Source organism: Streptomyces racemochromogenes, assembly GCF_044129415.1.
GTDB lineage: Bacteria > Actinomycetota > Actinomycetes > Streptomycetales > Streptomycetaceae > Streptomyces > Streptomyces racemochromogenes_A.
In genome coordinates, this window is the sequence record NZ_JBBDHD010000013.1 from 57,018 (window position 1) to 99,109 (window position 42,092).

The following is a 42,092-nucleotide window of genomic DNA, read 5'->3' on the forward strand; positions in this document are numbered from 1 at the left end:
GTGCCGAACTGAACGGCACCGGCCTGCAGCGCGAACAGCGTGTCGTCGCCACCGCGACCGACACCCGCACCCGGGTGGAAGTGGGTGCCGCGCTGGCGGACGAGGATCTCGCCGGCGGAAACGACCTGACCGCCGAAGCGCTTCACGCCGAGCCGCTGAGCGTTGGAATCGCGCCCGTTCCGGGTGGACGATGCGCCCTTCTTGTGTGCCATGTCTCAGTCCCTCTTACTTCGCAGCCGCGGGGATACCGGTGACCTTGATCGCCGTGTACTGCTGACGGTGACCCTGGCGACGGCGGTAGCCGGTCTTGTTCTTGTAGCGCAGGATGTCGATCTTGGCGCCCTTGTGGTGGTCCACGACCTCGGCCGTGACCTTGATGCCGGCCAGGACCCACGGGTCGCTGGTCACGGCGTCGCCGTCGACAACGAGCAGGGTCGAGAGCTCGACCGTGTCGCCAACCTTGGCAGTGGAAATCTTGTCAACCTCAACGATGTCGCCGACAGCAACCTTGTGCTGGCGACCACCGCTGCGCACGATGGCGTACACGCGGATCTCTCTCTCACTCGGGGCGGAAACTCCTGAAGCCAGCCGCTCACGCGGGCCGGGGCCCACGGTGATCCGGAATGGACGAGCGGCCTCTCCCGTGTCCCGTCCGCTTGCGCGGAGGGTGCGGGAGGAAGGTGCTCAGGAGCGTGGCGCGCTGCACGGTAAACGTCCAGGACACGCCGACGGTCTAGGTTACGGGGCCGGTCCGAGCGGGTCAAACCGGGCCCCGCGCGCCCGCGGGGCCCCACCTCTCGGCAGGGCCCCGCGGACAGGGCGTCGATCAGTCCTCGGCCGGAGCCGAGACGGACGGCGGGGTCTGCTGCTCCGCCGCCGCGGTCTTCTTCGTCGCCCGCTTCGCGGCGGTCTTCTTGACCGTCGTCGTCTTCTTCGCGGCGGTCTTCTTGGCGGCCGCGGCCTTCTTGGCCGGGGCCTTCTTTGCCGTGGCCGCCTTCTTGGCCGGAGCCTTGCGGGCGGTCTTCTTGGCCGGAGCCGGGGCCTCGGCCTCGGCGTCCGCCTCGACGACCGGCTCGGCGACGGCCTTGGCCTCGGGCTCGGCCGCGGCGGCCGGCTCGGCCCCCGGGGTCTCGACGACCACGATGGCGGCCTCCGCCGCACCGGCGGGTGCGGTGGCCTTGCGGACGGCCCGGCGGCGCGGACGCGCCGGGGCGGCCTCCACGACGGGCTCCGGCGCGGCCACGGGCTCCGCGACCGGCTCGGCCTCGGCGACGGCCTCCACGACCGGCTCGGCCTCCACGACGGGCTCGGGCTCGGCGACGGCCTCCACGACCGGCTCCGGCTCGGGCTCCGCCTCGGCCACGGCCTCCACGGCCGGCTCGGGAGCCGGAGCGGTGGCCTTGCGGGTCGCCCGGCGACGGGTACGGCCCTTCGGCGCGGCCTCCTCGGCCACCGGGGCGGCCTCGACCGGGGCGGCCTCGACCGTCTCCGCGGCCTCCACGGCCTCGGCGACGACCTCGCCGACCGGCTCCAGCACCGTGTCGGCGGGCTCGGTGACCGGCTCGTCCGAGACGACCGGGGCCACCGGCGCCGGGGCGGCCTGCCGCTCGCCACCGCGCGGGGCACCCGCCGGGGCGGTCGCCTTGCGGGTGGCACGGCGGCGGTTGCGGCGCCCGCTGATGCCGGCCGCGGCCTCCGCCTCGGCCGGGCTGCTGTACAGCTCCTCGCCGGGGACGAACGCCGGCTCCGGCAGCGCGCGCGGCGCGGCGGCCTCGGCCGCCACCTCCGCCTCGGTCTCAGCCTCGAACACCTCGGCCTCGACGGTCTCGGCCGTCTCCAGCTCGTGCTCGTGCTCCAGGGCGCGGCCGCCACGGCGCTTGGCCCGCTTGCCGTTGCCGCCACCGCCGGGCGCGGCCGGGGTGTCCATGTGGACGATGACACCGCGGCCGTTGCAGTGGACGCAGGTCTCGGAGAAGGACTCCAGCAGGCCCTGGCCCACCCGCTTGCGGGTCATCTGGACCAGGCCCAGCGAGGTCACCTCGGCCACCTGGTGCTTCGTGCGGTCGCGGCCCAGGCACTCCAGCATGCGCCGCAGCACCAGGTCGCGATTGGACTCCAGGACCATGTCGATGAAGTCGATGACGACGATGCCGCCCAGGTCGCGCAGCCGCAGCTGGCGCACGATCTCCTCGGCCGCCTCCAGGTTGTTCCGGGTGACGGTCTCCTCCAGGTTGCCGCCCTGGCCCGTGAACTTGCCGGTGTTGACGTCGATGACGACCATCGCCTCGGTCTTGTCGATCACAAGGGAGCCGCCCGAGGGCAGCCACACCTTGCGGTCGAGCGCCTTGGCGAGCTGCTCGTCGATCCGGTACGTCGCGAAGACGTCCACCTCGGAGGTCCAGCGGGACAGCCGGTCGGCCAGGTCCGGGGCCACGTGGGACACGTAGCCGTGGATGGTCTCCCACGCCTGGTCGCCGCTGATGATGACCTTGGAGAAGTCCTCGTTGAAGATGTCGCGCACGACGCGGACGGTCATGTCCGGCTCGCCGTACAGCAGGCTCGGCGACGACGTCGTGATCTGCTTCGACTTCTTCTGGATGTCCTCCCACTGCGCCTGGAGACGCTCGACGTCGCGGCGCAGCTCGTCCTCGCTCGCGCCCTCGGCGGCGGTGCGCACGATGACGCCCGCGTCCTCGGGGACGATCTTCTTGAGGATGGTCTTCAGACGCGCGCGCTCGGTGTCGGGCAGCTTGCGGCTGATGCCGGTCATCGAGCCCTCGGGCACGTAGACCAGGTAGCGGCCGGGCAGCGAGACCTGGCTGGTCAGGCGGGCGCCCTTGTGGCCGATCGGGTCCTTGGTGACCTGCACCAGGACGGACTGGCCGGACTTCAGGGCGGACTCGATGCGGCGCGGCCCGTTGGCCATGCCGAGCGCCTCGAAGTTGACCTCGCCGGCGTACAGGACGGCGTTGCGGCCCTTGCCGATGTCGATGAAGGCGGCCTCCATGGACGGCAGCACGTTCTGGACCTTGCCCAGGTAGACGTTGCCGACGTACGAGGTGGCCTCTTCCTTGTTGACGTAGTGCTCGACGAGCACGTTGTCCTCAAGGACGCCGATCTGGGTGCGGTCGCCGTTCTGGCGGACGACCATCACGCGCTCGACGGCCTCACGGCGGGCCAGGAACTCGGCCTCGGTGATGATCGGCACACGGCGGCGGCCCTGCTCGCGGCCCTCGCGGCGGCGCTGCTTCTTCGCCTCCAGACGGGTCGAGCCCTTGATGGACTGCACCTCGTCGGACGGCTCGGCCTTCTCGCGCGCCGGGCGCGGCTCGCGGACCTTGACGACGGTGCGGACACCGTCCTCCTCGCCCGCCTCGACCTCGGCGGCGTCACCGCTGCGGCGGCGGCGACGGCGACGGCGACGGCTGGAGGAGGAACCGAGGGCCTCCTCGGCCTCCTCTTCCTCTTCCTGCCCGTCCTCCGCGTCGGCTGCCTCCGCCTCGGCCTCGTCCTCGGCGCTCTCGTCGAGGTCGGCGGCCTCACCGCGGCGGCGGCGACGGCCACCACGGCGGCGGCGGCGCGAGGGGCGCTCGTCCGACTCGTCGGCCTCGTCCTCGTCGAGGTCGGCGGCCTCGGCCTCCGGCTCCTCCTCGGCGTACTCGGCCTCGGCCGGGGCTGCCTCGGCGGCGGCCGGCTCGGCGGCGGCGCCACGACGGCGACGGCGGCGGCCGGCCGGCTGGGCGGCGGGAGCCTGGACCTCGGCGACCGCCTCGGCCTCCTCCTCCTCGGCCTCCTCCTCCGCCTCCACGGCGGCGGCCGCGGCAGCGGCGGCCAGGGCGGCGGTCTCCGGGGTCTGGAACATCGGCTCGGCGAAGACCGGGGCCTGGAAGACGGGCACCGCGGGACGCGCGGCACGGCGGGCGGCCCGGTTGGGGGCGGCGGGCGCCTCCGGCTCGGCGGCGGCCTCGGGCTGCGCGGGGGCGGCGGCCGGAGCGGCGGCCCGGGTGGCACGGCGGCGGCCGCGCTTCGGGGCGTCGACGGCGTCGGCGACGGTGACGGCGCGGGTGGCCGCCTTGGGGGCCTCGGCCGCGACAGGCGTCTCCTCGGCGGGCTCCTCGGCGGCGGCCGGAGCAGCGGCCGGGGCGGCCTCGGCCGCGGCCGGGGCGGCGACGGCGCGGGTGGCGCGACGACGGGTACGCGGAGCCGGAGCGGCCGGGGCCTCCTCCTCCACGACCGGGGCGGCGGGCGCGGCCGGGGCCTCCACGACGGCCTCGGCCGGCTCGGCGGCAGCGGCGGCCGGGGCGGTGACGGCGCGGGTGGCACGGCGACGGGCACGCGGAGCCGGAGCGGCCGCAGCCTCCTCCTCCACGGCCGGAGCGGCGGGCGCCTCGGCGACGACCGGAGCGGCCTCGGCGACCGGAGCGGCCACGGCACGGGTGGCACGGCGACGGGCACGCGGAGCCGGAGCGGCCGCAGCCTCCTCCTCCACGGCCGGAGCGGCCGGGGTCTCCACGACGACCTCCACGGGCTCGGCGGCGGCCGGAGCGGCCACGGCGCGGACCGCGCGGCGGCGGGTGCGGGGAGCCGGAGCGGCCGGAGCCTCCTCGGCCACGGCGGGCGCGGGGGCGGCGGCGGTCTCGGCGGGGGCCTCGGCGGCGGCGCCGCCGGGCGGACCGGCCGGCCGGGAGGCAGCGCGGCGGCGCCTGCGCGGCGGCAGGTTGTCGCTGGGGCTGCCGGAGTCGGCGGCGGGGGTGTTCTCGTTTTCGTTGTCGAGCATGCGGGCGGTTCTCCCGTCACGCTCCCGGGCGCCGCGGCTGACGTCCGGTCCGGCACGGCTCCGCGCGATGTACGCGGAGCCGGCCTCCGGGGCGCGTTCGCCACACGGGAGCTGTAGTCCATGGCCGCCGGTTCCGTACGTCTTGTCCGTACGGCCTGGCGGAAGTCTTCAGGTCAGTGCGCTGCCCGACCCAGGTGGCTCCCGAGTGCCAGGGCGGCGCGACGACGACGATCCCTACGCGGCGGGACCTTCCGGCGCCTTCGCGTCGGCGTTCACGGCGGCCGTGGGTGGGGCGGCCGTGTCGGCCTCGCGGTCGGGCGCGAGCGGGTCGGTCACCGTGCCGGACTCCTCGTCGAAGAGCCCCTGCGCCAGCCTGGTCACCGCAGCGGGGACCGGCGGCGCCAGGTCGGCCACAGCGTGGAGACCGGACAGGACGTCGTCGGGTCGCACGGCAGGTGTCAGATGCCGAACAACCAGCCGCAGTATCGCACAGGCATTGTCCAGCGGCCTATCAACCTGGGCCGGAAGGGCTTCGAGGCTGACGACCGCGCCGCGGGTGTCGAAGGTCCGCATCCCGTTCTTGGTGCGGCGCTGGACCTCCACCGTCTCGGCGGCCAGGAACGCGTCCACGGCCCGCTGGGCCTCGGCCGGCTCCACGCCCTCCAGGCGCAGCTCCCAGATGGAGGCGGTCAGCCGGTCCGCGAGCCCGGAGGTGCGGGCCTCCACGGCGTCGACGATGTCCAGGCCGAGCGGCATCGACTCGTCGAGCAGCTTGCGCAGCGTCTCCGGGTCGCGGGGCGCGGCGAGGGCGATCTCCAGGTACTCGGCCTCGCTGCCGGTGCCGGTGGGCGCGGCGTTCGCGTACGAGACCCGGGGGTGCGGGGTGAAGCCGGCCGAGTACGCCATGGGCACCTCGGCGCGGCGCAGGGCGCGCTCGAAGGCGCGCTGGAAGTCTCGGTGGCTGGTGAACCGGAGGCGGCCACGCTTGGTGTAGCGCAGTCGGATGCGCTGCACCACCGGTGCGGGAGGCGGGCCTTCGGGCTGTCGCTTGCCCAGTGGTTCTTCTCCTTGTGCGGGGCGTCGCGGCTCGCGCGCCGCCCTGAGTTCCGTCGACCCGTCCGGTTCACCCCCGCCGGTCGGGCAGGGAGATCTCGGCAGCGGGTGCCGCGTCGGCGGCTGTCGTACTACCCAGAGTACGCGCCCGTGACCTCGCCGGTTCCCCCGCGGGCCCACCGAAGAGCGCCCGCCGCACCTCGGCCCGCGCCTCGCGCACCGCGGCGCGGGCGGTGCGCCAGACCTGACGCACCGCGTGTCCGACGGGGGTGGCCACCTGCCGGTGGACCCAGGCGAGGGGCCGGGCGACGCAGCCGCGCCACAGCCACCGCGCTCCGCGGCCGAGGGCCCGGGTGATCCGGCCCGCGAGGTGCCAGGCGGGGGCGAGGACGTGCCGCCAGAGGAAGACGGCCGGCGGCACCAGCACGTGCACGACCAGCCAGGCCGCCCCCCGCCCGAGCGGGACGGCGGCGTACCGCCAGAGCCCCACCCAGGGCCAGACGAACACCAGCAGGCAGGCCCCGCGCACCAGCCACCGCACCCCGCGCCCCAGCGGGGTCAGCACCCGGCGGTACAGCCAGGCGAGCGGCGGGGCGACGACGTCCCGCAGCACCCACCCGAGGCCCGCCCCGACGGGCGCGAGCACGTACCGCCCGACGGCCAGCACCACCCAGGCGGCGCCCATCCCCAGAGGCCTCAGCCCGTACCGGTACACGGCCCCGCCGACCGGAGCGAGGAGGTACCGCCACATTCCCACCCAAGGCCAGTGGAAAACCACCAGCACGAGCGGCTTCAGCAGGTACCGCCACAGCCGCACGAGCCCCCATCCGAGGCCGTTCCCCAGCGGCGCGAGGACATGCCGCCCGAGCCCTCGGGCACAGGCCGCGACCAGGTCCCACACCACCCGCACGGGCAGTACCACCAGCACAGCCACGACCTTCACCGGCACCCTGACGGCCCCGGCCAGGCAGCCGTCCCCGCCGGGCCCGCCCTGCGCCTTCTCGATTTCCATGCCGCTAAGGACACCAGACCGGACCGCCCCGTTGCGCCGGCCCTGTGGATCACACGCGAGCGCCCCCCGCCGGATTCCGGCGGGGGGCGCTCGCGTACGGGTTCAGATCACTTCACCACGGACAGCGGCAGCAGCTTCTTGCCCGTGGGGCCGATCTGGATGTGGGTGTCCATCTGAGGACACACGCCGCAGTCGAAGCAGGGGGTCCAGCGGCAGTCCTCGACCTCGGTCTCGTCGAGGGCGTCCTGCCAGTCCTCCCACAGCCAGTCCTTGTCCAGGCCGGAGTCGAGGTGGTCCCAGGGGAGGACTTCCTCGTACGTGCGTTCGCGGGTGGTGTACCAGGCCACGTCGACGCCGTAGGCGGGCAGGGTCTTCTCCGCGGCCTGCATCCAGCGGTCGTACGAGAAGTGCTCGCGCCAGCCGTCGAAGCGGCCGCCGTCCTCGTAGACGGCGCGGATGACGTCGCCGATGCGGCGGTCGCCGCGGGACAGGAGGCCCTCGACGATGCCGGGCTTGCCGTCGTGGTAGCGGAAGCCGATCGAGCGGCCGTACTTCTTGTCACCGCGGATCTTGTCGCGGAGCTTGGCCAGGCGGGCGTCGGTCTCCTCGGCGGAGAGCTGCGGGGCCCACTGGAAGGGGGTGTGCGGCTTCGGGACGAAACCGCCGATCGACACCGTGCAGCGGATGTCGTTCTGGCCCGAGACCTCGCGGCCCTTGGCGATGACGTTGATCGCCATGTCGGCGATCTGGAGGACGTCCTCGTCGGTCTCCGTCGGCAGGCCGCACATGAAGTACAGCTTCACCTGGCGCCAGCCGTTGCCGTAGGCGGTGGCGACGGTGCGGATCAGGTCCTCTTCCGAGACCATCTTGTTGATGACCTTGCGCATGCGCTCGGAGCCGCCCTCGGGGGCGAAGGTCAGACCGGAGCGGCGGCCGTTGCGGGTCAGCTCGTTGGCCAGGTCCACGTTGAAGGCGTCCACGCGGGTCGAGGGCAGCGAGAGGCCGACCTTGTCGTCCGTGTAGCGGTCCGCGAGGCCCTTGGCGATGTCCGCGATCTCGGTGTGGTCCGCGGAGGAGAGGGAGAGCAGGCCGACCTCTTCGAAGCCGGTGGCCTTGAGGCCCTTCTCCACCATTTCGCCGATGCCGGTGATGCTTCGCTCCCGCACGGGGCGCGTGATCATGCCGGCCTGGCAGAAACGGCAGCCGCGGGTGCAGCCGCGGAAGATCTCGACGGACATCCGCTCGTGGACGGTCTCGGCGAGCGGGACGAGCGGCTGCTTGGGGTAGGGCCACTCGTCGAGGTCCATGACGGTGTGCTTGGAGACGCGCCACGGAACGCCGGAGCGGTTGGGCACGACACGGCCGATGCGGCCGTCCTCCAGGTACTCCACGTCGTAGAAGCCCGGGATGTAGACGCTGCCGGTCTTCGCGAGGCGCAGCAGCACCTCCTCGCGGCCGCCGGGACGGCCTTCGGCCTTCCAGGTGCGGATGATCTCGGTCATGTCGAGGACGGCCTGCTCGCCGTCGCCGATGACGGCCGCGTCGATGAACTCCGCGATCGGCTCGGGGTTGAAGGCCGCGTGGCCGCCCGCGAGGACGATGGGGTGGTCGACGGTGCGGTTCCGGGCCTCCAGCGGGATGCCCGCGAGGTCGAGCGCCGTGAGCATGTTGGTGTAGCCCAGCTCCGTGGAGAAGGACAGGCCGAACACGTCGAAGGCGGAGACCGGGCGGTGGCTGTCGACCGTGAACTGCGGCACCTGGTGCTCGCGCATCAGGGCTTCGAGGTCGGGCCACACCGAGTAGGTGCGCTCGGCCAGGACGCCCTCGCGCTCGTTGAGTACCTCGTAGAGGATCATGACGCCCTGGTTGGGCAGACCCACCTCGTACGCGTCGGGGTACATGAGCGCCCAGCGGACGTCACACGCGTCCCAGTCCTTGACGGTGGAGTTCAGTTCACCGCCGACGTACTGGATGGGCTTCTGCACATGCGGGAGCAGAGCTTCGAGCTGTGGGAAGACCGACTCGGACATCACGCGACTTTCGTGAAGCGGGCAGGGGGCGACTCTCAAGCGTACCTTGAGGCCCGGCTCCCCTTCTCCACGTGATCATTTCCGGGCCGCCTTCGCCCTGCGCCGCTCGGCTTTGGCCCAGATGGCCGGAAGCTTGTGCTCCAGGCGGGCGGACCGGCCTTCCTCGCGGGCGTGGAGCACTCCCCAGGTGAAGGAGGACTCGGCCGCGTCGGCCGCCTGGGCGCCGAGGCCGAGCAGGGCCTCGCGGGCGACGACCCCGTCGCGGTGGTCGCCGAGCAGGGACTGGACCGACTTGGCGGCCTTGGCCTGCTTGCGGGCGGCCTTGCCGAGGGCGGGGGCGGCCGCCTCGGCGGCGTAGCGGGCCCGTTTGGCGGCCTTGCGGGCCTCGTGGAGGGCACGGTCGCGTTCCTCGCCCGAGTCGAGGGCGAGGGCGGCGTCGACGCGGTCGGCGAGCCGGTCCCAGTCGTGCCGTAGGGCCTTGGGCAGCTGCCGGGTGGCGGGGCGGGAGGCGGCGGGGCGCAGCGGGGGCTCGGCGAGGAGGGCGTCGACGGCGTCGAGGAGGGCCAGGTAGCGGTCGCTGTCGAGGGCGGCGACGGCACGGCGGCGGGTGCGCTTGCGGCGCAGGGCGTTCCAGGTGCGCAGCCGGTCGCGGACGGGGCCCAGGCGCAGGTCGGGCGGGAGTTCCGCGAGCCGGGCGCGCAGCAGTTCCAGGAGGACTTCGCGGTCGCGGTCGGCGCCGAGTTCGGCGCCGAGCCAGCGCAGCTCCTCGCGCACGGGGTCGGTGGCTGCGCGGTCGAGGATCTTGCGGTGGGTGGCGAGGGCGCTGCGCAGCCGGCGGATGGCGACGCGCATCTGGTGGACGGAGTCGGGCAGGTCGCGGCGTACGGCGGGGTCCTGGGCGATGAGGGCGTCGCGCTGCTCGCGCAGGTACGCCAGGACGTGCGCGCCCGCCGTCCGGTCGGCGGGGGCGTGGCCGGGGCGGAGGGGGGGCGGGGCGCCGGTGGCGGTGAGGGCGCGGGCGAGCTTGGAGGGGGCGTCGCTGGGGCGCAGGCCGGCTTCGGCGAAGCGTTCCGTGACAGCGTCGAGGAGGGCGGGGTCGCCGGCGTCGGCGAGTTCGACCTCGACCTCGGTCCAGGCGGTGGCGGCCTTTCCGCGTTCGGCGCGAACGGAGTCGGTGCACAGCTGTGCGAGGAGGGTGCCGTCGGCGTCGAGGAGGTCGCGGGTGTGGCGTTCGGAGCGGAGGCGGACCAGGGGTTCGGGGGCGGAGCGGCGGGTGCGGGAGCGGGCGAGGGCGGCGAGGTCCGGTGGGAGGGCGTCGGAGAGGGGGGCGTGGACCTCGTCGCGGACGCCGGGGGCGACGGGGAGCTTGAGGTGCCAGCCGGCGTCCTCGCCGCCGGTGCGCCGTCGCAGGGTGAGGCCGTCGGCGGCGAGGGCGAGGCCGGGGGTGTCGTAGTAGACGGCGTCGAGGCGGGTGGTGCCGCGGTCGCGGACGGAGGCGATCCCGGCGGTCCCGGTCAGGTCGGGCACCCCCGGCCGGGCGGCCCGGCCGTTCTTCGCGCCCTGCCGCTTCGCGCCCTGCTTCTTCGCGTCCTGCTGCCTCCCGCTCCGCTTCGCCCGTTTCCCGTGGCCCCGGTGCTTCCCGTCGTCCGCCCGGCCCGCGGTGAACTCGAATTTCCGCTCGGTCTCGCGCTGGGTGTCCGCCATAAGTCGAATCTAGTCCCGTTCCGGGGCGGCGGCAGGGCGCTGCGGGCCCCGGCCGGAAGCGTCCGGCGCGGCGCCCGGTTCAGGCCGACATCGGCCGCTGCACCCTTATCGACTGGAGCAGGCCGACGGCCACCCAGACGGCGAACATCGAGGAGCCTCCGTAGGAGACGAACGGCAGCGGGAGCCCGGCGACGGGCATGATGCCGAGGGTCATCCCGATGTTCTCGAAGGCCTGGAAGGCGAACCAGGCGATGATGCCGGCGCAGACGATGGTCCCGTAGAGCTCGGTGGTCTCGCGGGCGATGACGCAGGCGCGCCACAGGATGACGCCGAGCAGGACGAGGATCAGTCCGGCGCCGACGAAGCCGAGTTCCTCGCCGGCGACGGTGAAGACGAAGTCGGTCTGCTGTTCGGGGACGAACTGGCCGGTGGTCTGGGAGCCCTTGAAGAGGCCGGAGCCGAGCAGGCCCCCGGAGCCGATGGCGATGCGTGCCTGGTTGGTGTTGTAGCCGACGCCGGCGGGGTCGAGGTCGGGGTTGGCGAAGGCGGCGAAGCGGTTGATCTGGTACTCGTCGAGGACGCCGAGCTGCCAGATCAGGATCGCTCCGGCGGCGCCGGAGGCGAGCAGGCCGACGACCCAGCGGTTGGAGGCGCCGGAGGCGAGCAGGACGCCGAGCACGATGATGACCATGACCATGACGGAGCCGAGGTCGGGCATCAGCATGACGATGCCCATGGGGGCGGCGGCCAGGCAGAGGGCCTTGACCACGGTGCGGTGGTCGGGGTGTTCGAGGTCGCCGGCGTCGACGCGGGCGGCGAGGAGCATGGCCATGCCCAGGATGATGGTGATCTTGACGAATTCTCCGGGCTGGAGGGAGAAGCCGCCGCCGATGACGATCCAGGCGTGGGCGCCGTTGATGGTCGAGCCGAGCGGGGTGAGCACGGCGAGGACCAGGACCAGGGAGAGCCCGTAGAGGATCGGCACGGCTCCGCGCAGGGTGCGGTGGCCGAGCCAGATCGTGCCGATCATCAGCACGAGGCCGATGCCGGTGTTCATGGCGTGCCGGGTCAGGAAGTAGTACGGGTCGCCCTGGTTGAGGGTGGTGCGGTTGCGGGTGGCGGACCACACCAGGAGGGCGCCGAGGAAGGACAGGGCGAGCGCGGACAGCAGTATCGGCCAGTCGAGCCGGCGCAGGACGGAGTCCCGTGCGGTCAGTTTGGCGACGGCCCCGCGCTGGGGCGCGTACCGGGAGACGGAGAACTTGTTGGCGGTCTGCATCGGGCCTCAGTCCTGCTTGTGCGCGGGCGGGGCCGGCGGGCCGGCGAGGGCGGGCGGGACGTCCTCGGGGGACGGCGGCACGTAGGGCCGGATCTCGGGGGCGTCGATGGAGCCGTCCGGCTGGATGGTGGGCAGGCCGGCTTCGGGCTTGGGCAGCAGGGCCTTGGACAGGTCCTGCTTGCCGGCCATGTCGAGGCCGTAGATCGCGTTGTAGATGTTGCGCACGGCGGGGCCGGAGGCGCCGGAGCCGGTACCGCCCTGGGAGATGGTCATGACGATGGTGTAGTCGTCGGTGTAGGTGGCGAACCAGGAGGTCGTCTGCTTGCCGTAGACCTCGGCGGTGCCGGTCTTGGCGTGCATGGGGATCTGCTTCTGGGGCCAGCCGCCGAAGCGCCAGGCGGCGGTGCCCCGGGTGGCGACGCCCTCCAGTGCTTCGCTTATCTGCTGCCGGGTCTTCTCGTCCATGGGCAGCTTGCCGTGGGCCTGCGGCTTGATCTCCTCGACCTTCTTGCCGTCGGCGCTGATGACCGCCTTGCCGATGGTCGGGTTCCACATGGTGCCGCCGTTGGAGATGGCGGCGTAGATGGTGGCCATCTGGATCGGGGTGACGAGGGTGTCGCCCTGGCCGATGGAGTAGTTGACGGCGTCACCGGCGCGCATGAGGTTGCCTTCGAGGCAGTTCTCGTAGGAGAGCAGCTCGACGTAGGTGCCGCCCTTCTTGCCGGTCTTGCACCACTGGTCCTTGTTGGCCTCCCAGAAGCGCTGCTTCCAGGCGCGGTCGGGGACGCGGCCCTTCTCCTCGCCGGGGAGGTCGACGTGGGTCTCGGCGCCGAGGCCGAACTGGTGGGCGGTCTTGTAGAAGATCTCCGCGGGGTTCTTGATGGGGTGGAGTCCGCCGTCCTTGAGCCACTGCTGGTGGCCGAGGGCGTAGAAGACGGTGTCGCAGGAGACTTCGAGGGCCTGGCCGAGGGTGATGTTGCCGTGGCCCTGGGACTCGAAGTTCTTGAAGACCTGGCCGCCGATGGAGTACGAGCTGGGGCAGGGGTAGCTGCCGTCGAAAGGGTATCCGGCGTTGACGGCGGCGGTGGTGGGGATGACCTTGAAGATGGAGCCCGGGGCGGCCTGGCCCTGGATCGCCCGGTTCATCAGCGGGACGTTGGACTCCTTGGCGGTGAGCTTGGCGTAGTCCTTGCCGGAGATGCCGCCGACCCAGACGTTGGGGTCGTAGGTGGGGTTGGAGGCCATGGCGACGACCCGGCCGGTCTTGGATTCGAGGACGACGACGGCTCCCGCGTCGGCCTTGTAGGGGACCCCGGTGTTGCGGTCGATCTGCTTGCGGGCCTCGACCATGGCGGCGTTGAGCTCGTACTCGGCGACGCCCTGGACGCGGGCGTCGATGCTGGTGACGAGGTTGGCGCCGGGGATCGCGGGGTCGTTCTCGGCCTCTCCGATGACGCGGCCGAGGTTGTCGACCTCGTAGCGGGTGACGCCGGACTTGCCGCGCAGCTGCTTGTCGTAGGTGCGTTCCAGGCCGAAGCGGCCGACCTGGTCGGAGCGCAGGAACGGCGAGTTGGTCTTCTTGGCCTTGATGATCTCGTCGTCGGTGACCGGGGAGAGGTAGCCGAGGACCTGGCCGGTGTTGGCTCCGCCGGGGGCCGGGTAGCGGCGTACTGCGGTGGGCTCGGCGGTGATGCCGGGGAAGTCCTCGGGGCGTTCGCGGATCTGGAGGGCCTGCTGGGTGGTGGCCTCCAGGGTGACCGGGATCGGCTGGTAGGGGGAACCGTTCCAGCAGGGCTGGGGGGTCTTCGAGTCGCAGAGTCGGACCTTGTCCATGACGTCCTGCGGCTTCATGTCCAGCACCCCGGCGAGGCGGGTCAGGACGCCTTTGCCCTTGTCCTTTATCTTCATCAGCTCGGTGCGGCTGGCGGAGACGACGAGGCGGGTCTCGTTGTCGGCGAGCGGGATGCCGCGGGCGTCGAGGATGGAGCCGCGGACGGCGGGCTGGACGACCTGCTGGACGTGGTTGTTCTTCGCCTCGTGGGAGTACTCCGCGCCGTTGCGGATCTGGAGGTACCACAGCCGCCCGAAGAGGGTGAGGAGCAGTGAGAAGACGAGTACCTGGAGGATGACGAGCCGGATCTGCACCCGGGGGGTGCGGCCGGTCTCCGGAATGTTGGTCACTACTGCTCCCCCGTCACAGCTTCCTGACGCTCTTCACGCCCTTGACACCTTTGACACCTTTGACACCCTTTATGCGGCCGGCCCGGTTGGCGCGGCCCCGCGCGGTCATCATCCGCAGGCCGCCGCGCTGGCTGCCGATGCGCAGGCCGGTGCCGCCGGCGAGCCAGCCGGAGGCGACGTCCTTGCCCTGCGGGGCGCCGCCGTTGGCCTCTACCGCCATCGGGTCGTTCTCGGCTCGGCGGGCCAGGGCCATGAGGAACGGCACGGTGAACGGCGCGAGCAGCAGGTCGTAGAGGGTCGCGGTGAACAGCAGCCCGACCAGGCCGACGTGGCGGGCGGCGGTGTCGCCGACGAGGGCGCCGACGCCCGCGTACAGCAGCGTGGAGCAGATCGCGGCGGCGAGGACGGTGAGCATCGGCCCCCAGGCGGAGCGGAAGCGGCCGTTGTCGGGGCGGACGAGGCCCACGAGGTAGCCGATGAGGCACAGGACGAGGGCGTAGCGTCCGGCGGCGTGGTCGGCGGGCGGGGCGAGGTCGGTGAGCAGGCCTGCGGCGAAGCCGATGAGGGCCCCGCTGACGTGCCCGTAGACCAGCGCGAGGGCGACGACGGTCAGCAGGACGAGGTCGGGCACGGCTCCGGGCAGCTGGAGCCGGCCCAGGACGGTGACCTGGATGACGAGGGCGACGGAGACGAGCGAGCCCGCGAGCAGGATCCGGTTGATGCGCATGGCGGTCAGCTCCTACTCGTCGGCCGGCTTGCCGGAGACGCTGGCGGAGGGCGACGGGGCGACCGTGACGGTGACCGTCGGCGTGGGCTTGGGCGGCTCGGGCTTGGGCGGCAGGACGGCGTCGCGGGGGTCCTCGCGCGGGGGCATGACGACGACGCCGACGATGTCGAGGCGGGAGAAGCCCACGAAGGGGCGCACCCAGACGGTGCGGGTCAGGTCGCCGCGCGAGGGGTCCACCTTGACGACCTCGCCGATCGGCACCCCGGGGACGAAGGGCTTGTTGGCGCGGGAGCCGAAGGTGACGAGGCGGTCGCCGGGGTTGATCTTGGCGCGGCCGTTGAGCATCTGGACGGAGAGGGCGCGGTCGCCCTGTCCGGTGGCGAAGCCGAGTTCGCCGGACTTCTCCAGGCGGGTGCCGACGGTGAAGCCGGGGTCGTTGGCGAGGACGACGGTGGCGGTGTCGGGGCCGACGGTGGCGACGCGGCCGACGAGTCCGTCCCCGTTGAGGACGGTCATGTCCCGTTCGATGCCGTCCTTGCTGCCGGCGTCGATGGTGACGGTCCAGGAGAAGCCCTGGGCCGCTCCTATCCCGATGACCTCGGCGCCCTTGATGCCGTACTGTCCGGCGCCGGCCCGCTTGAGCATCTCGTCCAGCTCGTGGATGCGGCTGCGGGTCCGGTCGTCACTGCCCAGCTTGATCTTCAGGGCGGTGTTCTCGCGTTCCAGGGCGGTGATCCGGTTGTGGCGCTCGTCGGAGTCGCGGACGGCCCCTATGGCGTTGGCGACCGGGTCCACAGCGGTCGCGACGCCCTTCTCGACGGGGCCGAAGACGGCCGCGGCGGCCCGCCGGGCGCCGTCGACCGGCGAAGCCTCTCCCGCTCTGATGTCCACCGTGATCAGCGCGAACGCGATGGCGATCAGCAGTACCAGGAGCAGCCGGCTCTCTCGTGTGTCCCTCACGTGCGGCGGCCGTGCCTTCCTCGTAGAAAACTCGTGCGGCGGAACCGTTCCGGCGGGGCCGGGGCTCTGCGGACTGTGCCTGTATATCAACGATCCGCCGCACGGGCGCGGCAGCACCCGTACGGCGGATCCTTGTGTTCCACATGCCCCGTTACGGGGATTTGATCACCGCCGGGGCTGGGCGTCCAGGACCTGCTGGAGTGCCTCGAACTCCTCGACGCACTTGCCGGAGCCCAGGGCCACGGAGTCGAGCGGGTCCTCGGCGATGTGGATCGGCATGCCCGTCTCGCGGCGCAGCCGCTCGTCGAGCCCGCGCAGCAGGGCGCCGCCGCCGGTGAGCACGATGCCGCGGTCCATGATGTCGCCGGAGAGCTCCGGCGGGCACTTGTCGAGGGTGGTCTTGACGGCGTCGACGATGGCGTTGACCGGCTCCTCGATGGCCTTGCGGACCTCGGCGGCGGAGATGACCACGGTCTTGGGCAGGCCCGAGACCAGGTCGCGGCCGCGGATCTCGGTGTGCTCGTCCTTGTCGAGGTCGTACGCCGAACCGATGGTGATCTTGATCTGTTCGGCGGTGCGCTCACCGAGGAGGAGCGAGTACTCCTTCTTGATGTGCTGGATGATCGCGTTGTCCAGCTCGTCGCCGGCCACCCGGATGGACTGCGCCGTGACGATTCCGCCGAGGGAGATGACGGCGACCTCGGTGGTGCCGCCGCCGATGTCCACGACCATGTTGCCGGTGGCCTCGTGGACGGGCAGGCCCGAGCCGATGGCGGCGGCCATGGGCTCTTCGATGATGTGCACCTGGCGGGCGCCGGCCTGCGTGGACGCCTCGATGACGGCGCGGCGCTCCACTCCGGTGATGCCGGAGGGCACGCAGACCACCACGCGCGGCCGCGCCAGGTAGCGACGCTTGTGGATCTTGAGGATGAAGTACCGGAGCATCCGCTCGGTGATCTCGAAGTCGGCGATCACGCCGTCCTTGAGGGGGCGTACGGCGACGATGTTGCCGGGCGTGCGCCCGATCATCTTCTTCGCCTCGGAGCCGACCGCCAGGATGCCACCGGTGTTCGTGTTGATGGCGACCACGGACGGCTCGTTCAGGACGATTCCCCGGCCCCTCACGTACACCAGCGTGTTGGCGGTCCCGAGGTCGATCGCCATGTCACGGCCGATGAACGACATGTTGTTCCCCTTGTTCCCCATGAGGAGCGTCTGGCCTTCCAGTTGATAGCGGCTGCTGTCAGGTCGGCGAGGTGGGTGTGTGGGTGGAGGCCCCATCGTAGTGCCGCACGTACGGACATCGCGCGACGGGACTCCGGCGATCCCGCCGGAACGGATACCCGCCCCCTTAGTGGTGACGTCGTGTCCAGTCCATGCGTTCCCGGACACCGCCCGCAATACCGAAGGGCGACCGAAATTACTTCGGTCGCCCCAGGTCATGAGCGCTATTTGGCTGATGTCGCGTCAGGAAGGAATGTTCGCTGCCGCTCAGAGACCGGGGAAGAACAGCTTCAGCTCGCGCTCCGCGGACTCCTCGGAATCCGAGGCGTGGATCAGGTTCTCCCGGGTGATCGACCCGAAGTCGCCCCGGATGGAGCCGGGCGCCGCGGCGATCGGGTCGGTGGGACCGGCCAGCTGGCGGACACCCTCGATCACGCGTTCCCCTTCGACCACGAGGACGACGACCGGGCCGCTCGACATGAAGCCCATGAGGGGCTCGTAGAAGGGCTTGCCCTTGTGCTCGCCGTAGTGGGTCTCCAGGGTCTCCTGGTCCAGCGTGCGCAGCTCCAGCGCGGGAATGGTCCAGCCGGCCTTCCGCTCGATCCGGCCGATGATCTCGCCGATCAGGCCACGGCGGACGGCGTCCGGCTTGAGGATGACGAGCGTGCGCTGGGTCATGTTCCAACTCCTTGCGGCATACGGGTGCGGTAGGGCGAATCTACAGGGCCGGTACGGTGACCCGTCACGCAGCGTCAGCCTCGGCCTGACGGGCGGCCCAGCTCGCCTTGATCGCGTCGATCCGCCGGCCGTAGTGCACCGAGCACCACCACAGGCCGGCGAAGACCGCGCCGAGGAAGAACATCGTCGGGACCACGAAACCGCTCGCGATCAGGCCGATCTGGAGCGCCCAGCCGAGCTCCACCGCGCCCCGGCGCGAGAGCATCCCGCACAGCGCCACCGACAGCAGCATCGTCACGCCGCAGACCGTCCACACCGCCGCCTGGGTCAGGTCCGGGTTCTTCATGGCCACCAGGCCCGCGAAGCCGACGACGAAGAACTCGCCGATCAGCGTGCTCGCGCAGAGCGTGCGCATCGATCCCTCAGCCCCTCTTGAACAGCAGGCGGGCCTCGCCCACCGTGATCACGGAACCGGTCACGAGGACCCCGGCCCCTCCGTATTCGGCCTCTTCCTCCGCCAGCGTGACGGCCGCCTCCAGGGCGTCGTCCAGCCGCGGCTCGACCTGCACCCGGTCGGGGCCGAAGACCTCGACCGCGATCGCGGCCAGCTCGTCCGCGCCCATGGCCCGGTGGCTGGTGTTCTCGGTGACGACGACCTCCGCGAAGATCGGCTCGAAGGCCTCGAAGACGCCCTTGACGTCCTTGCCCTCGCTCGCCGCCACCACACCGATCAGCCGGCTGAAGCCGAACGCCTCGGTCACGGCCTCCGCGGTCACCTGCGCGCCCGCCGGGTTGTGCGCGGCGTCCAGGATCACCGTCGGGCTGCGGCGCACGACCTCCATGCGGCCCGGGGAGGTCACCGAGGCGAAGGCCCGCCGCACCGTGTCCACGTCCAGCTCGCGCGCCTGCTGACCGCCGACGCCGAAGAAGGCCTCGACGGCGGCCAGCGCGACCGCCGCGTTGTGCGCCATGTGGGCGCCGTACAGCGGCAGGAAGATGCCCTCGTACTCGCCGCCCATCCCGCGCAGCGTCAGCATCTGGCCGCCGACCGCGACCTCGCGGGAGACGACGCCGAACTCCATCCCCTCGCGGGCCACGGTCGCGTCGACCTCGACGGCCCGCTTCAGCAGCACCTGCGCCGCGTCCACCGGCTGCTGCGCCAGGATCACGGTGGCGTCCTGCTTGATGACCCCGCCCTTCTCCTGCGCGATCTCGCCGGGCGTGGAACCCAGCCGGTCCGTGTGGTCCAGGCTGATCGGGGTGATCACCGCGACCGAGGCGTCGATCACGTTCGTGGCGTCCCAGGTGCCGCCCATGCCGACCTCGATCACGGCGGCGTCGACGGGGGCGTCCGCGAAGGCCGCGTAGGCCATGCCGGTGAGGACCTCGAAGAAGGACAGCCGGAAGTCCTCGGCGGCGTCGACCATCTCCACGTACGGCTTGATGTCGTGGTAGGTCTCGATGAACCGCTCGGCGCTGATCGGCGCCCCGTCCAGGCTGATCCGCTCCGTGACGGACTGGACGTGCGGGCTGGTGTAGCGGCCGGTGCGCAGCTCGAAGGCGTTCAGCAGGGCCTCGATCATGCGGGCCGTGCTGGTCTTGCCGTTCGTACCGGTGACGTGGATGGTCGGGTAGGCGCGCTGGGGCTGGCCCAGGACGTCCATCAGCGCCTCGATGCGGCTGACGGACGGGTCCAGCTTGGTCTCGCCCCAGCGGGTGGACAGCTCCTGCTCCACCTCCAGCAGCGCCTTGGCCACCTCGGGGTCCTCGGGGCGGGCGGGCACCGGGTCGCCCGCGGGCGGGCCGGCCTGGGCGCGCAGGGTGCGGCTCCCGGCCTCGATCACCGCCAGGTCGGGGTCTCGGTCGGCTTCTTCCGCCACTATCTGGTCGAACTCGTCGAACGTGCCGTCGCGGTCGCGGTCCTGGCCCTCGGGCTGCTGCTCACTCACAGCCCCCAGTCTACGGACGCGGGCCCCGGGGACCTTCGGCCCGGCCGTTTCGGGACCTTCGGCGGCGAAAGCGACCGGATCGTTATGCAAGCCTTGCGGACGGGAGATTGGGGAACAAATGCCGCAGGCCAGTACCGACAAGACCGCCTCCATCCGTGACATAGGCATGGACCTGGGGACCGCGAACACCCTCGTCTACGCCCGGGGACACGGGATCGTCCTCAATGAGCCGTCCGTGGTCGCGGTCAAGGCGGGCACGACCACCGCCCTCGCCGTCGGCACGGAGGCCAAGGAGACCATCGGCCGCACCCCGGGCTCCATCACCGCGATCCGTCCCCTCAAGGACGGCGTGATCTGCGACTACGAGGCCGCCGAGGAGATGATCCGGCACTTCGTCCGCAAGGCGGTCCCCGGCCGGCGGCCCCGCGCCCGGATGGTGATCTGCGTACCGTCCGGGGTCACCCCGGTCGAGCGGCGGGCCATCGTCCACGCCTCCACGCGGGCCGGCGCCCGGTCCGTGCACCTGATCGAGGAGCCGATGGCGGCCGCGATCGGGGCCGGGCTGCCGGTGGCCGAGGCGCGCGGATCGATGGTGGTGGACATCGGCGGCGGCACCTCCGAGGTGGCCGTCATCTCCCTGGGCGGGATCGTGACCTCGCAGTCCCTGAGGATCGGCGGGGACCGCCTCGACAGCGCGATCATGGACCATGTGCGCAAGGAGCACTCCCTGCTCATCGGCGAGCGCACCGCCGAGGACGTGAAGGTCGCGATCGGCTCGGCCTGGCCCGTCCCGGAGCAGCCGGAGCTGGAGACCCGTGCCTTCACCGTGCGCGGCCGGGAGCGGGTCGGCGGCATGCCCAAGACCCTGGAGCTGACCGCCGCCGACGTACGGGCGGCCCTGGACGAGCCGGTCGAGGCGATCATCGCGGCCGTCCGCACCACCCTGGAGGAATGCCCGCCCGAGCTGTCCGGCGACGTCATGGAGCACGGCATCGTCCTCACCGGCGGCGGTGCGCTGCTGCCCGGCCTGGACCTGCGCATGGCCTCCGCCACGGGCATCCCGGTGTTCGTCGCCGACGCGCCCCTGGACTGCGTGGCCCTCGGGTCGGGGCGCTGCGTGGAGGACCTGGACAGCCTGGGCTCGCTGCTGTCCCGGGCGAAGGCCTGACGGGGTCTCTCCCCGGCGTCAGCCGCGCGGCAGGGTGGCGACGACCTCGTACCCGTCCTCGCCGCGCCGCGCCGTCAGCGTGCCGCCCAGGCTGCGGACGCGCTCGGCCATGCTCGCCGTGCCCGAACCCGCCGAGACCGGCGCCCGGCCCGGGGTGCGGATCGGGAGGCCGTTGCGGACGGCGATCGTCAGGTGGGGGCCGTCGGCGCGGATCGACACCTCGATGGTCTCGCCCTGCGCGTGCTTGGCGGCGTTCGTCAGGCACTCCTGCACCACCCGGTAGACCGCCGCCTGGCGCAGCGGCGACAGCGCGTGCGCCTGCGGGTCCATCGTCAGCCGGACGGGCGAGCCGGCCCGTCCGCTCTCCTCGGCGAGCGCCGCCAGCCCCTCCACGCCCGGGGTTGCGGCCCGCTCCCCGCGCTGCACGATGATCTCGTTCAGCACCAGGTGGGCCCGGCGGGCGGTGTCGGACAGTTCCTCGAAGTCCTTCGCGTACGGGGTCTCGCGCGCCCGCATGGACAGCACCTCCGAGCGCACGGTCAGCAGGGTCAGCTCCCGCCCGACGAAGTCGTGGACGTCACGGGCGACGGAGGTCCGCTCCTGCTGGACCGCGTTCAGCACGGCCGCCTCGGCCCGCCGGGCCGCCAGCTCCCGTACCAGGTCGTGCCGGTAGGCGGCGATGCCGACGGCGGAGGCGAGCACACCGATGGGGACGATCAGGCTGAGGAAGGCGCTGAGGGTCGCCGCCTTGGGCTCGGGCCAGCCCGGCAGGCAGAACACGCCGAGCGCGAAGGCGATGTAGCCGGTGGTGGCGAGGACCGCGGCCCGGCGGCCCCGGTTGCGGCCGACGGAGTAGAGGGCGAACTGGATCAGCGTCAGCTCGTGCAGCCAGCCGATGAACAGCAGGGCGGTGAGGTACGCCGCCCAGGGCATCCTGCGCCGCACCAGCAGGGTCGCACAGCCCGCCGTGAGCACCAGGGCGGCCTGCCGGCCGTTGAGGGAGTTGTCGGCGGCGGCCAGGCCCGGCAGGTCCAGCGCCATCAGGCCCAGACAGGCGAGTGCCGCGAGGGCGTCCTGCGCCCGGGGCGAGGCGCCCCAGCCCTCGGCGAGCCGGCGCCCGCAGGCCACGGCCCGGTTCCATGCCGGGACGGAGGGCTTCAGGTGCATGTCCCCCATCATGCGTGGTCCGCGCCCGGGATCGGCTCAGCCATCTGGACATACCACGTGATAAACGGCACTTCGCTCCGGGACGAAGGGCCCGGAACGGCCATACGAAAGGCCCCCCGCGCGGTCGGTGCGACCACGCGGGGGGCCTTTCTCCGGCTCACCCGCCGGCTAGGCGGCGGGCAGGGCGTCCAGCTGGGCCTGGATCCGGGCGATGTCCGCCTCGGCCTTGGCCAGCCGGCCCTTGATCTTGTCCACGACGTTGTCGGGGGCCTTGGCCAGGAAGGCCTCGTTCCCGAGCTTCGCCTCGGCCTGCTGCTTCTCCTTCTCGGCGGCGCCGAGGTCCTTGGTGAGGCGCTTGCGCTCGGCGGCCACGTCGATGGTGCCGGACAGGTCGAGGGCGACCGTGGCGCCGGCGACCGGCAGGGTGGCGGTGGCGCTGAAGCCCTCGCCCTCCGGCTGGAGGCGCAGCAGCTGGCGGATGGCACCCTCGTGCGCGGCCAGCGGCGTACCGGCCAGGTCCAGGCGGGCCGGGACCTTCTGGCCCGGCTGCAGGCCCTGGTCGGCGCGGAACCGGCGGACCTCGGTGACGACGGCCTGGAGGTTCTCGATCTCCGCCTCGGCGGCCTCGTCACGGAAGCCGCTGTCGGCCGGCCACTCGGCGACCACGATGGACTCACGGCCCGTCAGGGTGGTCCACAGGGTCTCGGTGACGAACGGGACGACCGGGTGCAGCAGGCGCATCAGGACGTCCAGGACCTCGCCGAGGACGCGGCCGGAGGCCTTGGCGCCTTCGCCGCCCGCGAAGAACGTCGTCTTCGACAGCTCGACGTACCAGTCGAAGACCTCGTCCCACGCGAAGTGGTAGAGCGCCTCGCTGAGCTTGGCGAACTGGAAGTCCTCGTAGTACGCGTCGACCTGCGCGACCGTCTTGTTCAGGCGGGAGAGGATCCAGCGGTCGGTGGCCGACAGCTTCTCGGCCGGCGGCAGCTCGCCCTCGATCGTGGCGCCGTTCATCAGCGCGAAGCGCGTGGCGTTCCAGATCTTGTTGGCGAAGTTGCGGGAGGCCTGGACCCAGTCCTCGCCGATCGGGACGTCGGTGCCGGGGTTGGCGCCCTTGGCCAGGGTGAAGCGGACGGCGTCGGAGCCGTACTTGTCCATCCAGTCCAGCGGGTCGACGACGTTGCCGAAGGACTTCGACATCTTCTTGCCGCGCTCGTCGCGGACCAGGCCGGTCAGGGCGATGGTCTTGAACGGGACCTCGCCGTCCATCGCGTACAGGCCGAACATCATCATCCGGGCGACCCAGAAGAAGATGATGTCGTGGCCGGTCAGCAGGACGTCGGTGGAGTAGAACTTCGCCAGGTCCGGGGTCTTCTCCGGCCAGCCGAGGGTGGAGAACGGCCACAGGCCGGAGGAGAACCAGGTGTCCAGGACGTCCGTGTCCTGGGTCCAGCCCTCGCCCGTCGGCGGCTGCTCGTCGGGGCCGACGCAGACGATCTCGCCGTCGGGGCCGTACCAGATCGGGATCCGGTGGCCCCACCACAGCTGGCGCGAGATGCACCAGTCGTTCATGTTGTCGACCCAGTCGAAGTAGCGCTTCGACATGTCCTCGGGGTGGATCGCGACCCGGCCGTCGCGGACCGCGTCACCGGCGGCCTTGGCGAGCGGCTTGACGTTGACCCACCACTGCATGGACAGGCGCGGCTCGACGGTGGTCTTGCAGCGCGAGCAGTGGCCGACGGAGTGCATGTACGGGCGCTTCTCGGCGACGATGCGGCCCTGCTCGCGCAGGGCGCCGACGACGGCGCTGCGCGCCTCGAAGCGGTCCAGGCCCAGGAAGGGGCCGTGGACGGTGATGACACCGTGCTCGTCCATGATCGTCATGGAGGGCAGGTCGTGGCGCTGGCCGATCGCGAAGTCGTTCGGGTCGTGCGCCGGGGTCACCTTGACGCAGCCGGTCCCGAACTCGGGGTCGACGTGCGTGTCCGCGACGACCGGGATCGAGCGGTCGGTGAGCGGCAGCTTGACGAGCCGGCCGATCAGGTGCTGGTAGCGCTCGTCGTCCGGGTGGACGGCGATGGCCGTGTCACCGAGCATCGTCTCGGCGCGGGTGGTGGCGACGACCAGGCTGTCCTCGCCCTCGCCGTACCGGATGGAGACCAGCTCGCCGGCGTCCTCCTGGTACTCCACCTCGATGTCGGAGATGGCCGTGAGGCAGCGGGGGCACCAGTTGATGATGCGCTCGGCGCGGTAGATCAGCTCGTCGTCGTAGAGCTTCTTGAAGATGGTCTGGACGGCCTTGGACAGGCCCTCGTCCATGGTGAAGCGCTCGCGCGACCAGTCGACGCCGTCACCGAGGCGGCGCATCTGGCCGAGGATCTTGCCGCCGTACTCTTCCTTCCACTGCCAGACCCGCTCGACGAACTCCTCGCGGCCCAGGTCGTGGCGGGACTTGCCCTCCTCGGCGAGCTGCTGCTCGACCTTGTTCTGGGTGGCGATGCCGGCGTGGTCCATGCCCGGCAGCCACAGCGCCTCGAAGCCCTGCATCCGCTTGCGGCGGGTCAGGGCGTCCATGAGGGTGTGCTGGAAGGCGTGGCCCAGGTGCAGGGAGCCGGTGACGTTCGGCGGGGGGATGACGATGGTGTACGCGGGCTTGTCGCTCGCGGGGTCGGCGGTGAAGTACCCACGCTCTACCCAGCGCTCGTAGAGCTTCCCCTCTACCTCGGCCGGCGCGTACTGGGTCGGCAGTTCGGAGTTGGGGGCACTGGGTGTCTGCGTGTTCTCGGTCACGGGGCACAGGATACGGCGGGCCCCGCCCGCGTCACGAATCCATTCCACCGCGGGCGCTCCCGTTGACCTCAGCCGATCGCACCGCTTCTGATGCGCTCATGAACGACACCGCCCCGCCGCCCTTCCCCTACCGGCCCGCGCCCCCGGCGCCCCATGGGCGCGGGCTGGTCCTGCGCGCGGTGGTGACCGTGCTGGCCGTCGGGGCGGGGGTGTTCCTCGGCAAGCTGGGCATGAACGCGCTGCTCGGCGGCCCGGACGACGCCGGCCGCTACCGGCTGGTCCCGCCCGCCGCCTTCCAGGGGCTGGTGCTGCAGGACTCGGGCCCGCGGGTGGACGCGATCAGGCAGGGCCAGGGCACGGCCAAGCCGGGCACCACACCGGTCGCCGTGGTGTACGCCGACGGCTCCGGCACCGCGCAGCTGGTGGTCAGCGGGGCGGCGGGCGCCTTCACCGACGAGGACCCCGGGCACGTGCTCACCACCGGCCTCCACGACATGGGCGTCGACGGGGCCGTCACCCGGGACTCGGGCACGCCGGCGGGCGGCGCGATGCGCTGCGGCACCCTGCCGACCGGGGCGGGACCGCTCACGCTGTGCATGTGGGCCGACCACAGCTCCCTGGTGACGGTCACCGTCCCCGTCGAGAACAGGCCCGTCCCGATCGAGACCCTGGCCGGCCAGGCCCGCGCCCTGCGAGCGGCGATGGAAGTACCGGCGGGGTCGTAGTTCGGTAACGGCCCGGACCCCGATGCCCCGGCCGCACACGCCTTCCGCCAGGATGTGTGAAACGGATAAGCAAACCTCACAGGGGGACGCGGGATGAGTTACAACCAGCCAGGGCCGTACGGGCAGCAGCCCCAGCAGCCGGGTCCCTACGGGCAGCAGCCCCCGCCGCCGCCGAACCCGTACGGCCAGCAGCCCCCGCCGCCGGGCTACGGCTACCCCCAGCAGGCCCCTCCCCCGCCCCCGCAGCCCTTCCCCCAGCAGGGCGGCTACCCGCCGCCGCCCCCGCAGCCGGCGTACGGCTACCAGCAGCCCCCGCAGCAGGGCTACATGCCCCCGCCGGCGCCCCCGAAGAAGTCGAAGGCGGGCCCGGTCATCGCGGTCATCGCGGTCGTGGCCGTCATCGGCGGCGCGGGCTGGTGGTTCCTGGGCGGCGGCGCGGGCGGCTCGGTCTCGGAGGCAACGAAGGGCTACAAACTGGTCGCACCGGCCTCGGTGAACGAGTTTCAGAAGGACCCGAAGTACCAGGAGAAGCCGCTCACCGACAAGGACCGCCAGGAAGTCGAAGCGATCGGCATCAAGAACCCCACCCGCACAGGCATGGACTACGCCGCTGGTGACATGGCCAACCCGCTGACGCGGAAGGGTCTGGGCTTCCAGGGCATCTACGGCGACATCGCCGACCCGGAGAAGGCCGTCGACGCCTACTTCGCCACCGCCAAGCTCAAGGCGAGCGAGGACAAGTCCGCCGCGGTCGAACTGATCGGCAGCCCGAAGGCGATGACCCCGTCGGGGTTCAAGGGCGCCGTGATGAAGTGTCAGGAGATGAAGTTCGACTTCAAGACCTCCACGAACCCCAAGATGCCGAAGCAGATGACCGTCCCGATCTGCATCTGGGGCGACTACAGCACCCTCGGCATGACCAGTGCCTCCGACGTGGCCTCCATCATGGCGGGCAAGCCCGGCTACACCCTGGAGCAGACCGCGGACCTCGCGGCGAAGCTCTACAACACCGCCCGCGTCAAGAAGTAGTCGCGCCGCACGGCACACACGCAGAGGGGTCCGGCTGATCGCCCGGACCCCTCTGTATCAAATGGTCAGCTGCGAGCTGCCTGCCAACATGCTGTGTCCGATTTCATCGGTACCCTGACGCAAAAGGGGCGCTCCCGGTCGGGAGCGCCCCTTTTCATATGTCCTTGCGGCTACGCCGACTTCTCGTGCGGGCCCTGGTCCTTCGGGATGATGCGGGGGACCAGGGTCGGGTTGACGTTCGAGCGGACCACGTCCGCCGTGATGACCACGCGGGCCACGTCCTTGCGGGACGGGACCTCGTACATCACCGACATCAGGACCTCCTCCATGATGGCGCGCAGGCCGCGCGCGCCGGTCTGGCGGAGGATGGCCTGGTCGGCAATGGCTTCGAGGGCCTCGCGCTCGAAGTCCAGTTCCACGCCGTCGAGTTCGAACAGCCGCTGGTACTGCTTGACCAGCGCGTTGCGCGGCTCGACCAGGATCTGGAGGAGGGCCTCCCGGTCCAGGTTGTGGACCGAGGTGATGACGGGCAGACGGCCGATGAACTCCGGGATCATCCCGAACTTCACCAGGTCCTCCGGCATGACCTCCTGGAACTGGTCGCTCGCCTCGATCTCCCGCTTCGAGCGGATCGTCGCCCCGAAGCCGATGCCCTTGGCGCCCGCGCGCGACTCGATGATCTTCTCCAGGCCGGCGAAGGCGCCGCCCACGATGAAGAGCACGTTCGTCGTGTCGATCTGGATGAACTCCTGGTGCGGGTGCTTGCGGCCGCCCTGCGGGGGAACGGACGCCGTCGTGCCCTCCAGGATCTTCAGGAGGGCCTGCTGGACGCCCTCGCCCGACACATCGCGCGTGATCGACGGGTTCTCGCTCTTGCGGGCGACCTTGTCGATCTCGTCGATGTAGATGATCCCGGTCTCGGCCTTCTTGACGTCGTAGTCGGCCGCCTGGATCAGCTTGAGGAGGATGTTCTCCACGTCCTCGCCCACGTAGCCGGCCTCCGTCAGGGCGGTGGCGTCGGCGATGGCGAACGGGACGTTCAGCATGCGGGCCAGCGTCTGGGCCAGCAGGGTCTTGCCCGAGCCCGTGGGGCCCAGCAGCAGGATGTTGGACTTCGCGAGCTCGATCGCGTCGTCACGGCCCTGCGCGCCGCCGTTCTCGCCGGCCTGGACGCGCTTGTAGTGGTTGTAGACCGCCACCGAGAGGGCCTTCTTCGCCGGCTCCTGGCCGACGACGTAGCTCTCCAGGAACTCGTAGATCTCACGGGGCTTGGGGAGTTCCTCCCACCGGACCTCGGAGGTCTCCGCGAGTTCCTCTTCGATGATCTCGTTGCAGAGGTCGATGCACTCGTCGCAGATGTACACACCGGGTCCTGCGATGAGCTTCTTCACCTGCTTCTGGCTCTTCCCGCAGAACGAGCACTTGAGCAGGTCGCCGCCGTCACCGATGCGTGCCACGAGGTGCTTCCCCTTCGCCTGGGAGACGCTTGGTTCAGCGCTCCTGGTGCCTCATATCCGACGGTACCTTGCCGGGGGCCCCGTACGGGGCCCCCTTGACGCGGTTCACATCGCGGAATCCCGCGGTGCGGCCGCGCCGACTGGCGGCAAGGATCAGGCCGCGTTCATCTTGCGGGTCGAGACGATCTGGTCGATCAGCCCGTAGGCCAGCGCGTCCTCGGCCGTGAGGATCTTGTCGCGCTCGATGTCGTCGCGGATCTTCTCGATCGGCGTGGTCGAGTGCTTGGCCAGCATGGTCTCCAGCTGGTCGCGCATGCGCAGGATCTCGTTGGCCGCGATCTCCAGGTCGGAGAGCTGCTCACGGCCGGTGCCGCCGGACGGCTGGTGGATCAGCACGCGGGCGTTCGGGAGGGCCATGCGCTTGCCCGGGGTGCCGGCGGCGAGCAGGACCGCGGCGGCGGAGGCCGCCTGGCCCATGCAGACCGTCTGGATGTCGGGCTTCACGAACTGCATCGTGTCGTAGATGGCCGTCAGCGCCGTGAAGGAGCCGCCCGGGCTGTTGATGTAGATCGAGATGTCGCGGTCCGGGTCCATCGACTCCAGGCACAGCAGCTGCGCCATGACGTCGTTGGCGGAGGCGTCGTCGATCTGCACGCCGAGGAAGATCACGCGCTCCTCGAAGAGCTTCGCGTACGGGTCGTACTCGCGCACGCCCTGCGAGGTGCGCTCGACGAAGCGCGGGACGACGTAGCGGTTGTCCACCTGCGGGCCGGAGTAGAGGCCGCTCGCGGAGAAGTTGTTCTGCATCTGGGTGTTCACCATCCTGGTGGCGTTCTGCGGGCTGGGGTTGCCTGGAGCGGGCCGGCGGGCGTACGGGGTCCGTACGCCGGGCCCTGGGCGGTCAGGCGCCGGTGCCGCCGCCGCCCGGGACCAGGGACGCGGCGGAGATGATCTCGTCGATGAGGCCGTAGTCCTTGGCCTCCTCCGCCGTGAACCAGCGGTCGCGGTCGCCGTCGCGGATGATCGCCTCCACGGTCTGGCCCGAGTGGTGCGCGGTGATCTCGGCCATCCGCTGCTTGGTGCGCAGCAGGTACTGGGCCTGGATCTTGATGTCCGACGCGGTGCCGCCGATGCCGGCGGAGCCCTGGTGCATCAGGATGTCGGTGTTCGGGAGCGCGAAGCGCTTGCCCGGGGTGCCGCCGGTGAGCAGGAACTGGCCCATGGAGGCGGCCATGCCCATGCCGATGGTGACGACGTCGTTGGGGATGTACTGCATGGTGTCGTAGATCGCCATGCCGGCCGTCACGGAGCCACCGGGGCTGTTGATGTACAGGTAGATGTCCTTCTCCGGGTCCGCGGCCAGGAGGAGGAGCTGCGCCGTGATCTTGTTGGCGATCTCGTCGTCGACCTGCTGGCCGAGGAAGATGATGCGCTCGCCGAGCAGCCGGTTGTAGACATGGTCGCCGAGGCCGCCACCGATGGACGGCTCACCCGCGGCGTAAGGCTTCAGATTCGTCACGTATCCACCTGCTCGTCTCCGACGGCCACATGCCGTCTCAGCGTCTCGTTCTGGGGCGCGGACCGGCCGGTGGTGCGATGCCCCGCCGGCTCCGGGTAGTCCCGTGCCCTCGTATTCATGGACCCTAACGCGCAGGTCGGACAACGCCATCCCGCTTCCCGAACTGTTCGCTCGGAGCGCAAGGTCCGGAAGGCTTTCCGAGGGGGCGCGGAAGGGCCCGTACGCGGCTGCGTACGGGCCCTTCTGGGCACTGCTCAGGGCACTCGGCCCGGGGTCCTACTCGGCGGCCTCGTCGGCCTTGGCCTCGTCGTCACCCTCGACGGCGGCCTCGACGACCTCGGCGGCCGTCTCGACCTCGTCCTCGTCGTCGGAGAGGTCGATGACCTCACCCTTGGTGTCGACGACCTTGGCGGCCTCGACGACGACCGCGAGGGCCTTGCCGCGGGCGACCTCGCCGACCAGCATCGGGACCTGGCCGCCCTCGACGACGGCCTGGGCGAACTGGTCGGGGGACATGCCGGAGGACTGCGCGCGGCGCATGAGGTGCTCGGTGAGCTCCTCCTGGTTGACGCCCAGCTTCTCCTTGTTGACCAGGGCGTCCAGCAGGAACTGGGTCTTGATGCCCTTGACGGCCTGCTCGCGGGTCTCGGCGTCGAACTCCTCGACCGTCTTGCCCTGGATCTCCAGGAACTTCTCCAGGTTCAGACCCATCTGGCCGAGCTGGTGGTGCTCCAGGTTGTGCTTGCGGGTGTTGACCTCGTCCTCAAGGAGCTTCTCCGGGACGGGGATCTCGGCGAGCTCCAGGAACTTCTCCAGCACGCGCTCCTGGGCCTGGGTGGCCTGGTCGTACTGCTTCATGTTCTCAAGGCGCTTGCGGCTGTCGGCCTTGAGCTCGTCGAGGGTGTCGAACTCGCTCGCCATCTGGGCGAACTCGTCGTCCAGCTCAGGCAGCTCACGGGCGGAGACCTTGGTGACCTTGACGGTGACCTCGGCGTCCTTGCCCTCGGCGGAACCGCCCTTCAGCTGCGAGGTGAAGGTGGCCTCGCCGCCGGCCTCCAGGCCCTTGACGGCCTCGTCGATGCCGTCGAGGAGCTCGCCCGAGCCGATGGTGTACGAGACGTCGGTGGCGACGCCGTCCGCGAGGACCTCGCCGTCGACCTTGGCCTCCAGGTCGATGGTGACGACGTCACCCTCGGCGGCCGCGCGCTCGACGTCCTTGGTGGACGCGAAGCGGCTGCGCAGCTGCTCGACCGACTTCTCGACGTCCTCGTCCGAGACCTCGACCGCGTCGACCTCGACCTCGATGCCGGAGTAGTCCGGGATCTCGATCTCGGGGCGGACGTCGACCTCGGCGGTGAAGGCCAGCAGCTCGCCGTCCTTCAGCTCGGTGATGTCGACCTCGGGCTGGCCCAGCGGGTTCAGGTCGGCCTCGTTGACGGCCTCGGTGTAGAACTTCGGGAGGGCGTCGTTGACGGCCTCCTCCAGCACCGCACCACGGCCGAAGCGCTGGTCGATGACGCGGGCCGGGATCTTGCCCTTGCGGAAGCCCTTCACCGTGACCTGCTGGTTGATCTTCTTGTACGCCGCGTCGAGGCTGTCCTTGAGCTCCTCGAAGGGCACCTCGACAGTGAGCCGAACCCGAGTCGGGTTCAGGGTCTCCACGGCGCTCTTCACGGTTCGGTCTCCTTGTGGCTGACTGCTGGGGGTTCTGCCGGAACGCTGTGATTCAGCGGCCTCGGCGGATTCGGCCCGGTACATCAGACACACGGGCACGCAGCTTGCATAGTAACCGCAAGCGGCAATCAGCCCACAACGCGATCTTCGTGGGGACCCTGCTGGTGGTCGGGGTGGCCGGATTCGAACCGACGACCTTCCGCTCCCAAAGCGGACGCGCTACCAAGCTGCGCCACACCCCGTCGGTGCGACACGTAGGGTACATGCCCGAAGACGCTCCGGCGCCCCCGGTTTTCCGCCGGGCGCACGCACGCGCGCGGCGGGCGGGGACACGGCGCTCGAAAGCGGTGTGCACTCCCCCGGCGCGACCCGCTAGGATGCTGTCCGTGCCGCGGTCGACGGACCTGCGGCGCGCGCATTGCGGGTGTAGCTCAATGGTAGAGCCCTAGTCTTCCAAACTAGCTACGCGGGTTCGATTCCCGTCACCCGCTCTCAACGGCTCAGGGCCGGGTCGAGGACGTCTCCTCGACCCGGCCCTGACGCGTTTCGCGGCGCTCGCGGCCCCTCACGGGCTCGCGGCGGCCCCTCAGAGCTTGATGCCGGCGATGGTGTCCGCGAGGGAGTTCAGGAAGCGGTTGACGTCCGGGGCGATGGAGCTGGACGCCAGGAAGAAGCCGAAGAGGACGGCGACGATCGCCGGACCCGCCTTCATGTGCTTGCCGCGGATCAGGATCACCAGGATGACCGCCAACAGAACCACCACTGACAGCGAAATGGCCACTTCTGATCACACCTTCGGTCGTCCCCTGGCCGGCCCGGGGCCTACGCCCGTGCGCACCCCCACATGGACCATCCTCCCACCAACCGGCCCCACCTATCCGCGCCGTGACGAATCGCCGGCACGTCTTTCCCGCCAAGCGGACACGAACCGGGCACATTTCGGGCGTGCCGGGGGTGCCGGGCGGGAGGTCAGGGGGCGGTGATGCCGAGGAGGGAGCGGACGCGGGCGTACTTGGCGGTCAGCCGGTCGCGGGTGGCCGCGTCCAGTACGGAGAGGCGTACGGGGTCCGCGTTGTGCGCGAGGTCGGCCTCCTTGACGAGGACGGCGCCGGGCGTGGCGAGGACGCGGGCGGCGTACTCCTCCAGCGGTTCCCCGGCGCGCTTCGTGAGGGCCAGGACCATGTCCTTGACCTCCTGCGGGAGGGCCGCGGCCGCGAGCTGCTCACCGCTGAGCGCGTCGTCCTCGACGGAGTCGTGCAGCCAGGCGGCGGCCTGCTGGCCGGGGCTGCCGCCGCGCAGGCGGACGCCCTCGGCCACGGCGGCGAGGTGCTCGGCATAGGGACGTCCGGCCTTGTCGGTCTGGCCCTCGTGCGCGGAGCGGGCCAGGGCCTCGACCTCGGCGAGGGTGAGGAACCGGTCGGTCATGCGATCTCCTTCGCCGCCGCACGGAGGGCTTCGGCCGCCCGGCGTACGTCGGCGGGAGTCGTACGCCAGTTGGAGAACGCGGCGCGCAGGGCGGGGGTTCCCCCGAGGACGGTGGGGGTCACGAAGACGTCGGCGGCGACGGCCTCGCGGAGGGCGGCGAGCCGTTCGGCGGTGGGGTCCTCGGCGAGCGTGAAGCAGACGACGTTGAGGCGGACGGGGGCGAGCAGGCGCAGGGCCGGGTCCCGGCCGAGGAGCTCGCCGAGGGCGCGGGCGCAGGCGGCGTCCCGTTCGACGATCTCGCGGTGGCCCTCGCGCCCGTAGGCGCGCAGGGTGAACCAGGCGGCCAGGGCCCTCAGCCGGTGGGAGTTCTCCGGGGTGAGGTGGACCAGGTCGGGGTCGGCGCCGAGGGGTCCGAGGTAGGCGGCGGAGTTGGCGAAGACGCGGGCCTGGAGGTCGCGGCGGCGGGTGAACTGGACGGCGCTGTCGTAGGGGACGTTGAGCCACTTGTGGAGGTCGACGCAGACGGAGTCGGAGGCGTCGAGGCCGGCGGTGAGGTGGGCGTGCTGCGGGGAGAGGGCGGCGAAGGCGCCGAAGGCGGCGTCGGTGTGCAGCCAGAAGTCGTGGCGGTCCTTGAGGGCGGCGACGGCGTGGAGGTCGTCGAAGTCGACGGTGTTGACGGTGCCGGCGTTGGCGACGACGACGGCCGGGCCCGGGGTGTCGGCGAGGGCGCGGTCCAGGGCGGCGGGGTCGACGGCCTCGCGGCCGGGCAGGGTGGGCACCGGGACGAGGGCGGCGCGGCCGAGGCCGAGGACGGAGAGGGCCTTGGCGATGGAGGAGTGCGGGGCGCCGGACAGGACGCGGACGGGGCCGAGCGCGGCGACGCCGTCCCGGGCCGGGGAGACGCCCAGGCGCTCGCCGATCCATTCGCGGGCGAGGGCGAGGCCGACGGTGTTGGAGAGGGTGGCGCCGCTGACGAAGGTGCCGGTGTGGGCGGGGGTCAGCCCGAAGAGCTCGCGCAGCCAGCCGACGGTCTCGCGTTCGAGGTGCTGGCCGGCGCCGTCCAGGGCGGAGTTGGAGTTCTGGTCGTGGACGGCGGTCAGCCAGTCCCCGGCGAGGGCGGCGGGGGTGGCGCCGCCCGTGACGAAGCCGAGGTAGCGGGGGCCTGCGGAGGCGGAGAGGAGGGGCTCCCAGCGGGCCCGGAAGTCGGCGAGCGCCTCCTCGGCGCCGGTGCCGTGGGCGGGGAGGGGGCGGGGGGCCGGGGGCCCGTCCTGAGGGGGGACGACGGGCCGCCCGTCCAGCCCGGCGAGGGCCTCGACGGAGGCGCCCCTGACGGCGTCGAGGAGGGCGGGGAGGCGGGCGAGGTCGGCGGCGAGGGTGGCGTCCATGGGCGGACGGTATCCCCGGCGGGGACGGCCCGAACGGTCCAATCCCGGCCCAGTGGCCCGCAGCGGTCCCCGGCCGGCCCTTTCAGCGTTGCCGGTGGCTCCGCCCCAGACCCCGTCGGGTCAGGGGCGTTGGAACGGCGCGCGGCGGATCAGGAGGAGGGCCCGGTCGTCGTTGACGTCCTTGGCCACCTTCTCGATCAGGTGCCACGCCGCCCCCTCCCAGCCCGCCGCGACGTACCGGTCCGCCTCCCCCGTCAGCCGGTCGATGCCCTCGCTGATCTCGCGGTCGGCGGTTTCGACCAGGCCGTCGGTGAAGAGCATCAGGACGTCGCCGGGGCGGAGGCTGCCGCGGGCCGGTTCGAACTCGGCGCCGTCGTAGACGCCGAGGAGCGGGCCCTCGCCGGACTTCTCCTGCCAGCGGCCGGTTCCGGCGGACAGCTGGAGGGCGGGGAGGTGTCCGGCGGAGAGGAGTTCGTAGTCGCCGGTCTCCAGGTCCAGGACGAGGTGGATGGAGGTGGCGAAGCCCTCGTCCCAGTCCTGGCGGAGCAGGTAGCCGTTGGCGGCGGGGAGGAAGTCCTGGGGCGGGAGGGCGCCGAGGAGCCCGCCGAAGGCGCCGGAGAGGAGGAGGGCGCGGGAGCCGGCCTCCATGCCCTTGCCGGAGACGTCGGTGAGGACGACCTCCAGCGTGCGCCCGCCGTTGGTGCGGGCGGCGACCACGAAGTCCCCGGAGAAGGACTGGCCGCCGGCGGGCCGCAGGGCCATCTCGCGGTGCCAGGCCGGCGGCAGGGCGGGCAGTTTGCTCTGGACCCGGATGCGTTCGCGGAGGTCGAAGAGCATGGTTCCGCCGCGCCGCCAGGGCACGCCGACGCGGCTGCGGAACTGGGCGATGATCAGCCCGAAGAACCCGCAGGCGGCGACGACGAGGACGGTTCCGGGGGTGACCCGGGCGGGCCCCTCGGTGTACGGGCCGAGGGCCAGGGCCTCGACGATCAGGGCGGTGGCGGAGGCGGCGTACAGCCCGAGCAGGCTGGCGGGCCGCAGCAGCAGACCGCCGGCCACGATGGGCAGGACCAGCGCCGACGGGGAGAACCAGACGGGCAGCAGCAGGGTGCCGCAGGCGATGGCGGGCACGGTCAGCAGCAGGCCCCCGAAGGCCAGCCAGTCGGAGGCGTCCCCGCGGAAGTAGTCGACGGCGGACTTGCGCAGGGCTGTGCGGGCCCGGTGCCACAGCATGCGCGTCCGGGCCATGAGCGTCTCCACACGTGCTCCGGCCATCGTTCGGGACCCTATCCATCATGGCTGCGTGCGCGCAGGGGTACCCCCGTTCCTCGGGTCCGTGAGGGGTCGAAAAGGGTTCGACCGGGCCGTCCGGCCCTGGTAGGGATGGCCCCATGGCTCTTGATACGCGCGTATTGCAGGCTGATGAGTGGGATGTCTGGTACGACCATCTGGAACTGGCGTTCGGCGGCGTGCCGGAATCCCCGGAGGAGCGGGCGCTCTACCGGTCCCTGACGGAACTGGACCGTTCGCTCGGCGTCTGGGACGGCGGGACCTGTGTCGGTTCGGCCGGCGCCTTCGGCTTCCGGCTGTCGGTGCCGGGCGGGGCGGTGGTCCCGGCGGCGGGCGTGACCATGGTCGGGGTGGCCCCGACCCACCGCAGGCGGGGCGTGCTGACCTCGATGATGCGGCGCCAGCTGGACGACGTCCGTGCGGGTGGCGAGCCGGTCGCCGTGCTGACGGCCTCCGAGCCGGAGATCTACGGGCGTTTCGGCTACGGCACGGCCGCGTACGACCTGTCGGTGGACATCGACACCACGCGCGTACGGCTGCACGTGCCGCCGGGGACGGACGCGGTGCGGCTGCGGCTCGTGGATCCGCTGAAGGCGCTGGACGACTGCGAGCGGGTGTACGGGGCGCTGGTCGCGGGCCGGCCGGGCATGCCGGCCCGGCAGCCGGGATGGGAGCGGCTGGCGCTGCTGGACCCGGAGTCGCGGCGGGACGGGGCGTCACCGCTGAAGTGCGTGGTGGCGGAGGACGCGGCCGGGGTCGTCGTCGGGTACGCCCGCTACCGGGTGCGGCCGGACTGGGAGCCGACCGGGGCGGACGGCAAGGTGCTGGTCGGCGAGGTGGACGCGGTCGACCCGGCGGCGTACGCGGCGCTGTGGCGGTACCTGTTCGAGATCGACCTGACCTGGCACGTGCGGGCGTCCCGGCGGCCGGTGGACGATCCGCTGCTGCACCTGGTCGGCGACGTCCGGCGGATCCGTGCGCGGCAGCGGGACGCGCTGCACCTGCGGGTGGTGGACCTGCCGGGTGCGCTGGAGGCGCGGGGGTACGGGGCGGCCGTGGACGTGGTGCTGGAGGTGGACGACGCGTTCTGTCCGTGGAACGCGGGGCGGTGGCGGCTGACGGCCGCCGGGGGCGGGGCGCGGTGCGTCCGTACGGAGGACGCCGCCGAGCTGGCGCTGTCGGCGCGGGAGCTGGGGTCGGCGTACCTGGGCGGGGTGACGCTGGCGTCCCTCGCGGCGGCGGGCCGCGTCCGGGAGCTGCGGCCGGGGGCCCTGCGGGAGGCTTCGCGGGCCTTCGCGGGGGACGTCGCCCCGTGGCTCCCGCACAACTTCTAGGAACCGCCGGTTTGAGGGCCGCTACCGCTGCTGGCAGGTGGGGCACCAGAAGAGGTTGCGGGTGGCGAGGTCGGCCGTGCGGATCCCGGTGCCGCAGATGTGGCACGGGAGCGTGGCCCGGCGGTAGACGTAGACCTCGCCGCCGTGGTCGTCGACCCGCGGCGGGCGGCCCATGGCCTCCGGGAGGTGTTCGTCGCGGACCGTGTCGATGCGGTTCCGGCGGACGCCCTCGCGCATCAGTTCCACCAGGTCGGCCCAGATCGCGTCCCACTCGGCGCGGGTGAGGTCGCGGCCCTGGCGGTAGGGGTCGATGCCGTGCCGGAAGAGGACCTCGGCGCGGTAGACGTTGCCGACGCCCGCGATGACCTTCTGGTCCATCAGGAGGGCGGCGACGGTGGTGCGGCTGCGGGAGACGCGGGCCCAGGCGCGGCCGGGGTCGTCGGCCGGGCGCAGCGGGTCGGGGCCCAGGCGGTCGTGTATCGCCTTCTTCTCGGCTTCGGTGACCAGGGCGCAGGCCGTGGGGCCGCGGAGGTCCGCGTAGTGGTCGTCGTTCAGCAGGCGCAGCCGCACCGTGTCGGTGGCCGGCGGGGCCGGGGCGGGGCCGAAGCCGAGCTTGCCGAAGAGGCCGAGGTGGATGTGGATCCAGGCGTCGCCGAGTTCCAGGAAGAGGTGCTTGCCGTGGGCCTCCGCGCTCTCCAGCTCGCGTCCGTCGAGCAGGGCGGCGCTCTCCGCGAAGCGTCCCTGGGGGCTGCTGACCCGGACCGGGCGGGCGGCGAAGCGCTCGGTGTGGTCCTGGGCGAGGCGGTGGATCGTATGGCCCTCGGGCACGCCTTGTTCCTCCGTGCGTCGGTTCGGGGGCGCGTGCCGCCGGACAGGCGCGTCCGGCAGCACGCGGTCCGGACTACTGGTCCTGCGGGTGGTGGGCCGGGATCGGGGGGAGCTCGCCGGTCCGCTCGTAGGCGGAGAGCATGTCGATGCGGCGGGTGTGGCGCTCCTCGCCGGAGTACGGGGTCGCGAGGAAGGCCTCGATGAAGCTGGTGGCCTCGTCCTGGGTGTGCATGCGGCCGCCGACGGAGATGACGTTGGCGTTGTTGTGCTCGCGGCCGAGCTTCGCGGTCTCCACGCTCCAGGCGAGGATGGCGCGGACGCCCTTGACCTTGTTGGCGGCGATCTGCTCGCCGTTGCCGGAGCCGCCGATCACGATGCCGAGGCTGTCGGCGTCCGCGGCGGTCTTCTCCGCGGCGCGGAGGCAGAACGGCGGGTAGTCGTCCACCGCGTCGTAGATGTGGGGCCCGCAGTCGACGGGCTCGTGGCCGTTGTTCTTGAGCCAGTCCACGAGGTGGTTCTTGAGCTCAAATCCGGCATGGTCGGAACCGAGATACACGCGCATGGGTCGAGTGTGGCATGCGCGACCTCCGAGGCGGGCGGAGGGGTGTCGCATAAATCACTTCTAAACCTCAAGTAAACCCAAAGAACGCAGACAGGAGGGGTCGGGACCTTGATCCCGGGATGGGGGCCTTGGGTAACCATCGGAAGAAGGTCTTCCGTCACGGCCGGACATCGGGTTTGAATGCCGGAACTCTCCACCCGAGAACCAAAGGATTCGTCCATGAGCACGACGACGACCCTTCAGAAGGCAGGCGACCCGACCGGCGAACCCGGTTCCGCCCAGCCCTCCGACGGTCTCAAGGCCGGTCTCAAGAACCGCCACCTCTCCATGATCGCCATCGGCGGTGTCATCGGCGCCGGCCTGTTCGTCGGCTCCGGTGGCGGTATCGCCAAGGCCGGCCCCGCCATCCTGATCTCGTACCTGCTCGTCGGCGCGATGGTCGTCTTCGTGATGCGGATGCTCGGCGAGATGGCCGCCGCCAGCCCGAACTCGGGCTCCTTCTCCGCGTACGCCGACCGGGCGCTCGGCCGCTGGGCCGGCTTCTCCATCGGCTGGCTGTACTGGTTCTTCTGGGTCGTCGTGCTCGCCGTCGAGGCGACCGCCGGCGCGAAGATCCTCGAAGGCTGGGTCCCGGCCGTCCCGCAGTGGGCCTGGGCCCTGATCGTGATGGTCGTCCTGACCGCCACCAACCTGGGCTCCGTCGCCTCCTACGGCGAGTTCGAGTTCTGGTTCGCGGGCATCAAGGTCGTCGCCATCGGCGCCTTCGTGATCGTCGGCATGCTCGCCGTCTTCGGCGTCCTGCCGGGCTCGGACAACCCGGGCGCGGGCTTCGCCCACCTCACCGACACCGGCGGCTTCATGCCGGGCGGCTGGGGCTCGGTCCTCACCGGTGTGCTGATGGTCGTCTTCTCCTTCATGGGCAGCGAGATCGTCACCCTGGCGGCCGGCGAGTCCGAGGACCCGCGCCGCGCGGTCACCAAGGCCACCAACTCGGTGATCTGGCGCATCGGCGTCTTCTACCTGGGCTCGATCTTCATCGTCCTCACCCTGCTGCCGTGGAACGACAAGTCGATCGTCGAGAAGGGCTCGTACGTCGCCGCCCTGGACTCGATCGGCATCGCGCACGCCGGCCAGATCATGAACGTGATCGTCCTGACGGCCGTGCTGTCCTGCCTGAACTCGGGCCTCTACACCGCTTCCCGCATGGCGTTCTCGCTGGGCGAGCGCGGTGACGCGCCCAAGGCCTTCGCCAAGACCAGCAAGAACGGCGTGCCGACCGTCGCCATCCTGGGCTCGGTGGTCTTCGGCTTCATCGCGGTCTACTTCAACTACACGTCCCCGGACACGGTGTTCAACTTCCTGCTGAACTCCTCGGGTGCCATCGCGCTCTTCGTGTGGCTGGTCATCTGCCTGACCCAGCTGCGGATGCGCGGGATCCTGATGCGCGAGGCGCCGGAGAAGGTCACCGTGAAGATGTGGCTCTTCCCGTACCTGACGTGGGCCACCGCCGCGATGATCACCTTCGTCCTCGGTTACATGGTCTACGACAAGGACAACCGCGAGACGGTGCTGTACTCCCTGCTCGTCGCGGCCGTGGTGATCGCGATCGGCGTGGTGCGCAACGCCCGCCGCAAGGGCGAGCTCGCGGCCGAGACCTCGGCCGACGCCGTGGTCGACGCGGTCTGACCCGCCCCCAAGGCAGCAGCCCCGGACCGCCCGCTCGCGGTCCGGGGCTGCTGTGCAGGCGCCGGGGGGAAGGCCGTACGGATCAGCCGCGGCGGCCGGCCAGCTTCCAGGCGGACGGCAGGGCGCCCATGGCCAGCGCGGCCTTGAGCGCGTCGCCGATCAGGAACGGGGTCAGGCCCGCCGCGACGGCCGCGGAGAGCGACATCCCGGTGGCGGCCATCAGGTACGGCACGCCCACCGCGTAGATGAGGGCGGAGCCCAGCACCATCGTCCCCGCCGTGCGCAGCACCGAGCGGTCCGCGCCGCGCCGCGCGAGGGCGCCGACGACGGTGGCGGCCAGCAGCATGCCGAGGACGTAGCCGAAGGAGGCGCCGCCCGCGCCGGAGGTGCCGCCCGCGAACCAGGGCAGGCCGGCCGCGCCCAGGGCGGCGTACAGGCCGAGGGCGAGGAAACCGCGGCGGGCGCCGAAGGCGGTGCCCACGAGCAGGGCGGCGAAGGTCTGGCCGGTCACGGGGACGGGAGAGCCGGGGACGGGTACGGAGATCTGGGCGGCCAGACCGGTGAGCGCGGCTCCGCCGACGACGAGTGCGAGGTCGCGGACGCGGCTCGCGGGCAGCAGGTCGGCGAGGACGGCGCCGGGCCGGAAGGAGACGGAAGCAGTGCTCATGAGGGGGCTCCGCGGGGTGGTGGTCGACGGGACACCGTGACGCTAGTGCGCCGCGCCGTGGCGCCCCACCGCCGGCCGGGACAAAGGCATACTGTCCGGTTTGGTGGGGACTACACAAAGCCGACGCCTTACACCTGAGTTGAAGTGATCCCCATCACGGGGAACATCCAACGGCACATCCTTTTTGCTCCCAGGGGCGCCCTCCAGCAAGACTGTAGGGTCCCGCCAATCCCTTGCGCAGCCCCCAGCGCCGCTTGGCCGACCGAGAGTACGAGCACTTCTCATGCGCGACCCACTGCCCGAACCGTCCGTGACCGAGGGCGGTCTGCCCCCTGAACCCCTGAGCCACAGCCTCAAGCAGCGCCACCTGACCATGCTGGGCCTCGGCGGTGTGATCGGCGCCGGGCTCTTCGTCGGCTCCGGCGCCGGCATCGCCGTCGCCGGCCCCGCGATCATCTGCTCCTACCTGCTCGCGGGCGCGCTCGCGATGCTGGTGATGCGGGCCCTCGGCGAGATGTCGGCGGCGATGCCCGCCTCCGGCTCCTTCTCGGTCTACGCGGAGAAGGCCCTGGGGCGCTGGGCCGGCTTCTCGGCGGGCTGGCTGTACTGGTTCCTGCTGGTCGTGGTGCTCGCCGTGGAGGCGACGGGCGCCGCGAAGATCGCGCACGGCTGGCTGCCGTCGGTCGACCAGTGGGTGTGGGTGCTGCTGTTCATGGTGGTCTTCACCCTCACCAACCTGGCCGCGGTGCGGAACTTCGGCGAGTTCGAGTTCTGGTTCGCGGCGCTGAAGGTCGGCGCGATCGTGCTGTTCCTGGTCCTGGGCACCCTGGCGGTCTTCGGCCTGCTGCCGGACACCGAGCCGGTGGGCCTGGCCAACCTGACCGGCCGGGGCGGGTTCTCCCCCGAGGGGATGGGCGGGGTGGTCGCGGGCATGCTCGCGGTCGTCTTCGCCTTCGGCGGCCTGGAGGTCGTCACCATCGCGGCCGCCGAGTCGGACGACCCCGCCCGGTCGGTGTCCCGCGCGGTGCGCAGCGCGGTGTGGCGCATCCTCTTCTTCTACGTCGGCTCGATGCTGGTCATCGTGACCCTGCTGCCCTGGGACTCGCTCAAGCCGGGCGAGAGCCCGTACGTGGCCGTGCTGGACTCGATCGGGATTCCGGCGGCCGGGCAGATCATGAACATCGTGGTGTTCGTGGCGCTGCTGTCGGCGCTGAACGCGAACCTGTACGGCTCCTCGCGCATGGTCTTCTCGCTGGCCGAGCGGGGTGAGGCACCGAAGGGGCTGCTGAAGGTCTCGGGCGGCGGGGTGCCGCGCCGGGCGGTGCTGGCGTCGGTGGTGTTCGGGTTCGCGTCGGTCGTGCTGAACCTGCTGTGGCCGGACACGGTGTTCCTCTACATGCTCAACGCGGTGGGCGCGGTGCTCCTGTTCGTGTGGGCGCTGATCGCGGTCTCGCAGCTGCGGCTGCGGCCCCGGCTGGAGCGGGAGATGCCGGAGCGGCTGACGCTGCCGATGTGGGCGTTCCCGTACCTGACGTGGGCGGCGCTGCTGGGGATGGCGGCGGTGCTGGTGCTGATGCTGTTCGACGACTCGGCGCGGCCGCAGCTGCTGTGGTCCTCGGGTGCTGCGGCGGTGGTGCTGCTCGTGGCCGGGTACCGGGAGCTCCGGGCGCGCCGGGGCTGAACCCCGTCACCTGCGGACGAACACGCCGAAGCGGGGGGGGGGGGGGGGGGGGGGGCGCCGGGGGGGGGGGGGGGGGGGGGGGGGGGGGGGGGGGGGGGGGGGGGGGGGGGGCGGGGGGGGGGGGGGGGGGG

At 71.7% G+C, this 42,092-nt stretch carries 34 protein-coding genes and 2 tRNA genes (1 of these 36 only partly in view); 7 read left to right on the forward strand and 29 right to left on the reverse strand.

The window, feature by feature from the left end; genetic code table 11:
• From rpmA to folC, 15 genes are all read right to left on the reverse strand, one after another.
• A protein-coding gene (rpmA, locus tag WDV06_RS07690; protein WP_008738950.1) for a 50S ribosomal protein L27 crosses the window boundary here: on the reverse strand, window positions 1-212 show its 5' portion. It extends 43 nt beyond the left edge of the window; 212 of the gene's 255 nt are visible here — the first part of the coding sequence; the start codon lies at window positions 210-212; its stop codon lies off the left edge, out of view.
• Between the two features lie 13 nt (window positions 213-225).
• Complete coding sequence (rplU, locus tag WDV06_RS07695; RefSeq protein ID WP_015033583.1) at window positions 226-546, reverse strand: 50S ribosomal protein L21; 321 nt, start codon at window positions 544-546, stop codon at window positions 226-228.
• Window positions 547-826: 280 nt separating this feature from the next.
• The gene (locus tag WDV06_RS07700) at window positions 827-4,777 is read right to left on the reverse strand and encodes an Rne/Rng family ribonuclease (protein WP_395508881.1); all 3,951 of its coding nucleotides are present in this window, start codon (window positions 4,775-4,777) and stop codon (window positions 827-829) included.
• Window positions 4,778-5,011: 234 nt separating this feature from the next.
• Window positions 5,012-5,791 carry a TIGR03936 family radical SAM-associated protein gene (locus tag WDV06_RS07705; RefSeq protein WP_395508882.1) on the reverse strand — a complete coding sequence of 260 codons (780 nt, stop codon included), beginning with the start codon at window positions 5,789-5,791 and terminating at the stop codon, window positions 5,012-5,014.
• A 109-nt stretch (window positions 5,792-5,900) separates the two neighbouring features.
• Window positions 5,901-6,842 (reverse strand): hypothetical protein, encoded by a 942-nt coding sequence (locus tag WDV06_RS07710; protein ID WP_395508883.1) that lies wholly within the window; start codon window positions 6,840-6,842, stop codon window positions 5,901-5,903.
• A gap of 107 nt (window positions 6,843-6,949) precedes the next feature.
• On the reverse strand, window positions 6,950-8,875 hold the full coding sequence (locus WDV06_RS07715) for a TIGR03960 family B12-binding radical SAM protein (protein WP_395508884.1): 1,926 nt from the start codon (window positions 8,873-8,875) through the stop codon (window positions 6,950-6,952).
• 72 nt (window positions 8,876-8,947) lie between these two features.
• Window positions 8,948-10,576 carry a CYTH and CHAD domain-containing protein gene (locus WDV06_RS07720; protein WP_395508885.1) on the reverse strand — a complete coding sequence of 543 codons (1,629 nt, stop codon included), beginning with the start codon at window positions 10,574-10,576 and terminating at the stop codon, window positions 8,948-8,950.
• A gap of 79 nt (window positions 10,577-10,655) precedes the next feature.
• Window positions 10,656-11,855, reverse strand: a complete 1,200-nt coding sequence (gene rodA, locus WDV06_RS07725) for a rod shape-determining protein RodA (RefSeq protein WP_395508886.1) — start codon at window positions 11,853-11,855, stop codon at window positions 10,656-10,658.
• A gap of 6 nt (window positions 11,856-11,861) precedes the next feature.
• Window positions 11,862-14,036 (reverse strand): penicillin-binding protein 2, encoded by a 2,175-nt coding sequence (mrdA, locus tag WDV06_RS07730; RefSeq protein ID WP_395508887.1) that lies wholly within the window; start codon window positions 14,034-14,036, stop codon window positions 11,862-11,864.
• Window positions 14,037-14,049: 13 nt separating this feature from the next.
• Window positions 14,050-14,763 (reverse strand): rod shape-determining protein MreD, encoded by a 714-nt coding sequence (mreD, locus tag WDV06_RS07735; RefSeq protein WP_395508888.1) that lies wholly within the window; start codon window positions 14,761-14,763, stop codon window positions 14,050-14,052.
• Between the two features lie 12 nt (window positions 14,764-14,775).
• Window positions 14,776-15,723 (reverse strand): rod shape-determining protein MreC, encoded by a 948-nt coding sequence (mreC, locus tag WDV06_RS07740; RefSeq protein ID WP_395508889.1) that lies wholly within the window; start codon window positions 15,721-15,723, stop codon window positions 14,776-14,778.
• 165 nt (window positions 15,724-15,888) lie between these two features.
• A complete protein-coding gene (locus WDV06_RS07745; RefSeq protein WP_008738981.1) occupies window positions 15,889-16,908 on the reverse strand; it encodes a rod shape-determining protein in 1,020 nt (339 codons plus the stop codon).
• Between the two features lie 306 nt (window positions 16,909-17,214).
• A complete protein-coding gene (ndk, locus tag WDV06_RS07750) occupies window positions 17,215-17,625 on the reverse strand; it encodes a nucleoside-diphosphate kinase (RefSeq protein ID WP_395508890.1) in 411 nt (136 codons plus the stop codon).
• Window positions 17,626-17,689: 64 nt separating this feature from the next.
• The gene (locus tag WDV06_RS07755; protein ID WP_395508891.1) at window positions 17,690-18,040 is read right to left on the reverse strand and encodes a DUF4233 domain-containing protein; all 351 of its coding nucleotides are present in this window, start codon (window positions 18,038-18,040) and stop codon (window positions 17,690-17,692) included.
• 7 nt (window positions 18,041-18,047) lie between these two features.
• The gene (gene folC, locus WDV06_RS07760; RefSeq protein ID WP_395508892.1) at window positions 18,048-19,574 is read right to left on the reverse strand and encodes a bifunctional tetrahydrofolate synthase/dihydrofolate synthase; all 1,527 of its coding nucleotides are present in this window, start codon (window positions 19,572-19,574) and stop codon (window positions 18,048-18,050) included.
• A gap of 118 nt (window positions 19,575-19,692) precedes the next feature.
• On the opposite strand from folC, the gene WDV06_RS07765 reads away from it, so the two are divergent.
• Window positions 19,693-20,742 (forward strand): rod shape-determining protein, encoded by a 1,050-nt coding sequence (locus tag WDV06_RS07765; RefSeq protein ID WP_395508893.1) that lies wholly within the window; start codon window positions 19,693-19,695, stop codon window positions 20,740-20,742.
• An 18-nt stretch (window positions 20,743-20,760) separates the two neighbouring features.
• Here the strand turns inward: WDV06_RS07765 and WDV06_RS07770 are convergent, their stop codons facing one another.
• A complete protein-coding gene (locus tag WDV06_RS07770; protein ID WP_395508894.1) occupies window positions 20,761-21,909 on the reverse strand; it encodes a sensor histidine kinase in 1,149 nt (382 codons plus the stop codon).
• A 168-nt stretch (window positions 21,910-22,077) separates the two neighbouring features.
• Window positions 22,078-24,699, reverse strand: coding sequence for a valine--tRNA ligase (locus WDV06_RS07775; RefSeq protein ID WP_395508895.1), 2,622 nt, complete (start codon window positions 24,697-24,699; stop codon window positions 22,078-22,080).
• A 98-nt stretch (window positions 24,700-24,797) separates the two neighbouring features.
• Between WDV06_RS07775 and WDV06_RS07780 the strand changes: the two genes are divergently transcribed.
• Together WDV06_RS07780 and WDV06_RS07785 are read left to right on the forward strand one after the other, a co-directional pair.
• Window positions 24,798-25,424: a hypothetical protein gene (locus tag WDV06_RS07780; RefSeq protein ID WP_395508896.1), complete on the forward strand. Its 627-nt coding sequence runs from the start codon at window positions 24,798-24,800 to the stop codon at window positions 25,422-25,424.
• A gap of 93 nt (window positions 25,425-25,517) precedes the next feature.
• A complete protein-coding gene (locus WDV06_RS07785; RefSeq protein ID WP_395508897.1) occupies window positions 25,518-26,453 on the forward strand; it encodes a hypothetical protein in 936 nt (311 codons plus the stop codon).
• Between the two features lie 170 nt (window positions 26,454-26,623).
• On the opposite strand, the gene clpX is transcribed toward WDV06_RS07785, so the two are convergent.
• The 5 genes from clpX to WDV06_RS07810 form a co-directional block, all read right to left on the reverse strand.
• Complete coding sequence (clpX, locus tag WDV06_RS07790) at window positions 26,624-27,910, reverse strand: ATP-dependent Clp protease ATP-binding subunit ClpX (protein WP_395508898.1); 1,287 nt, start codon at window positions 27,908-27,910, stop codon at window positions 26,624-26,626.
• A 153-nt stretch (window positions 27,911-28,063) separates the two neighbouring features.
• Window positions 28,064-28,732: an ATP-dependent Clp protease proteolytic subunit gene (locus WDV06_RS07795; protein WP_045947945.1), complete on the reverse strand. Its 669-nt coding sequence runs from the start codon at window positions 28,730-28,732 to the stop codon at window positions 28,064-28,066.
• Window positions 28,733-28,811: 79 nt separating this feature from the next.
• Entirely contained in the window at window positions 28,812-29,429 is a 618-nt protein-coding gene (locus WDV06_RS07800) for an ATP-dependent Clp protease proteolytic subunit (protein ID WP_395508899.1), read from the reverse strand.
• A gap of 276 nt (window positions 29,430-29,705) precedes the next feature.
• The gene (gene tig, locus WDV06_RS07805) at window positions 29,706-31,103 is read right to left on the reverse strand and encodes a trigger factor (RefSeq protein ID WP_395508900.1); all 1,398 of its coding nucleotides are present in this window, start codon (window positions 31,101-31,103) and stop codon (window positions 29,706-29,708) included.
• Between the two features lie 165 nt (window positions 31,104-31,268).
• Window positions 31,269-31,345: transfer RNA gene (locus tag WDV06_RS07810), tRNA-Pro, on the reverse strand.
• A gap of 178 nt (window positions 31,346-31,523) precedes the next feature.
• Here WDV06_RS07810 and WDV06_RS07815 point away from each other — a divergent pair.
• A tRNA-Gly gene (locus WDV06_RS07815) sits at window positions 31,524-31,594 on the forward strand.
• A gap of 95 nt (window positions 31,595-31,689) precedes the next feature.
• On the opposite strand, the gene WDV06_RS07820 is transcribed toward WDV06_RS07815, so the two are convergent.
• The 4 genes from WDV06_RS07820 to WDV06_RS07835 form a co-directional block, all read right to left on the reverse strand.
• Entirely contained in the window at window positions 31,690-31,884 is a 195-nt protein-coding gene (locus WDV06_RS07820; protein ID WP_030229627.1) for a hypothetical protein, read from the reverse strand.
• Between the two features lie 188 nt (window positions 31,885-32,072).
• On the reverse strand, window positions 32,073-32,528 hold the full coding sequence (locus WDV06_RS07825; RefSeq protein WP_395508901.1) for an HD domain-containing protein: 456 nt from the start codon (window positions 32,526-32,528) through the stop codon (window positions 32,073-32,075).
• Complete coding sequence (locus tag WDV06_RS07830; protein WP_395508902.1) at window positions 32,525-33,913, reverse strand: pyridoxal phosphate-dependent decarboxylase family protein; 1,389 nt, start codon at window positions 33,911-33,913, stop codon at window positions 32,525-32,527. Before WDV06_RS07830 ends, WDV06_RS07825 begins: the two co-directional genes overlap by 4 nt.
• A gap of 120 nt (window positions 33,914-34,033) precedes the next feature.
• Complete coding sequence (locus tag WDV06_RS07835; protein ID WP_395508903.1) at window positions 34,034-35,188, reverse strand: PP2C family protein-serine/threonine phosphatase; 1,155 nt, start codon at window positions 35,186-35,188, stop codon at window positions 34,034-34,036.
• Between the two features lie 116 nt (window positions 35,189-35,304).
• On the opposite strand from WDV06_RS07835, the gene WDV06_RS07840 reads away from it, so the two are divergent.
• Window positions 35,305-36,537: a GNAT family N-acetyltransferase gene (locus tag WDV06_RS07840; protein ID WP_395508904.1), complete on the forward strand. Its 1,233-nt coding sequence runs from the start codon at window positions 35,305-35,307 to the stop codon at window positions 36,535-36,537.
• 21 nt (window positions 36,538-36,558) lie between these two features.
• Here the strand turns inward: WDV06_RS07840 and WDV06_RS07845 are convergent, their stop codons facing one another.
• Window positions 36,559-37,365, reverse strand: a complete 807-nt coding sequence (locus WDV06_RS07845; RefSeq protein WP_395508905.1) for an Fpg/Nei family DNA glycosylase — start codon at window positions 37,363-37,365, stop codon at window positions 36,559-36,561.
• Between the two features lie 73 nt (window positions 37,366-37,438).
• Entirely contained in the window at window positions 37,439-37,927 is a 489-nt protein-coding gene (locus WDV06_RS07850; RefSeq protein ID WP_395508906.1) for a ribose-5-phosphate isomerase, read from the reverse strand.
• Window positions 37,928-38,146: 219 nt separating this feature from the next.
• Between WDV06_RS07850 and WDV06_RS07855 the strand changes: the two genes are divergently transcribed.
• Window positions 38,147-39,613 carry an amino acid permease gene (locus WDV06_RS07855; RefSeq protein ID WP_395508907.1) on the forward strand — a complete coding sequence of 489 codons (1,467 nt, stop codon included), beginning with the start codon at window positions 38,147-38,149 and terminating at the stop codon, window positions 39,611-39,613.
• Between the two features lie 82 nt (window positions 39,614-39,695).
• Here the strand turns inward: WDV06_RS07855 and WDV06_RS07860 are convergent, their stop codons facing one another.
• Window positions 39,696-40,280 (reverse strand): biotin transporter BioY, encoded by a 585-nt coding sequence (locus tag WDV06_RS07860; RefSeq protein WP_395508908.1) that lies wholly within the window; start codon window positions 40,278-40,280, stop codon window positions 39,696-39,698.
• Window positions 40,281-40,563: 283 nt separating this feature from the next.
• On the opposite strand from WDV06_RS07860, the gene WDV06_RS07865 reads away from it, so the two are divergent.
• Window positions 40,564-41,961, forward strand: a complete 1,398-nt coding sequence (locus tag WDV06_RS07865; RefSeq protein WP_395508909.1) for an amino acid permease — start codon at window positions 40,564-40,566, stop codon at window positions 41,959-41,961.
• Window positions 41,962-42,092 lie beyond the last annotated feature (131 nt).

Coding starts and splice junctions, on each gene's coding strand:
- WDV06_RS07700 (WP_395508881.1), bottom strand. CDS start 4,777: ATGCTCGACAACGAAAACGAGAACACCCCCGCCGCCGACTCCGGCAGC.
- WDV06_RS07710 (WP_395508883.1), bottom strand. CDS start 6,842: ATGGAAATCGAGAAGGCGCAGGGCGGGCCCGGCGGGGACGGCTGCCTG.
- WDV06_RS07720 (WP_395508885.1), bottom strand. CDS start 10,576: ATGGCGGACACCCAGCGCGAGACCGAGCGGAAATTCGAGTTCACCGCG.
- rodA (WP_395508886.1), bottom strand. CDS start 11,855: ATGCAGACCGCCAACAAGTTCTCCGTCTCCCGGTACGCGCCCCAGCGC.
- mreD (WP_395508888.1), bottom strand. CDS start 14,763: ATGCGCATCAACCGGATCCTGCTCGCGGGCTCGCTCGTCTCCGTCGCC.
- WDV06_RS07745 (WP_008738981.1), bottom strand. CDS start 16,908: ATGTCGTTCATCGGCCGTGACATGGCGATCGACCTCGGGACCGCCAAC.
- ndk (WP_395508890.1), bottom strand. CDS start 17,625: ATGACCCAGCGCACGCTCGTCATCCTCAAGCCGGACGCCGTCCGCCGT.
- WDV06_RS07755 (WP_395508891.1), bottom strand. CDS start 18,040: ATGCGCACGCTCTGCGCGAGCACGCTGATCGGCGAGTTCTTCGTCGTC.
- WDV06_RS07765 (WP_395508893.1), top strand. CDS start 19,693: ATGCCGCAGGCCAGTACCGACAAGACCGCCTCCATCCGTGACATAGGC.
- WDV06_RS07770 (WP_395508894.1), bottom strand. CDS start 21,909: ATGCACCTGAAGCCCTCCGTCCCGGCATGGAACCGGGCCGTGGCCTGC.
- WDV06_RS07780 (WP_395508896.1), top strand. CDS start 24,798: ATGAACGACACCGCCCCGCCGCCCTTCCCCTACCGGCCCGCGCCCCCG.
- WDV06_RS07785 (WP_395508897.1), top strand. CDS start 25,518: ATGAGTTACAACCAGCCAGGGCCGTACGGGCAGCAGCCCCAGCAGCCG.
- WDV06_RS07795 (WP_045947945.1), bottom strand. CDS start 28,732: ATGGTGAACACCCAGATGCAGAACAACTTCTCCGCGAGCGGCCTCTAC.
- WDV06_RS07825 (WP_395508901.1), bottom strand. CDS start 32,528: ATGACCGACCGGTTCCTCACCCTCGCCGAGGTCGAGGCCCTGGCCCGC.
- WDV06_RS07830 (WP_395508902.1), bottom strand. CDS start 33,913: ATGGACGCCACCCTCGCCGCCGACCTCGCCCGCCTCCCCGCCCTCCTC.
- WDV06_RS07835 (WP_395508903.1), bottom strand. CDS start 35,188: ATGGCCGGAGCACGTGTGGAGACGCTCATGGCCCGGACGCGCATGCTG.
- WDV06_RS07840 (WP_395508904.1), top strand. CDS start 35,305: ATGGCTCTTGATACGCGCGTATTGCAGGCTGATGAGTGGGATGTCTGG.
- WDV06_RS07850 (WP_395508906.1), bottom strand. CDS start 37,927: ATGCGCGTGTATCTCGGTTCCGACCATGCCGGATTTGAGCTCAAGAAC.
- WDV06_RS07855 (WP_395508907.1), top strand. CDS start 38,147: ATGAGCACGACGACGACCCTTCAGAAGGCAGGCGACCCGACCGGCGAA.
- WDV06_RS07860 (WP_395508908.1), bottom strand. CDS start 40,280: ATGAGCACTGCTTCCGTCTCCTTCCGGCCCGGCGCCGTCCTCGCCGAC.
- WDV06_RS07865 (WP_395508909.1), top strand. CDS start 40,564: ATGCGCGACCCACTGCCCGAACCGTCCGTGACCGAGGGCGGTCTGCCC.